Below are 56,736 nucleotides of genomic sequence, written 5' to 3'. Positions count from 1 at the left end.
CGAGGCGCACCGCGTCCAGCGCCGCATCGACGACGGCCCGGGCGGCGGGCGGGGCCGAGCGGTAGCGGTTCACCAGCCGCGCCCCGGCCGGTACGGGGCCGCTGTTCACGGCCCGGCGGGCGCCGCTGCCGACTGTGACGGCCGCCGTGGACCGGACGCGGCGGCCCGCGCCCTCGGTGCCCCGGACGGTCACCGACCGCCGGACGGCCGGGCACGGCGCGCCGACGGCCGGCTCGGGCGGCTGGCGGTCGTTCCGCTGCCGGGGGAGCCGGGCGTGGAGGCGGTCGGCCTCCAGCAGGGCGGACCAGTGGTGGACCGACCGCACCGGCCGACCCGCGGCGCGGGCCAACTCCCCGGCCACCGCGGCGAGTCGGTCCGCCTCGCGGGGCACCGAGCGTCCGGACAGCCAGCCGCGCAGGGTGGAGGGGCTGATCCCGCCGGTGCGGGCGAGCCGTTCCTGGGTGATCGTCCGGCCGCCGGTCCGGCGGGCCTCGTCCCAGAGCGGCAGGAGTTCGCGCAGCACCGCGGAGCGGGTCGCCCGGCCCCTCACCTGCACGTCTGTTGTCATGCCAGCTCCCGGCCGGACTCGGACCGGATCTTCGAATCCGTTCCCCTGCGTGCAGGGTACGCACTCCCCCACCCCCTCGTACCGGCTTCTCCTCGAATCACGTTCCGGATCGGCGGTCCCGCCCCGCGCGGGCCCGCCGCCTGGTAAAGGGCGCCCGGCCGGGCCTGGTGCCGGGCCGGACCGGGACCGGGCGCTCTCACAGTCGGCGCCCGGTGCCGCTGAGGGCGAAGTTCCGGCGGTGAAACAGCGCGGCCCCGGTCGGGAAACACCCTCCGCACATGCTCGGTGGCACGACAGCGACCGGGCTCCGGGCCACCGGCGGCCCGCCCGGTCGGGGCCTCCGGCGGGACCGGAGGCGTGCCGCGCCCCGGACCGACGGCGGTCCGGTCGGCGCCCGGTCGGCCCGCCAGCTCCGGCTCCCACCGTCCGGAGCGCGACCTCGGAGGGACTTCCCGATGACCACCACCAAGCCCACACTGCTCCTGGTCGGCTACGGCATGGTCGGCCACCGCTTCCTGGAAGCCCTGGCCGACACCGGGGCGGCCGCCCGCTACCGGGTCGTCGTCCTCGCCGAGGAGCCCCGGCCCGCCTACGACCGGGTCGGCCTGACCTCGTACTTCTCCGGCCGGAGCGCGGACGACCTGCTGCTCGCCGAGGAAGGCTTCACCGATCGGCACGGGTTCGAGGTGCACCTCTCCTCCCCCGCCGTCTCACTCGACCCGGCGGCCCGGACCGTCACCACGGCCGCCGGGCGCACCCTCCCGTACGACACCCTGGTGCTGGCCACCGGCTCCTACCCCTTCGTCCCCCCGGTGGACGGCCGGGACGCCGAGGGGTGCTTCGTCTACCGCACCATCGAGGACCTGCAGGCGATCGAGTCCTACGCGGCCGGGGCCAGGGTCGGCGCGGTGGTCGGCGGCGGCCTGCTCGGGCTGGAGGCCGCCGGGGCGCTGCGGGGCCTCGGCCTGGAGACCCACGTGGTGGAGTTCGCGCCGCGCCTGATGCCCGTCCAGGTCGACGAGGCGGGCGGCGCGGCGCTGCGCCGGACCATCGAGTCGATGGGCGTGGTGGTGCACACCGGCATCGGCACCAAGGCGATCACCGTCGCCGGGGGGCGCGCGGTCGGCATGTCCTTCACCGACGACTCCGAGCTGGCGACCGACCTGGTGGTGTTCTCCGCCGGTGTCCGCCCCCGCGACCAGCTGGCCCGCGAGGCCGGGCTGACGGTCGGTGAGCGCGGGGGCATCGCGATCGACGAGCACTGCCGCACCTCCGACCCGCACGTCTTCGCGATCGGCGAGTGCGCCCTCGCGGTGGACGGCCGGGTGTACGGCCTGGTCGCCCCCGGCTACGAGATGGCCGTCGCGGTGGCCCGGCAGCTCGCCGGGCAGGCCCCGCAGCCGTTCACCGGCGCGGACCTCTCCACCAAGCTCAAGCTGCTCGGCGTCGACGTGGCCAGCTTCGGCGACGCCTTCGGCCGCACGCCCGGCTCGCTCGACGTGGTCTACTCCGACTCCCGCTCCGGCGTCTACAAGAAGCTGGTGGTGACCGGCGAGGGGGCACTGCTCGGCGGCATCCTGGTCGGTGACGCCTCGGCCTACGCCACGCTCCGCCCGCTGGCGGGTACCGGCCGGCCGCTGCCCGTCCCCGCCGAGTCGCTGGTGCTGCCGGCCGGCGCGGACACCGCGGTCTCGCTGGGCGGCTCCGCGCTGCCCGACGACGCGGTGGTCTGCAGCTGCAACAACGTCACCAAGGGCACGATCCGGGCGGCCGTCACGGACCACCGGTGCGCCACCGTCCCCGAGGTGAAGAAGTGCACCCGGGCGGGCACCAACTGCGGCTCCTGCGTGAAGCTGCTCGGCACGATCGTCGCGGACGAGCTGGCGGCGAGCGGCGTCGAGGTCGACCGGGGCCTGTGCCCGTGCTTCGCCCACACCCGTGCCGAGCTCTACGAGATCGTCCGGGTCAAGCGGATCGCCACGCACCGCCGGCTGCTCGCCGAGCACGGCCGGGTGCCGGAGGGCGCGGAGGGCTGCGAGGTCTGCAAGCCGACGGTGGCCTCGATCATCGCCTCGCTGGCGCCGGAGCTGGAGGCCTCCGGGCACATCCTGGACGGCGAGCAGGGCGCTCTGCAGGACACCAACGACCACTTCCTGGCGAACCTGCAGAAGAACGGCTCCTACTCGGTGGTGCCGCGCATCCCCGGCGGCGAGATCACCCCCGACAGGCTGATCGTGATCGGCGAGGTGGCCAAGGAGTTCGGCCTCTACACCAAGATCACCGGTGGTCAGCGGATCGACCTGTTCGGCGCCAGCGTGGACCAGCTGCCGATGATCTGGAGCCGGCTGGTCGCGGCGGGCTTCGAGTCCGGCCACGCGTACGGGAAGTCGCTGCGCACCGTGAAGTCCTGCGTCGGCTCCACCTGGTGCCGCTACGGCGTGCAGGACTCGGTCGCCATGGCGATCCGGCTGGAGCTGCGCTACCGGGGGCTGCGCTCGCCGCACAAGCTCAAGTCCGCGGTCTCCGGCTGCGCCCGCGAGTGCGCGGAGGCCCGCGGCAAGGACTTCGGCGTCATCGCCACCACCAACGGCTGGAACCTGTACGTCGGCGGCAACGGCGGTGCCACGCCCCGGCACGCCGACCTGCTCGCCCAGGACCTGGACGACGAACAGCTGGTCCGCCTGATCGACCGGTTCCTGATGTTCTACATCCGCACCGCCGACCGGCTGGAGCGCACCTCCACCTGGCTGGAGCGGATCGAGGGCGGCCTGGAGCACGTCCGCGAGGTGGTGGTCGAGGACTCGCTGGGCATCGCCGACGAGTTGGAGGCGCTGATGGCCCGGCACATCGGCGACTACCAGGACGAGTGGGCGGCGACCCTGGCCGACCCCGACCGGATGCGCCGGTTCGTCTCCTTCGTCAACGCCCCCGGGGTACCCGACCCGAGCATCCGCTTCGTCCCCGAGCGCGACCAGGTCAAGCCCGACCTGGCGCTGCTGGCCACCGAGGAGCAGCTGCTCGCCGCCCTCGACCGCGACCGCGCCCCGTTCCCGTCCGCCCGCATCCTGGAGGAAGCCCGATGACCGCCACCGCCTCTGCCACCCGGGTCGAACTGCGCTCCGCCGCGGGCTGGTCGCCGGTCTGCGACCGGGACCTGCTGGTCCCCGGCCGCGGCGTCGCCGTCCTGCTGCCGGACGGCCGCCAGGCCGCCGTGTTCCGCGACGGCAGCGACCGCCTCTACGCCGTCGACAACCGCGACCCGTTCACCGGCGCGTACGTCCTCTCCCGGGGTCTGCTGGGCTCCACCGCGGACGGCCGGGTCTACGTGGCCTCGCCGCTGCTCAAGCAGCGCTTCGACCTGCTGACCGGGGAGTGCCTGGACGACGAGGGTGTCCGGATCACCGTCCACGCCGTCCGCTCCGCCTGACCCGGCGGCGCGCACCCGGCCGGCGGGCCGCCCCGGCCGCCACCGCACTGCCCGGCTGGCCTCTTCCGGACCGGACCGGCCCTCCCGACCGGCCCCGGCCCCCGTCGTCCCGCCGACGGGGGCCGGGGTCAGTGCTGCTGCCGGAGCGCCGCCAGGACGGCGGCGGCCATGCCCTGCTGCCCCTGGGCGTTCGGGTGGATCGGTGCCAGGCCCCGGTCGGCGGCGAGGGGCTCGATCCAGCGGGTGCCCGCGGCCTCGCACATGTCGTGGCCCGCGGAGGAGGCGTAGGTGTCGACGAAGCCCACCCCGGCGGCCTCGGCCCGCTGCCGGAGCATGCCGTTCAGCTGCTGCTCCTGCTCGGTGACGAAACCGAGGTCGGCGCCCGCGATGCCGCTGCCCAGGGTCTCGGCGCAGCGGGCCGGGTCCTGCGGCAGCAGGGCCGGGTACCCGACGAGCAGCACCTCGGCCTGCGGGGCCCGCCGCCTGATCTCGCCGAGGGCCGCGGTGAGCCGCTCGCCGGTGGCGGTCATCTTCCGCTGGACCTCGCCCCGCCCGGTGCCGGTCGTGTAGTACGCCCGGCACGGCGCGGCGTCGCCCTGCCCGGTCAGGCTGTGCCGGACGTTCTCGACCGCGCAGCGGCCCAGGACGTCGAGGAAGCCGGCGTCGTTGCCGCCGATCCCGAGCGTGACCAGTCGGGTGGCCGTGCTGAGCGCGTCCAGCTGCGGCGGGTTGGTGCCGTCGTCGGTCCGCTGGGCGGCCGTCAGGTCTCCGGTGCGGGCTCCGCTGCAGCTGACGTCGGTGAAGTCCGCGATGCCGAGCTGCCGGGCCACCAGCGACGGGTAGTTGGCGCCCGAGCGGCCGCAGCCCTGCGGGGATCCGCCCTGGGGCGGGATCCGCAGGCCGGAGGTGTAGGAGTCCCCGAGGGCCGCGTACGGCCCGGTGGCCGGAGTGGCCGGGGTAGCGGAGGGAGCGGGGGACGAGGAGGTCGGGGCCGCGGGGGTCGGCGCGGCCCGGTCGGGCCCGGGGGCCGGGAGGGCCGCCCCGGCACCGCACCCGGCCGCGCCGAGCAGGACGGCACCGATCAGGGCAGCACGGACCGGGGCCGCCGCGGCGGCCGTCCTCCGGCGGCGCACCTACTCGGCGCCGCGCTCGTGCTCGGCCAGGAACTCCTCGAACCTCCGGCCGAGTTCGTCCGCCGAGGGGAGGTCGCTGGCCTCGGCGAGCAGGCTCTCCCGGCCGACGGCACCGGAGACCGCGTCGTACTGGCCCTCCATGCCCTGGATCGCCGAGCGCAGTTCGCCGTCGCCCTGGGAGAGCTGGTCCTCGATCTCGGCGTAGACCTCGTTGACCCGGGCGCGCAGCTCGCTGCCGGGCAGGACCAGGCCGGTGGCGGACTGGACGGCCTCCAGGATCGTCACCGCGGCGGCCGGGTAGGTCGAGCGGGCGATGTAGTGCGGGACGTGGGCCGCGAGGCCCAGCACGTCGTGCCCGGCCTGGGTGAGCCGGTACTCGACCAGCGCCTGGGCGCTGCCGGGCACCTGGGCCTGGTCGAACCACTTGGGGTGGCCGGCCGCCAGGTCGACCCGGTTGCCGTGCGGGGTGAGGCCGACCGGGCGGGTGTGCGGGACGCCCATCGGGATGCCGTGGAAGGAGAGGGCGAGCCGGATCTCGAACCGCTCCACCAGGTCGCCGACGGCGGCCGCGAACAGCTCCCACTCGGTGTCCGGCTCGGGGCCGGAGAGCACCAGGAAGGGCGCGCCCACCGAGTCCCGCGCCAGCTGGAGCAGGATCTCCGGCGGGTCGTAGTCCGTCCAGCTCTCGCGGTCGAAGGTCATCGCGGGGCGGCGGGCCCGGTAGTCGACCAGCCGGTCGTGGTCGAACCTGGCCACCACCTGCGGGGATCCCTGCTCCAGCAGGTGCGCCACGACCTGGCCGCCCGCCTCGCCGGCGTCCATGAAGCCCTCGAAGTGGTACAGCAGCACCAGGCCGGTGCCGGCCTCCGCGGCGGCGCGGGCCGCGGCCAGGGCCGTCACGCCCTGCGGCTCCAGCTCGTACAGCTCCTTGGGATCACGCACGGCGCATCCATCCCCGTTCCGTCTCGTCGTCTCGGAATGCTTTCGGACCTGACCTGTCCAGCGTGCGACGGCCCGTCGGCATTCCCGCCCCCGCACGAGTCTTCACGCCGTCTCTCGAATCCTCTCACCTCCCGGCAAAGCACCTGGTCGCGGGCGTGGCACGCGGTCCGCCAGGCGGGACGGCGGGACGTCCCGGCGTGCCGGGAGGACCCGTGCGCCCCTGTTGGCGCGCCGCGAAGTGACGCACCGCCTCCGGGCAGGTATCGTCCTCTCGCTGCCTCGCATCGTCGCGTCGTCGCGCCACGCCGTCTGTCACGTCGTGGGCCACGCCCCGGTCCGTTGCGCTGCCAGCCCTCCCATGCGCACCTTGCCTTCACCTGGCCGCCTGCTTCGCTTCGTGATCTCGTTTCTCTCTCGGCCATCTCGCGGACGCACACTGTCCCGTCGCTCATCCCGCCGGATCGGTCCGTCGACCCGTGTCCGTACCGGCACCGCGCTGCCCGCCTCCGGGCTGCCGTCCCGCCGCACGCCCGAGCCTCTGGCGTAGCGCCCCCGGGCGGCCGTTCTCCGGGGCCGGGGCGATACGACCACAGCCCTCGCGCCGCGAACCCGGCACGCGGGCCCCGACGACCGCCGAAGGACCGAAGGATCCGTGCCCGTACCCGTCACCCTCTACGGCCGCACCGTGCGGCTGGAGCCCCTCGCCGAGCACCACGCCGCGGCCCTCGCCGTGGCCGGCTCCGAGGACCGTACGACCTACGCCTTCACTCCCGTCCCGCATGGCCTGGAAGCCGCCCGGGAGTACATCGCGCGCGCCCTCGCCGATCGGGCAGCGGGCCGGTCGATGCCGTTCGCCACAGTGAGCACCGCGGACAACCGGGTCGTGGGCTCGACCCGGTTCCTGGAACTCGACTACTGGCAGGGCCCGCTGGTCTGGCCGCCCGCTCCGGGCGTCCCGCACGGCGACCCGCTGGAGGCGGTGCCGGACGCCGCGGAGATCGGGAACACCTGGCTGTCCCCGCGGGCTCAGGGCACCGGCATCAACACGGAGGCGAAGCTGCTGATGCTGCGACACGCCTTCGAGGTGTGGCGGGTGCAGCGGATCTCGCTGCGGGCCGATGCCCGCAACGCCCGTTCCCGGATCGCCATCGAGCGGCTGGGCGCGACCTCCGAGGGTGTCCGCCGGGCGCACTCGCGCGGTCTGGACGGGGTGGTCCGGTCCACTGCCTTCTACTCGATCCTGGACGAGGAGTGGCCCGCCGTCCGGGACATCATCGAGCTGCGGATCGCCGCCGCGACCTCGCCCAGCGCGCCGGACCCGGCGCCGCTCAACCAGGAGTGCCTTAGACACGGCGGCTCCCTGATGCCGGCCGCCTGAGCCGACCGGGCGGGCCCCGGAGCGATCCGGGGCGGAGAGATCCGGGGCCGGGAGACCCGGGGCGGGGCGGACGTGCGGTGTCGGCGGTGCCGCACGGCCAACCCGGCCGCCCCGGCCGCCGGGTCTCCCCTGCGGGGTTTCTCGGCACTCTGTCGAGTTGTCAAGGAGCGGGGACAGCACGGGCTTCGGCCCACCTCCGTTCCTGGGGTCTGATTCCTGCTGGCACTCCATCGGCCCGTCCCGCACTTCGCCCCGGCTCAGCCCTCGGCCCCGTCCGGGCCGGAGCCGGGCTCGGGCCCCGGCTCGGCCGCGGAACCGGCCGCCTCAGCGGCGGCGGCCATGCGCTGCAGCCCCGCGAGGTGCGCCGCCAGCGCGGCGCGGCCCGGCGAGGTCGCGGAGAGCCAGGTGCGGGGCCGCTTGCCGACGTAGCCCTTGCGGGCCCGCAGGTAGCCGACCGTCTCCAGGCTCGCCGCGGTCTTGCTGAGCACCGAGTCCGAGACCTGGCAGTAGTCCCGGACGACGGAGAACTCGGCTTCCTGGCATCCGCTGAGGAAGGCCAGGACGGTGAGCCTGGTGGGCTGGTGGAGTATCGGGTCGAGTCCGTTCACCGCTCGCTGCTCATGCTCTGCTCCTTGACCTCTCGATTGGCCATCGTGATGACGCCCCAGACGGCCAGGCCGCCGACCACGCCCGCGGCGGCCATGGCCCACCCCTGGTCGCCGGCGGCCAGCCAGGTGCCGAGCCAGGCCAGCACCGCGGCCAGGATCGTCAGGCCGAGCGCCCACAGGACGTTCGGCGGGATCTTCACCTTCTCCAGCCGCGCGGCGACGCCGCTGGAGCGCATGGCCACCCGCACTATCGCCGCCAGCACCGCCGCCAGGCCGGCCGCGCACAGCGGTATCAACCAGTGCGCCTGCCGCTGGAAGCTCTGTCCGATCGCCGCGCAGTAGACCGCGAGGGAGGCGCCCACCCCGGGGCCGTACCACCAGGGCATCGGTGCGGGCCGCCGGGCGGCGGCCTGCGCGCGCTCGGCGAGCGCCAGTGCCTCCGCGGGCGTGAGCCTCTCGGACTGCTCGTGCGCGTGCTGCTTGTCGTCAACCATGGGATCCCCCGGGCGGACATGCCGTCGGATCCGGCCTGCTGCCGGATCAAGTGCTACCACTCTGGCACATGCTTTCCGGAGGGGAAAGTAATTTTCCGACGGACCGTCAACAGGCTCCTCAGCAGCGCGGATCGATCTCTTGGAAGGTGGCGTAGTGGTCGGCGGTCCAGTACTGCTCGCCCACGCCACCGGTGACGACCCGCCTGGTCCCGCGGTCGTCCGATCCGGGCGTGACCACGGTGAACTCGTGGTAGTAGCCGCTGCCCTGACGGGGCAGCCGGCCCTCCCGGTTCTCGAAGACGACACCGTCCGAGCGGTACGGGTAGGGGCCGCCCCGGGCGATCAGGCCGAGGGTGTCGAGGGCCTGCGCGGGCAGCTTGCTGCGGCAGACGTCGGCCAGCGCCGAACTGGTGGGCACCCAGCCGCCCTGGGCGGTGGGCGACTTGGCCGGGGCCGAGGGCTTGGGCGCGCTCGCGGCACCGCTGCGGGTGGCGGTGGCGGCGGCGCTGACGCCGGCGGTGACGGACGCGGTGGCCGGGGACTTCGCGCTGCCCGCGCCGTCCGAGTCGTGCCCGCCGTTCAGCAGGGCGGCGACTCCGGCCGCGATCCCGAGGAGGACCACGGCGAGGAGGCTGATCAGGCGGTTTCGGCTGTTCATGGCCCCAGCCTGCCGCACCGGCTCACCCGGACGGCGCACTGCACGCGCCCGGCCCGACCCAGCCAGGCCCGGATCCGGACCCGGGAAACGCCGCCGGGGCGGGGACGGACGCCGTTGTCCGTCCCCGCCCCGGCTGCTTCCCGTACGGCGGCTCTCCTGCGCCGAGCTCCGCCGTACGCCCCTCCCCTTCGGAGGGGTGCGGTCAGTGAACCGCGCTGCTTCGTGTCAGCGCGAGTCGCTGCCCGCCGTCTCGATGGCGGCGCGGCCTGCCTCCAGGCGCGCCACCGGAATCCGGAAGGGAGAGCATGATACGTAGTCCAGCCCCACCTCGTGGAAGAAGTGCACCGAATCGGGGTCGCCGCCGTGCTCGCCGCAGACGCCGAGCTTGAGGTCGGGACGGGTGGCCCGGCCGGCCTGGGCGGCGTTCCTGACCAGGGCGCCGACGCCGTCGCGGTCGATGGTCTCGAACGGGCTGACCCCGAAGATGCCCTTCTCCAGGTACGCGGTGAAGAAGGAGGCCTCGACGTCGTCGCGGGAGAAGCCCCACACGGTCTGGGTCAGGTCGTTGGTGCCGAAGGAGAAGAAGTCGGCGGCCTCGGCGATCTGACCGGCGGTCACGGCGGCGCGCGGCAGTTCGATCATGGTGCCGAGCTTGATGTCCAGGGTGACGCCGGTGGAGGCGGCGACCTCGGCGAGCACCCGCTCGCACTCGTCGCGGACCAGCTCCAGCTCCTGGACGGTGCCGACCAGCGGGATCATCACCTCGGGGCGCGGGTCGCCGCCGGCCAGCTTGCGCTCGGCCGCGGCCTCGGCGATCGCCCGGACCTGCATGCCGAACAGGCCGGGGATGACCAGGCCGAGCCGGACGCCGCGCAGGCCGAGCATCGGGTTGGCCTCGTGCAGCCGGTGCACGGCCTGGAGCAGGCGCAGGTCGTTCTCGTTCGGGTCCTTGCGGGCCTCGGCGAGGGCGACGCGCACCGACAGCTCGGTGATGTCGGGCAGGAACTCGTGCAGCGGCGGGTCGAGCAGCCGGACCGTCACCGGGAGGCCGTCCATCGACTGGAACAGCTCCAGGAAGTCGCCCTTCTGCAGCGGCAGCAGGCTGGACAGTGCGGTCTCGCGGTCCTTGTCGTTGTCCGCCAGGATCAGGTGCTCGACCTCCTTGCGGCGCTCCTCGCCGAGGAACATGTGCTCGGTGCGGCACAGGCCGATGCCTTGGGCGCCGTACCGGCGGGCGCGGTTCGCGTCCTCGGCGTTGTCGGCGTTGGCGCGCACCGCGAGGCGGCGGCGGCCGTCGGCGTGCGACATCAGCCGGTGCACGGCCTGGACCAGCCCGCCCTGGACGTCGGCGCCGGCGTGCAGGGTGCCCTCGAAGTACTCGACCACCGGGGACGGCAGCACCGGGACCTCGCCCAGGTACACCTTGCCGTTGGCGCCGTCGATGGAGACCACGTCGCCCTCGTGGACGACCTGGCCGTCGGCGGTGGTGAACTTGCGGTTCTTGGTGTCGACCTCCAGCTCCTCGGCGCCGCAGACACAGGTCTTGCCCATGCCGCGGGCGACCACGGCCGCGTGCGAGGTCTTGCCGCCGCGCGAGGTGAGGATGCCCTCGGCGGCGATCATGCCTTCCAGGTCGTCCGGGTTGGTCTCGCGGCGGACCAGGATGACCTGCTCGCCGGAGCGCGACCACTTCACCGCGGTGTACGAGTCGAAGACCACCTTGCCGACCGCCGCGCCGGGCGAGGCCGCGATGCCGTACGCGACCGGCCTGGTCTCGGAGGTGGGCGCGAAGCGCGGGAACATCAGCTGGGCGAGCTGGCCGCCGGTGACCCGGTGCAGCGCCTCGTCCAGGTCGATCAGGCCCTGGTCGACCAGCTGGACGGCGATCCGGAACGCGGCGGCGGCGGTGCGCTTGCCGACCCGGGTCTGCAGCATCCAGAGCTTGCCGCGCTCGATGGTGAACTCGATGTCGCACAGGTCCCGGTAGTGGTTCTCCAGGGTGTGCATGATGGACATCAGCTCGTCGTACGACTTCTTGTCGAGCTGCTCCAGGTCGGCCAGCTGGAGGGTGTTGCGGATGCCCGCCACCACGTCCTCGCCCTGGGCGTTCTGCAGGTAGTCGCCGTAGACGCCCTGGGTGCCGGTGGAGGGGTCGCGGGTGAAGGCGACACCGGTGCCCGAGTCCTCGCCGAGGTTGCCGAAGACCATGGTGCAGACGTTGACGGCGGTGCCCAGGTCGTTCGGGATCCGCTCCTGCCGGCGGTACAGGCGGGCCCGGTCGCCGTTCCAGGAGTGGAAGACCGCGTGGATCGCCAAGTCCAGTTGCTCGCGCGGGTCCTGCGGGAACTCCCGGCCGGTCTCCCGGAGCACGATCGCCTTGAAGGTGGCGACCAGCGTCCGCAGGTCCTCGGCGGTGAGGTCGAGGTCGTTGGCGGTGCCCTTGGCGTGCTTGGCCTCCTCCAGCGCCTCCTCGAAGAGCTCGCCGTCGACGCCCAGCACGGTCTTGCCGAACATCTGCACCAGGCGGCGGTACGAGTCCCAGGCGAAGCGCTCGTTGCCGGACTGATCGGCGAGCCCGGCCACCGAGGCGTCGGAGAGGCCGATGTTCAGGACGGTGTCCATCATTCCGGGCATCGAGAACTTCGCGCCGGAGCGCACCGAGACCAGCAGCGGGTTGTCGGCCTGGCCGAGTTGCTTGCCCATCCGCTGTTCGAGGGCGGCCAGGTGGCCGGTGATCTCCTCGTTCAGCGAGCCCGGTTCGGTGCCGGTCTCCAGGAAGACCTTGCAGGCGTCGGTGGTGATGGTGAACCCCGGAGGGACGGGGAGACCCAGGTTGGTCATCTCGGCGAGGTTCGCACCCTTGCCGCCGAGAAGATCCTTGAGGTCCTTGTTTCCTTCGGTGAAGGAGTAAACAAACTTCTGCTGCGCCGTCACGGGTCGCTCTCCTCGCACACGGTTGCCCTGACGCCGGAGAACATACCCATTTCGAAGGCGGTCTAGGGGCGTGGATAGCTCGTACGAGCCACGAAGGCGGAGGTTGGCCAGCGGATCTAATGCCCGGACAGGCGTTTGCCTGCGTTGCTGAAATCGTCCGGGTGACGCTAGCCCTTGTTCAAGAATTGAACGCACCGATACATCGGGCTCACTCGAACCGGACACACGGTGACGGCATTCGCTCCGCCACGTTTCCCCGGCTTGATTTCCTGCAGCCAGCTGCGGCGATCCGCCGGAGGGCCCGTTCGGGAAGCGATCCGGACTTGTACACCTTGGCGAAGTCCACTGACTGACCGTCACTCGCCACGATATGTGGCCAGCATCACGAGCGCATCTCAGCTGTCAGGCTGACGACTCCTACGCCGGACGTCGCTTTCCGTTGATGTATCCGTCGCTCTGCGTTGCTCGAATTCGCCTTCAAGGAGCCCTGTTGTCCACCATGGACAGTCCGGCCGGGACGCCACGGCCAGGCCCGGAACCGAGCCGAACCTGCCGTGGAGTACAGATCATCCGCCAGAGGTGTCCGATTCGGCGTCTTCGGCCAGTCGAGCGCACTCGTACGGATCGTCCAACCAGCCCTCGGGCAGGACCACCCGGTTGTTGCCGCTGGTCCGGCCGCGCGGGCCGTCGGCACCGATCGGCCAGCTCTGCTCCTGGTCGATCAGGGCGAGCGTCTCCGTCAGCTCGGCCAGCGAGCTGGAACCGGCGAGCTTCACCCGCAGCTCGGAGCCGACCGAGAAGCCCTTGGTGTACCAGGCGACGTGCTTGCGGAAGTCGATGACGCCGCGGGCCTCGTCGCCGAGCCACTCCCCCAGCAGCTGGGCGTGCCGCACCATGGCGCGGGCCACGCAACCGAAGGTGGGGCGGGCGTAGTCGGCGTCGCCCTCGAAGATCGACACCAGGTCCTTGAACAGCCAGGGCCGTCCCAGGCAGCCGCGGCCGACGACCACGCCGTCGCAGCCGGTCTCGCGCATCATCCGCACCGCGTCGTCGGCGGACCAGATGTCCCCGTTGCCGAGCACCGGGATGCCGGCCGGGACGGACTCGCGCAGGCGGGCGATGGCCGACCAGTCCGCGGTGCCGCCGTAGTGCTGGGCCGCGGTGCGGCCGTGCAGGGCGATCGCGGAGACGCCCTCCTCCGCGCCGATCCGCCCGGCGTCGAGGTAGGTGAGGTGGTCGTCGTCGATGCCCTTGCGCATCTTCATGGTGACGGGCAGGTCGCCCGCGTTGGCGACCGCCTGGCGCAGGATGTCGCGCAGCAGGTTGCGCTTGTACGGCAGGGCGGAGCCGCCGCCCTTGCGGGTCACCTTGGGAACGGGGCAGCCGAAGTTGAGGTCGATGTGGTCGGCGAGCCCCTCCGTGGAGATCATCCGGGCCGCCTTGCCGACCGTCTCCGGGTCCACCCCGTACAGCTGGATCGAGCGCGGCTTCTCGCTCGGGTCGAACTTGATCAGCTGCATGGTCTTGGCGTTGCGCTCGACCAGGGCGCGGGTGGTGATCATCTCGGAGACGTACAGGCCCCGGCCGCCGCTCTGCTCCCGGCACAGGGTGCGGAAGGGCGCGTTGGTGATGCCGGCCATCGGTGCCAGCACCACCGGCGGCCAGACCTGCATCGGCCCGATGTTCAACGGGGCGAACTCCGGCGCGCCGGATGCTGCCGGGGTGGCCTGGACGGTGTCGGGCGTGGTGGTCATGCGCGGCGGATCCTCATACGGGTAGGGCCCCAATGTCGGGCTTCCGGACTCTCCATTCTCTCCCACCCGCCGGACCGCCCGGGCCGGGGCCGGGCGCGGGCTCCGCCGGGGGCTGCGGCGGGTGGGCGACGGCCGGTGCGTGCGGTGGGTGGACTGCGGTGGGTGGGCTGCGGTCGGTGGACTGCGGCGAGGCGGTGGGCGGCGGTGGGGCGCTGGGCGGTGGCGGCCCCGGGTGCGGTCAGGGCTTCCCGGTGCGGCCGATGGTGACGGTGCCGGAGGCGGAGGTGATGTCGAGCAGCCGCGAGGAGTCGGCGTCCTGGAGGGACGGGTCGACCGTCTGGCCGCCGCCGTCGCTGCTGAGGTCGATCCGGTACCGGCTGCGGTCGTCGGGCAGGTCCAGGACCAGGTTTCCCGAGGCGAGGCGGGTGGTGACCGATTCCGGCGGGCGGTCGTACTGGAGGGTGACCCGCCCGGAGGAAGCGGACAGCTGGGTCCTGGACGCGCCCAGCCCCGTCCCGATGATCTGACCGGAGCCGCTCTTGGCCCAGATCGGGCCGCTGACCCTGGTCAGCTGGACCTGGCCGCTGCCGGTCTCAGCCGAGACGGCGCCCGTCACGTCCACGATCTCCGTGCGTCCGGAGCCGTTGCGGGCGTGGACCTCGGTCGACGGCGGCACCTGTATGTCCAGGGCGACCGGGCAGCCGCGCAGGAGCCGGGCCTCCGGGCAGTCGACGGAGACCGTCATCCGGCCCGCGTCGATCCGCGTGGCGACCGTCGGCCTGCGCAGCGCCCAGCCCAGCTGTTCGGCCACCACCACCCGGTCGGTGCCACCGGACCGGACGGTGACCTGGGCCGGGCCGGAGGCGATGTCGAGCTGCCCGATCGCCTCGAAGTACGTCCGCTCCCGGGTGGTCTCCCGCTGGACGAGGGCCGCTCCCGTGACGGCGGCGCCTGTCAGGAGCGCGCAGGCGAGCGCCAGCACGCCGACGATCCGCCAGGCCCGGCGCTCGCCGGGGCCCGGCACGGCGGGCGGGCCCGTCGGCCCCGAGGCCGGCAGCCAGCGGGCGAGCCGGCCCGGCGCGGGGGCGAGCCGTGGCTGCGGCTGCGGCGGGGCGGTCCGGGTCATTGGCTGACCTCCAGGAAGCGCAGCACCGCGAGCACCCGGCGGTGGGTGTCCTCGGCGGGTGGCAGGTCGAGCTTGGTGAGGATCGAGTTGATGTGCTTGGCGACGGCGCTGTCGCTGACCACCAGGGATTCGGCGATCGCGGTGTTCGAACGGCCCTCGGCCATCAGCGCCAGCACGTCCCGCTCGCGGGGCGTCAGCCGGTGCAGCGGGTCGCGGTCGCGGCGCAGCAGCAGCTGGGCGACGACTTCGGGGTCGAGCGCGGTGCCGCCCGCGGCCACCCGCTGCAGCGCCTCCACGAACTCGTCGACGTTCGCCACCCGCTGCTTGAGCAGGTAGCCGACGCCGCTGGTGTTCTTGGCCAGCAAGTCCGCCGCGTAGCGCTCCTCGACGTACTGGGAGAGCAGCAGGACCGCAGTGTCGGGCCACTGCCGGCGGATCATCAGCGCGGCCCGGACGCCCTCGTCGGCGAAGCCCGGGGGCATCCGGACGTCCGCCACGACGATCTGCGGGCGGTGCTCCTCGACGGCGGCGAGCAGCGTCTCGGCGTCCCCCACGGCGGCGGCGACCTCGTAGCCCTCGCTCTCCAGCACCTTGACGATGCCGATCCTCAGGAGGACCGAGTCCTCGGCGATCACAGCTCGCACGGCAGCTCCATGGTGATGGTGGTCGGGCCCCCGCGGGGGCTGGTGATGGTGAAGGACCCGTCGACCGAGGCGGCGCGTTTGCGCAGGCCGGTGAGGCCGGTGCCGCGGTCGGCGTCCGCCCCGCCGATGCCGTCGTCGGTGATGGTGATGCGCAGCCGGTCGGCCGCCCGGTGCAGGGCGAGGTCGACCCGGGAGGCCCGGGAGTGCTTGGCCGCGTTGGCCAGCGCTTCGGAGACCGTGAAGTAGGCGACCGCCTCCACGGTGGGCGCTATCCGGCCCGGCAGGTCGACCGTGAGGTGCACGGGGACGGGGCTGCGGGCGGCGATGCCGGAGAGCGCCGCGTCGAGCCCGCGGTCCTCCAGCACCGCCGGGTGGAGGCCGCGCACCAGGTCGTGCAGCTCCTTGATGGCGGCCTGGGCCTCCTCGTGCGCGGCGGCGATGACCTCCAGGGCTTCGGGCGGGAGGTGCTTGAGGGTGCGCCGGGCGAGGCCCAGGTTCATCGCCAGCGAGACCAGGCGCTGCTGGGCGCCGTCGTGCAAGTCCCGCTCGATGCGGCGCCGTTCGGCATCGGCGGCGTCCACCACGTCCACCCGGCTGCGGGCCAGGTGCTCGACGCGGCGCTCCAGCAGCTCCGCCCGGTTCGGGCCGAGCAGGGCCCGGACCGTCCACAGGTCGACGGCGGCGAGCAGGGCGACCAGCCAGGGCGTGACGGCGAGCAGGAGCAGGCCGCCGACGGTCGCGGCGGCGCCCTCGGTCGTCCAGCCCTGCGCCGCCCTCAGGGGGTTGTCGGGCGGCAGCAGCCACACCCAGCCGAAGAAGCCGAGCAGGACGATCGACGCGCCCCAGAGGCCGAGCACCGAGGCGGCGCACAGGGCCTGCACCGGAGCAGCCAGCAGGTGGTGCGCGGCCTGTCGCCACGTCAGCCCCGCGCGGAGCCGGACCAGCCAGGCCGCGCCCGGTGGGACCCGGCCCGGGACCTCCAGCCCGCGCAGGGCGCGGACCCGGCTGCGCTGGGCGACGGTCAGCAGGTCGAAGAGGACCACGAGCAGGGCCAGCCCGGGCAGCAGGGCTCCGCTCGGGAGGACGAGGAGGATCAGGCAGGGCAGGCCGAACGGGAGACCGGCGGCCAGGAAGAGCGAGTCCCGTCGAGTGCCCGCGGACCACGGCGTGCGCGCGGCCACGGCGGCACGGACCGCGGTGGCCCGAGCCGTGACGGCATGAGCCGTGATCGCGTGGGCTGCGGCAGCCGGGGCCGCCCGGCGCGGAGGCGCGTCGATCTTCGACTGGAACATGCGGATCAGCGTAGGGGCCGCCTGATCTCGGCTTCCATGGCGCAGGCTTCCGTCTTTGGGGTGAAGCTGGCTACACCCCAAAGACGGAACCGCACACTACCGACAAGGTCCTTGCGCCGAAGGATTCTTGACGGCATGACGAATACGAACCTGATGCGTTGTGACCGTGGTCCGCTCTCCCCTGCTCGGGCGGCGGCCCCGGAGTTCGCCGATCCCGGCAGCGAACTCACCTGTTCAGTCGATGAGTTGGGCGCGTTCGCCGCGATCGGCCCGTGGTCGGTGCGCCTGCGGGCGGGCCGCCGACCGGCCATGGAGGTGTACGAGTACGGCGAACTGCTCGATGTCGTGGTCGAGTCCTCGCTCGGTGCGACCGGATTGCGCGGGGCGCGGCGCGGACCGGCCGGAAGACCGGGGTCGGGGGCGGTCGTGTGCGCCTGGGGCCGACTGCCACCCTGCGGGGTTCCCCCGCCGGTGTGCTTCCTCACCGGCGGGTTGCGGCGGCGGGCGGCGGACGCCGTGGCCGTACGGACGGCGGGCCGGTTCTGGTTCGCCTCCGCGGCCGGGAGGTTCCGCTGGGTGCAGGCGTCGGCGGCGTCCTGCTGCGCCGAGCACGCGGAGCCGGGGAGGGTGGCATGAGCACGTTGACTCCCAGGCTTTCCAGAGTCGGCGGCGTCGTCCCGGTGGGGCGGTCGACGGGTGCGCTCCGACCGGTCGGGTGGTTGCGGCCGGAGGTGCTGTTCCCAGGGTGCGGGCTGGTCCTGCTGCCCTGGTCGGCGCTGCTGGCCGTGCTGCCCGGTGGCCGCCCCTGGGTGGTGCTCGATCTGGCCGAGTCGGCGGCCCTGTCGGTTGCCGCCGCGTGCCTGCGGCGGGGCCGGAGCCCGTTCTGGCCGGCCGGGCTGGCTGGTGTCCTGCTGGTCACGGACGCCGGGTGCGACCTCGCGACGGCCGCCGTCGGGCCCGGGCTGCTGGTCGCCTTGCCGATGGCGGCGTGCGTGGAGTTGCCACTGGCCGCCGTGTGCTGGTCGGTGGCGTTCCGCAAGGGGACCGTCCGCGCGGGCGGCGGTCCGGCTCCGGCGGCCGGGCGGTGGCCACGGCTCTGGATGTTCCAGGTGCCCGGGGTGTTCCGGGGTCGTGCCGTGGCCCCGGTTCCGGTGGGCGGCCCGCCCACCGGGTTCCTCACGAAAGGAGTGTCAGTGCAGATCATCGAGCTGACGGCGCGATCCACTGCGGGGATCGTGTCCGGGTCTCCGGCGAGCCGGTTGTACGCCGTGATGTCGAGCCGGCTGCGGGTCACCGCGGCCGCGGGCGTGCGGGGCCGCCCAGCGGCCGCCGCGACGGGGCGTTCCGCCGCTCCCGGGGGCCCGGCGGTCTCGGAGGTGCACCGGGGCCACCGTCCGGCGGGCTCGACCGGCCGGGCACCGACCGCCGGGGCCCACGCCCGGGCCGAGCCCCGGGCGTCCCGCCCCGGCCCGGGCCGAACGCCCCGCGCGGCGTCCGCCGCGGCGAGAGCGGCAGCCCCCTCGTCGCGGCGCAGGCCCGTGCTGCGGCGGCCCGCCGTGGAGCGGCCGACCTGCTTCCGGGAGCTGCGTTCCCGCAAGCTCCGTCAGGGCACGGCCGGCCCGCGCCGCCCCTCCCCCACGGGAGGTTGACCACCCGCCCGAGCAGCCCCGCGCTGGAAGGAGCTGACCGCCCTCCCCGTACCGGGCATGTTCGAACGGCCGCCCGGTCCGGAGCTGAAAGGAGCCGCCTGACCCCGCCTACGACCTGGCAGCCCGCGCTGTCGCCGACCTGAACGCGTTCCTCCGCACCGGCGTCTTCCGTTCCTTGACCACTGCATAGTGCGATACGTCCTGCCGCCCACCGACCACGCGCCGGCCGTCGACCCCCGCCCCGGGTGTCGCGCCGGCCGGTGCGGGGTGTGGTCGGCAGGCCCTGCCGCGGGCGGGCGGACGAGGACGGGGCCACCGTACGGGCGGACGGCGAGGGCCGGATCGGCGGCCGTGCCCTCGCCCAGGGGCGGGTATCGGCGCAGGTGACCGCAGGAAAATGGAGGGCCCGGCAGGCGGGGCCGGTGCGAGGATGGCGCCATGACGACGAACCCGACCCCCTCCCCCAGCGAGGTGCGCACCCGCGAGCAGCTGACGGCCGCGGTCGCGTCCGGGGCGCGCCCGAAGTACCTGCATTTCTGGGGCCACCAGCCGCAGCGGGACGGGCGGATCGGGCCCGGCGCGCTCAGCCAGTGGTGGCCCTCCCCGTTCACCGTCGACGGGGTCGAGTACCGCACCGCCGAGCACTGGATGATGGCCGGGAAGGCCCGGCTGTTCGGGGACGAGGAGATCGTCCCGAGGATCCTCCGGGCGCGGACGCCCGCGGAGGCGAAGAAGTTGGGGCGCCAGGTCCGGGGATTCGACGACGAGCGCTGGGTCGCGCAGCGTTTCGAACTGGTGGTGAACGGCAGCACCGAGAAGTTCGGACAGGACGAGCAGCTCCGTACGTACCTGCTCCGCACCGGCGAGCGCGTTCTGGTGGAGGCCAGCCCGCTCGACCGGATCTGGGGGATCGGGCTCGCCGCCGACGACGAGCGGGCTGCGACCCCCGCCCAGTGGCGAGGGCTGAACCTGCTCGGCTTCGCCCTGATGGAGGCACGAGCACGACTCGCGGGCTGAACCCGACCAACTAGCCGATTAAGGGCGGCAGTTGTCCAGCATCTCGCACAAGTGGGTTGATTCGGGCGGAAGTCGGTCGCGACCCGTGAACGCCGCCGTCCTCCCGTGTCGCACCGGCCACTCGTATCGTCGTCCCGAAAAGGTTAAGACTTGCTCCCGTAACGTGGCCGCCGCATGGCAGCGCCAGGATGGCCACCAGATTGTTGTGTTCGGAGGCCGGTCGGGCGGTCTCCTGGAGAGGTCGGGGCGGGGCGCGATGACCGTACGCAATTCGGGGCCGGATTCGGCCGATGTCCAGACGCTCAGGGCGGAGTTGGACGAACTCCTGAGGGCGCGGCAGTTCGCCGCACAGCGCGAGCGCAGGCTCGCCGAGGCCGTCCGGGCCGGCTACGAACCCGATCACTCGCCCGCCTACGGCCGCCCGCCCCGGCAGCCCGATCCCGAACTGGTGCGACAGCTCGCCCAGGTACAGAACCTCCGCGAAGGACTCGGCGCCCGCTGTCTCGAACTGAGCGACCGCCTCCTGGCAGCCGAGGACCGACAGTTGGCGGGGCGGTTGGCCGACCGTCCCGCACCCGTACCCGGCATCGACCCGGGCACCCCCGCCCAGGGCTCCTGGGCGCACCGACCGGACGAACCGGCCGCTCCTCCGATGCCCCCGCCGCGCTCGTTCCCGACCGGAGCCCGCTTCGGCGGAGACCGCAGATCGGGCCCCGCCCACGAACCGGCCGCCACGTCCGACAGACCGGCGGACCTGACCGGCAGCGCCGACCCGGCCGCGGCCCTGCCCGCCGGAGGGCCGCCCCTGCGCGGCGCCCGCTTCGGGGCCAGCCGCCCTCGCCGCGCCGGCCGGAAGAACGACGACCGCACCACCACCGCCGCATCCCGGCCCATCATCGACGCGGCCGACGCGGTTTCCCGGAGCGGCGGAACGGATGCCCGGCCGGAAGGGCCCACCGGCACCTCCTGGGCCGGAACAGGCACCCACGACAACGGAACCGACTCCCACCGGGCCGACAGCACCGCCCGCCCGGGCACGGAGCGCAACGGCACCGGACCCACCAGGCCGGGCACCGCCCCCCGCAGCAACGGCACCCCCAGTAACAGCACCGGACTCGCGGGCCCCAGGAACCGGACGGAGGCCGCCGCGCCGGAGGGCGGCATGCGGGCCCGGACGGGTGCCGAACTGGTCGCCCTCACCCAGCGGATCACCGACCTGCACCGGCAGGGCGCGGTGCACGAATCCGCAGGCCTCGTGGGCCAGGCGGCCCTGATGACCACGCCGAGCGATCTGGTCGGGCTGGCCGCGCTGCTGCGGGCCGAGGGACCAGCCGGCTCCTCCACCTACCTGGCCCGATCGGTGGCCCTCGGATCCCCGGCGCACGCGGCGGCCACCCTGGCGGAACTGCGTCAGGGCGGGCTGGTGGACGAGGCGGCCGACCTGTTCCACGCCCTGTGGTCGGTAAGCACGCAGACCCTCCCGGCACTGCTCGCCGCCCTGGAGCGGTCGGGCCAGTCGGCCGACGGACAGACCCTGCTGTGGGAGCGGGCCTCCGCCCCGGCCGATGAACTCGCCGAACTGTCGCAGGAGTTGCGCGTCGCGGGGCGCTCCGAGGACATTCGCCACCTGCTGCGCCAGGCCGCGGGCCGGCCGATCAAGGAGGTCGCGACGATCGCTGCGGCACTGGACGAGGAATCCGCGGTCGAGCTGATCGGCGAGTTGGTGCGACTGCGGTCGGCGAGCGACGTCGGGCACTTCGCGGCCGCGATCCAGGGCTCGGTGGAGCTGTACGACACGCTGCTGTTCGCCGCCGACGGCTTGGAGGAGAGCCGGGCCCGCAGCGTGTTCGCGGCGCTGCGCACCGCGGGGCTGCCGACCGAACCGGCTCCCCGCTCGCGGCCTAAGTCCCGCCAGCGCCGCTGAGCGGGGCTCCGCGAGGGGTCCGTCACCGCAATAGCTCCACCCCGCCTCACGCCCCGCGGACCGGCTCACCCCGTACGGAAGTCGCCCGCACCGGCATCCGAACGCCGAACGCCGAACGGCCGGCGGGTCGCCCCCGGGAAGGGGACGGCCCACCGGCCGGACGAAGGGCTGCGGACCGCGGTCCGCCGCGGCGCTCGGTGTCAGCAGCCGATCAGGCGGGTAGCCAGGTAGGACTTCACCTGGTCGAGCGACACGCGCTCCTGCGCCATGGTGTCGCGATCGCGGACGGTCACCGCGTTGTCCTCGAGGGTGTCGAAGTCGACGGTGACGCAGAACGGGGTGCCGATCTCGTCCTGGCGGCGGTAGCGCTTGCCGATCGCCCCGGCGTCGTCGAACTCGACGTTCCAGGCCGAGCGCAGGTCGGCGGCGAGGCCGCGGGCCTTCGGCGAGAGGTCGGCGTTGCGGGACAGCGGGAGCACCGCGACCTTGACCGGGGCCAGCCGCGGGTCGAGCCGCATGCCGACGCGCTTCTCCATGACGCCCTTGGCGTTCGGCGCCTCGTCCTCGAAGTAGGCGTCGAGCAGGAAGGCCAGCATGGCGCGGTTGAGGCCGGCCGCGGGCTCGATGACGTACGGGAAGTACCGCTCGTTCGCGTCCTGGTCGAAGTACTTGAGGTCCTGGCCGGAGTGCTCGCTGTGCACCGTCAGGTCGTAGTCGGTGCGGTTGGCCACGCCCTCCAGCTCGGAGAACTCGCTGCCACCGAAGTTGAAGCGGTACTCGATGTCCACCGTGCGCTTGGCGTAGTGGGACAGCTTCTCCTTGGGGTGCTCGAAGAAGCGCATGTTCTCGGTCCGCAGGCCGAGGTCGACGTACCAGTTCCAGCGCTGCTCGAGCCAGTACTCGTGCCAGGTCTCGTCCTCGCCCGGCTTGACGAAGAACTCCATCTCCATCTGCTCGAACTCGCGGGTGCGGAAGATGAAGTTGCCGGGGGTGATCTCGTTGCGGAAGCTCTTGCCGACCTGGGCGATGCCGAACGGCGGCTTCTTGCGCGTGGTGGTCTGGACGGCGCGGAAGTTGGTGAAGATGCCCTGCGCGGTCTCGGGGCGCAGGTAGGCCAGGCCAGCGGCGTCCTCGGTGACGCCGAGGTGCGTCTTCAGCATGCCCGAGAACTCCTTGGGCTCCGTGAAGGCGCCCTTGTTGCCGCAGTTCGGGCAGTTGATGTCGGCCAGGCCGTTGGCCGGGAGCTTGCCGTGCTTGGCCTCGTAGGCCTCTTCCAGATGGTCGGCGCGGAAGCGCTTGTGACAGGAGAGGCACTCGGTCAGCGGGTCGTTGAAGGTCGCGACGTGGCCGGACGCCTCCCAGACCTCGCGGGCCAGGATCACCGAGGAGTCGATACCGACGACGTCCTCCCGAGCGGTGACCATCGCGCGCCACCACTGGCGCTTGATGTTCTCCTTGAGCTCGACTCCCAGCGGACCGTAGTCCCAGGCGGCACGCGTACCGCCGTAGATCTCGCTGCAAGGGTAGACGAAGCCACGGCGCTTGCTCAGGCTGACGATCGTGTCGATCTTGTCGGCGGCCACAGTGCTCTCTTCAGTACGACGGCACGGTCAGGGCGCGGCTGGTTGCGCGCGCCCGAATAACTCAGGGTACCGGGGATGCGGGGGCGGGGTTCAACTCGATAGTGGCACGGGCGGCCCGCCGGGTGGCTGTACCGGGAGTGAACAGCCGTGCGTTCTCCGGCGTGTTGGAGGTCGCGGGGTGAAGGCGCGGTGCCCGGCCGACACGGACGGCGCAACGAGGGGCCGCGGCACGCGGTGCGGGAGGGTCTCCCTACCGCAAGTTGACAATCATTTCCAGATAAGATGAGAATGGTTGTCATGAAGATTCGCCGTCCCTCTACCTCGATAGCCCTGGCCGCCACCGCCCTCGCCGGATCCCTGCTGCTCTCCGGCTGCGGCGGCGTCAGCAGCGCGGCGGGGAAGGACGGCGGGAAGCTGGACGTGGTGGCCTCCTTCTACCCGATGGAGTTCCTGGCCCGGCAGATCGGCGGGGAGCACGTCAGGATCACCGATCTGACGGCCCCGGGCGTGGAGCCGCACGACCTGGAGCTGACGGCCAAGCAGGTCGCGGCCGTCCAGCGGGCCGACGCGGTGGTCTACCTGAAGGGCCTGCAGCCGACCGTGGACAAGGCCGTCGAGCAGGGCCACCTCAAGCACGTGGTGGACGCGACCGCCGCCTCCCCGCTGGTGGACCACCACCTCGACGAGGGCGGCGAGGACGAGGCCGAGGCGCACGACGGCGAGAGCGGGCACGAGCACAGCGGCACGGCCGGCGACCCGCACATCTGGCTGGATCCGGCCCGGTACGCGACGGTGGCCCGCAGTGTGGGCGCCGAACTCGCGGAGATCGACCCCGCCAACGCCGACGACTACCGGCACAACACCGACGACCTGGTGGCCCGGCTGACCTCCCTGGACCAGGAGTTCAAGGACGGCCTGGCGAACGCCACCACCCGGACCTTCATCACCAGCCACGCCGCGTTCGGCTACCTCGCCGACCACTACGGGCTGGAGCAGGTCGCCATCAACGGGGTCGACCCGGAGGCCGAACCCACCCCGTCCCGGATGGCCGCGATCCAGCGCGCCGCCAAGGAGAACGGCGCGACCACCGTCTTCTTCGAGGCCCTGGTCAGCCCCAAGCTGGCCGAGACCGTGGCCTCCGACCTGGGGCTCAAGACCGCCGTGCTCGACCCCCTGGAGGGGATCAAGGAGCCGGACCGGAACGACTACTTCTCCGTCATGCGGCAGAACCTGACCAACCTGCGGGCCGCGCTCGGCGCCAGCTGAGCGGACCTGGGCGAGCGGCGAGAGCAGAGCGAGGAACCACCATGAGCGCTGTCACCCCCACGACGGACTCCGACCACGACACCGACCGCAGCACCGGCCACGACACCGACCGCAGCACCGACCACCGGGGCATCAGCGGGCGCACCGCCGGGGAGGTCCGCGAGGAGGCCGGCGGCGAGGCCGGGCCGGTGGTCGTCGGGCTGCGGGGAGCGGTCGCCACCGTCGGGGGGCGGCCGGTGCTGCGCGGCGTCGACCTCACCGTCCGGCCGGGCGAGGTGGTCGCCCTGCTGGGTGCCAACGGGTCCGGCAAGTCCACCACCGTGAAGAGCGTGATCGGCTCGGTGCCGCTGGACCGGGGCAGCCTGGAGCTGTTCGGCCGGCCGTACCGCAGGTTCCGGGACTGGCACCGGATCGGGTACGTCCCGCAGCGCACCACCGCGGCCGGCGGGGTGCCGGCCACGGTCCGCGAGGTGGTCTCCACCGGGCGGCTGCCGCAGCACGGGCTGCTGCCGTTCCGGCGCAAGGACCGGGCCGCAGTGGACCGGGCGCTGACCGCCGTCGGCATGCTGGGCCGTGCCGCCGACGGGGTGGCCCACCTGTCCGGCGGCCAGCACCAGCGGGTGCTGATCGCCCGCGCCCTGGTCGGCCGGCCCGACCTGCTGATCATGGACGAGCCGATGGCCGGGGTCGACGTGGACAGCCAGCAGGTGCTCGCCGACATCCTCCGCAGCGAGGTGGAGCGCGGCTGCGCGGTCCTGCTGGTGCTGCACGAGCTCGGGCCGCTGGAGCCGCTGATCGACCGCGCCGTGGTGCTCCGCGACGGCTGCGTGGCGCACGACGGACCGCCGCCCCGGGGCGTCGGCCAGCACGCGCTGCCCGGCCACGACCACGTCCACCCGCACGCCGACGACCACCACCGCACCACCCAGGGGCTACTGGCATGATCGAGATGTTCCAACCCGACTTCATGCAGCGGGCGTTCCTCGCCGCCGTGCTGGTCGGCATCACCGCACCCTCGATCGGCATCTACCTGGTGCAGCGCCGGCAGGCGCTGATGGGCGACGGCATCGGGCACGTCGCGCTCACCGGCGTCGGCCTGGGCTTCCTGTTCCAGGCCAACCCGATGTGGACGGCGGTGCTGGTCTGCGTGCTCGGCGCCGTCGTGATGGAGCTGGTCCGGGCCCGCGGCAACCAGCGCGGCGACATCGCGCTGGCGATGCTCTTCTACGGCGGCATGGCCGGCGGCAAGCTGCTGGTCTCGATGAGCAGCCAGTCCGGCGCGGGCAGCCTGGAGAGCTACCTGTGGGGCTCCATCCTGTTCGTCTCCCCCGGCGACCTGGTGGTGATCGCCGTGCTCGCGGCGGTGGTCGTCGCGGTCACCGTGGGCCTGCGCCGCCAGCTGTTCGCGGTCTGCCAGGACGAGGAGTTCGCCCGGGTCACCGGCCTCCCGGTGCGGGTGCTGAACCTGCTGCTCGCGGTGATGGCCGCGGTCACCGTGACCGTCGCCATGCGGGTGGTCGGCCTGCTGCTGGTCAGTGCGCTGATGGTGGTCCCGGTGGCGGCCGCCCAGCAGCTGACCCGCTCCTTCGCGGCCACCCAGGCCGCCGCGATCGGCGTGGGCGTGCTGACCGCCCTGTTCGGCGTCGGCACCTCCTACCAGGCCGACCTGCCGTCCGGCCCGACCATCGTGTTCCTGGCCATCCTCGCCTTCGCCCTGTTCAGCGCGGTCGCCGCGCCGCTGGCCAGGCGACGGCACCGGGCGTCCGCCGAACACGGCCCGGCGGTGTGCGACGTGGCCCTGCCCGGCCCCGCTACCGAGGGTTCCGCCGTGGGAGGCACCGCGGCGGGGGGTTCCGCCGCCGGTCCGGGAACCGCGGAGGGCGGGGGCGCAGTCCTGGAGGGAACGGAGCCGGTCCGGGCACCGGCAGGAGCGACGGTCGATGCACCGCCGTCGGGGGAGTCGCTGTCAAGTCGGGGGCTGGCACAATGATGTGCGAAACCACCCGATCAGCAGGAGGACCCACGGTGACCACCGCAGGCCCGTCGCCGCGCGCGCGATCGACTCGGCAGCGCACCGCCGTCTCGGCGGTCCTGGACGAGATTGAGGACTTCCGCAGCGCGCAGGAACTGCACGACATGCTCAAGCACCGGGGCGACTCGGTGGGTCTGACCACCGTCTACCGCACGCTGCAGTCGCTGGCCGAAGCCGGTGAGGTGGACGTGCTGCGCACCGCCGAGGGCGAAGCGGTCTACCGGCGGTGCAGCAGCGGGCACCACCACCACCTGGTGTGCCGGCACTGCGGGGCGACCGTCGAGGTCGAGGGCCCCGCGGTCGAACGGTGGGCCAACGCGGTCGCCGCCGAACACGGGTTCAGCGACATCGCGCACACCCTGGAGATCTTCGGCACCTGCGGCGACTGCGCCGCCAAGCAGCAGCAGGAGGAGTAGGCACCACCGCGGCCCGGCAGCGGACGCCGCCCGGCCCGGGCAACGGGTGAGGGCCCGGATCGGAACAGTCCGATCCGGGCCCTCACCCGTACTCCCCGCACTCGCGTTTCCCGCGCCTGCTGCGGTCCCCCCGTCCGTCTCCCGCAGCCGGTCAGCGCTGCGGCGGGACCTCGGCGCCGACCTCGTTGGGGAGGGCGCCGCCGAAGCGGCGGTCGCGGCGGGCGTACTGCTCGCAGGCGCGCCACAGGTCGCGGCGGTCGAAGTCCGGCCAGAGCACGTCCTGGAAGACCAGCTCCGCGTAGGCGGACTGCCAGGCGAGGAAGTTGGAGGTGCGCTGCTCGCCGCTGGGGCGCAGGAACAGGTCGACGTCCGGCATGTCCGGGTAGTAGAGGTACTTGGCGAACAGCTTCTCGTTGACCTTCTCCGGGTTGAGCTTCCCGGCGGCGACGTCGCGGGCGATGGCCAGCGCGGCGTCGGCGATCTCGGCCCGGCCGCCGTAGTTGACGCAGAAGTACAGCGTCATGGCGTCGTTGTTCTTGGTCTGCTCCTGGGCGACCTGGAGCTCCTGGACCACGCTCTTCCACATCTTCGGCATCCGGCCGACCCAGCGGATCCGGATGCCCATGGCGTCCATCTCGTCGCGGCGGCGGCGGATCACGTCCCGGTTGAAGTTCATCAGGAACTTCACCTCCTCCGGGGAGCGCTTCCAGTTCTCGGTGGAGAACGCGTACAGCGAGAGGTTCTTGACGCCGATCTCCAGGCAGCCGCGCAGCACGTCGAGGACGACGCCCTCACCGACCCGGTGTCCCTCGGTCCGGGGCAGGCCGCGCTCCTTGGCCCAGCGGCCGTTGCCGTCCATGACCACCGCGACGTGTTCGGGAACCAGCTCGCCGGGGATCTTCGGCGGCCTGGCGCCGCTCGGGTGCGGGGCCGGAGTCTCGTACGTCCGCTTGCTGCCGAACAGCCGTCGCGCGACCATGCTCACTTCTCCACGTATCTCATCGAGCGGATGCCCCGCTCCAGGTGCCACTGCAGGTAGGCGGCCACCAGCCCGCTGCCCTCGCGCCAGTACCGCGGCTCGCAGCCGTCGGCGGTCTGCCAGTCTCCGGAGAGCAGCGCGCCGAGCAGTACCAGTGTCTCAGGGGAGGGTACGGCACTTCCGGGCACCCGGCAGTCGCCGCACAGCACGCCACCGGCCTGGAGGGAGAAGAAGCGGTTGGGTCCGGGCAGCCCGCAGCGGGCGCAGTCGGTGAAACTCGCCCCGTAGCCGTTGACGGCGAGCGAGCGCAGCAGGAAGGCGTCCAGCACCAGGTGCGACTGGTGGGTGCCGGCCGCCAGCGTGCGGAGGGCGCCGACCAGCAGCAGGTACTGCTGGACGGCGGGCTGGCCCTCGTTCTCGGCGAAGCGCTCGGCGGTCTCCAGCATCGCGGTGCCGGCGGTGTAGCGGGCGTAGTCGTCGACGATCCGGGCGCCGTAGGGGGCGATGGTCTCCACCTGGGTGCACAACGGCAGGGTGCGGCCGACCAGTTCGCTGCCGCGGCTGAAGAACTGGATGTCGACGTGCGAGAACGGTTCGAGGCGGGCGCCGAACTTCGACTTGGTCCGGCGCACTCCCCGGGCCACCGCCCGGACCTGGCCGTGCTGGCGGGTCAGGAAGGTGATGATCCGGTCGGCCTCGCCGAGCTTCTGGGTGCGCAGCACGATGCCGTCGTCGCGGAAGAGACTCATGGTGGAACCCATTGTCCCGCACCCCGCCGACAGCCCGGGCCCCGACGGCCCGACGGGGACGGCCCGCCGGGGACGGGCCCGACGGCGGCGCAGCCGTGAACCCGCACCGGGGTTGTGGGGCTTTCGCCCGTGCGGTGCGGGACACGGCGGGCCCGGGAGGGGGGTGTACGGGCCCGGCTCATGGATGGGGCGGGAGAGAGGGGACGCGGAGCGGTGGAGGGGGGTCAGTGCGGGGCGCGGGTGGCCGCCTCCAGCAGCCGGTCCACCTGCGGGGCGGTGAGGCGCAGGCAGCGGCCGACCACGGCGAGCGCGGCCCGCTCCTGCGGGAGGTAGCGGCCGTCGGCGAGGGCGATCACGGCGCCGAGGGTGAGCAGGCGCTCGCGGCCCTGGAGGGCCAGGTGCGGGGCGAGCGGTTCGAGCGCGGCGTGCAGTTCGACGGCGAGTCCGCCGCCCTCGACGTCCACGTCCAGCGGGTCGCCGCCGCCGTGCCCGGAGAGCGCGGCGAGCGCGGCCAGCACCTGGGCCTCGCCGCAGTCGTCGAACCCGGCTTCCTTGATCACCGCGCAGGCGGCCTCCCGCCCACCGCGCCCGGCGGTGCCGCCGGCGGCGAGCGCGGCCAGCGCGACGGTGTACTGGGCGTCGCGGAGCATCGCGCCGAGCCGGACCGAGGTCAACTGCTCCAGGGCGTCGACCCCGTAGCGGCCGCGGCAGGAGGTGCACTGGACGCTGCGGGCCACGCCGCCGAGCGGCAGCACCGGCGTCCCGAGCAACCGCAGCCACCGTCGGCCGTGTTGCCGGCGGTAGTTGCGGTCTCCGCCGCAGCCCGGGCAGAAGAATTCACCGAGGACATCCGTCCGCCACCGAGGGCGAACACCCCACAACCCTGTCACGGCGCCACTCCCCAGACATGGCAGGCGGCCTGCACATCAGTGGGCAGGTCACGCGACCGGACGCCGGAGTCGTCCCACCGACCCCGGTTCCGGTCCGACGATGTTGCCACGGTTACCGGCTCGTGTCAGCACCCTGAACGGGTGCCGAGGGGAAAATTTGTGACCGGGGACACATGTGATCGACGACACGGTCCGAGCGGCCGCGGGGCGGGCCTGGCACGTCCCGACGATTGGTCAACTACCGGGGGGGACAGGCCGGATGGGCCGCAGGAGGAGGACGGGCGGGCCGGAAACCCCCGAGGGGCCCGCCGGTGGCGGGCCCCTCGGGGCGGGCGCGGGCGCCGGAGCGGCGGGCGCCCGGACGGCGTCAGTCGCGCTGGGCCGACCGGTTGACGGCGCTGATCAGGGCCTTCAGCGAGGCCAGCACGGTGTTGGAGTCGATGCCCACGCCCCACAGCACCTTGTCGCCGACGGCGCACTCGACGTACGCGGCGGCCTGGGCGTCGCCGCCCTCGCTCAGCGCGTGCTCGGCGTAGTCCAGGACCCGGACGTCCACGCCGATCGAGGCCAGCGCGTTGACGAACGCGGAGACCGGGCCGTTGCCGCTGCCGGTCAGGGTGACCGGGGTGCCGTCGACGACGGCCTCGGTGCTCAGCGCGTCGCGGCCGTCCTCGGTGGTCAGGCTGCGGGAGCCGCTCAGCGAGATCCGGCCCCACGGGTTGGCCGGGGTCGGCAGGTACTCGTCCTGGAAGACCGCCCAGATGTCGGCGGGGGTGACCTCGCCGCCCTCGGCGTCGGTCTTGGTCTGGATGATCTTCGAGAACTCGATCTGCATCCGGCGCGGCAGGTCCAGCTTGTGGTCGTTCTTCAGCACGTAGGCGATGCCGCCCTTGCCGGACTGAGAGTTGACCCGGATGACCGCCTCGTAGCTGCGGCCGACGTCCTTCGGGTCGATCGGCAGGTAGGGCACGCCCCAGGTGTGCTCGGAGACCGGGACGCCGGCGGCGGCCGCGTCGGCCTCCAGGGCGTCGAAGCCCTTCTTGATCGCGTCCTGGTGCGAGCCGGAGAAGGAGGTGAAGACCAGGTCGCCCGCGTAGGGGTGGCGCTCGGCCACCGGCATCTGGTTGCAGTACTCGGCGGTGCGGCGGATCTCGTCGATGTCGGAGAAGTCGATCATCGGGTCGACGCCCTGGGAGAACAGGTTCATCCCGACGTTGACCAGGTCCAGGTTGCCGGTGCGCTCGCCCTGCCCGAACAGGCAGCCCTCGACGCGGTCGGCGCCGGCCATCACGGCCAGCTCGGCGGAGGCCACGCCGGTGCCGCGGTCGTTGTGCGGGTGGGTGGACAGGCAGACGAACTCGCGGCGGCTCAGGTTCCGCGACATCCACTCGATCTTGTCGGCGTAGACGTTCGGGGTGGAGCGCTCGACGGTGGTCGGCAGGTTCAGGATGATCTCGCGGCCCTCGCCGGGCTGCCAGACGTCCATCACCGCCTCGCAGACCTCCAGCGCGTAGTCCAGCTCGGTGTCGATGAAGATCTCCGGCGAGTACTCGTAGCCGAAGACGGTCTCGTCGCCCAGGACCTTCTCGGCGTACTCCATCACCAGGCGGGTGCCGTCCACCGCGATGGCCTTGATCTCTTCCTTGCCGGCCCGGAACACCACCCGGCGGAACAGCGGCGAGGTCGCGTTGTACAGGTGGACGGTGGCCCGCGGGGCGCCCTTCAGCGACTCGACGGTGCGCTCGATCAGGTCCTCGCGGGCCTGGGTCAGCACCGAGATGGTGACGTCCTCCGGGATCGCGCCCTCGTCGATCAGCGAGCGGACGAAGTTGAAGTCGGTGGCGCCGGACGACGGGAAGCCGACCTCGATCTCCTTGTAGCCCATCTTCACCAGCAGGTCGAACATCTTGCGCTTGCGGACCGGCGACATCGGGTCGATCAGCGCCTGGTTGCCGTCCCGCAGGTCGGTGGAGAGCCAGCGCGGGGCCCGGGTGATGACCTTGGACGGCCAGGTGCGGTCCGGCAGGTCGACGGTGCCGAAGGGTACGTACCGCTGGAAGGGCATGCCCGAGGGCTTCTGCTGCACGGTGGCGGCGGTGATCGGGGTCGGACGGTCGACGAACGCGCGGGCGACGGAGGACTGTTCGGTCATGGGTGAGGCTCTCGGCTTCCCTTGTCGAAGGCGGTCTGCGGTCGGGGGCAGGAACACCCGACTCGGCCGACTGAATGCGCCGCGAAGATCACGCTGGACGCAACACGACTCCCCGCGGCGAGGGGGCCGGCCTTCACTGGACTACAGGCCCTCGCCGCGGCAGCTAAGAAGAAGCAGCCGGATGCGCATGATGCCGCCACTGTAACAAGAGCGGACGGGCCGACGCAGTGAGCCCCGCCACGATCCCACCCACTGAGACGGGCCCGGAGGGCCTCCCGGCGGCCCCGGCGGCACCCGCCACCCCCCTGGCGGCCGGGCCGGGGCCCGGCCCGGAGCCCGGCCGCGCAGACCTGCGGAGAGCCGGGAAGGACCCGCGAGGAGTTGGTGAAAAGCCTCGGCAAATTCCTCCGGTGCGTAGCACACTGACAACCATGCGTATCCAGGTCACCCGCACCGGCGGGTTCGCCGGTCTGCTCCGGTATGCCGAGATGGACACCACGGAGCGCCCGGACGCCCCGCACGTGCACGCCCTGGCCCGCGAGGCGGTGGCCGGCGGGCTGCGCGCACCCGCGTACGGCGTGCCCGACGGCTTCCACTACGAGATCACCGTCGACGGCCGCACCGTCCACTGCGCCGACCCGAAGCTCACCGACTCCCAGCGCGAACTGGTGAGCCTGGTGCTCCGCGAAGGAGCCTGACGGACCGTCAACCAGCACCCGGGGACGGGGAGTTCAGATCCACCCGTCCAACGAGGCGAGGAAGCCCGCCGGGTCGTCGCGGTGGATGCTGTGCCCGGCGCCCGGCACGGTGCGCACCTCGAAGCCCCGGCGGCGCAGCTCGGCGGCCTCCTCGTCCGACACCAGCCCGCTGGGGTCGGCGAGCTGGACGAGCGAGGGGACGGCCGGGGCGTCCGGCAGCGCGGACAGCTCGGGGTGCGCCCACAGGCCGAGCGCGGTGTCGGTGTCCCAGAGCGCGAGGGCGGCCAGCTCGGCGTCCACGTCCTCGACCGGCCAGCCGGGGTGCATGCTGGTGATGAACTGCCTGGTCCCGAAGCGCTTGAAGCCGACGAACGGCTCCGGCCCGAGCCCGGGGCGGTCGTAGACGAACGCGGGGTCGCTGTAGACCGCCCGGGCGGGCTTCAGCCGCTCGACGGCCCGCCAGAGCGCCAGCGCGCCCATCGAGTGGCCGATCGCCACGTCCGCCCCGGCGGGCAGGGTGTCGACCAGGTCCTCGGCGAACTGCTCGGGCCCGTACCGCTCGCGCGGACTCTCCCCGGTGCCGCGCGGGGAGACGCCGTGGCCGCGCAGGTCGACGGCGATCACCCGGTAGCCGCGCGCGGCGAGTTCGGGGCCGATCAGCCGCCAGGTCCGGTGGTCGGCCTGGATGCCGTGGATCAGCAGGGCGGTGCGCTCTCCCCCGCCCCACTCGTGGGTGTGCAGTTCCATCCCGACCGGCCCCTCCCCTTGCGACGCTCCGTCAGAAGCCGAGCTTACGCAGCTGCTTGGGGTCGCGCTGCCAGTCCTTGGCCACCTTGACGTGCAGGTCCAGGTAGACCGGGGTGCCCAGGAGCGCCTCGATCTGCTTGCGGGCGGTGGTGCCGACGTGCTTGAGCCGGGAGCCCTTGGCGCCGATCACGATGGCCTTCTGGCTCTGCCGCTCGATGTACACGTTGGCGTGGATGTCCAGCAGCGGGCGGTCGGCGGGCCGGCCCTCGCGCGGGATCATCTCCTCGACCACCACGGCCAGCGAGTGCGGCAGCTCGTCGCGGACGCCCTCCAGCGCGGCCTCCCGGATCAGCTCGGCGACCATGGTCTGCTCGGGCTCGTCGGTGAGGTCGCCGTCCGGGTACAGCGGCACGCCCTCGGGCAGCAGCTTGGTCAGCAGCTCGCCCACCAGCTCGACCTGCTGGTCGCCGACGGCGGAGACCGGGATGATCTCGGCCCACTCGATGCCGAGCTCGGCGCCCAGCTGGTGGACGGCGATCAGCTGTTCGGCGAGCCGCTTGGAGTCGACCAGGTCGGTCTTGGTGACGATCGCGACCTTCGGCGTCTTGCGGATCTCGGCGAGCTCCTTGGCGATGAACTTGTCGCCGGGGCCGAGCTTCTGGTCGGCGGGCACGCAGAAGCCGATCACGTCGACCTCCGCCCAGGTGGTGCGGACCAGGTCGTTGAGTCGCTCGCCGAGCAGGGTGCGGGGCTTGTGCAGCCCGGGCGTGTCCACCAGGACGAGCTGGGAGTCGGGGCGGTGCACGATGCCGCGCACGGTGTGCCGGGTGGTCTGCGGACGGTCGGAGGTGATCGCGACCTTCGTCCCGACCAGGGCGTTGGTCAGGGTCGACTTGCCCGCGTTGGGACGGCCGACGAAACACGCGAACCCGGAGCGGTACGGGGAGGAAGGGGCATTCATGACACCCATTGTCGCCGATCCCCGGAGCCGACCCGGTCATCGGGCGTTCAGTCGGCCTTCTTGCCGCCGCCGGTGATCGCGCCGACCAGGACGGAGGCCAGCAGGGTCAGGGTGCCGGCCAGCCACCACGGGGACCCGGTCTCGTGCCAGCGTCCGAAACCCATGACGCAGAGCAGCAGTCCGCAGAAGAACGCCGCGACGCCCATGTCCCGTTCCCTCCCTCGCCGGGACGAGATCTCAGCCGGTGCGATTATCGCACCCAGCAGGAGGCGCAGGGAGGGCCGACAGAGCCCCGGACACCCCGCCCGGGGCACTCCCGCCCGTAGGCTCACTCGGCCGCCGCGGCCACCTTCAGCGCCCCGTCCGGCCCGGCCAGCAGCACCGGCGTCCCGGCCCCGCCCAGGTCCCGCACCGCGGCCAGGTCGCCCGCGGCCGGCGCGTCCGCCTCGGACACCACCGCGGCCGCCTCCAGACCCTTCGCCCCGCTGGCCACCGCCATCGCCACCGCGGTCTGCAGCGCGCTCAGCCTCAGCGACTCCAGCGCCACTGTGCCGGCCACGTACGTCCGCCCGGTCTCGTCCCGGACCGCCGCCCCCTCGGCCACGCCGTTGCGGGCGCGGGCCGAACGGGCCAGCGTGATGATCTTCTTGTCCTCGGGGTCCAGCTCGGAAATCTCGGTCATGGCCCGAGCATAGGCCGTGCCGGACCGGCCGACCGGCGCCGCTCAGCCCTTGAGCAGCGCCCCCTCCCCCGCCGGTGCGAACGCCGCGAGCGCCGCGTCGATCCGACCCAGCACCGCGGCGTCCAGGGCCAGCTCCGCCGCGGCCTGGTTCTCCCGGATGTGCGCGGGGGTGCGGCTGCCCGGGATCGGCACCACGTGGTCGTCCTGGTGCAACAGCCAGGCCAGCGCCAGCTGGCCGGGGGTGACGCCGAGTTCCGCGGCGATCGCGCGCAGCGGAGCGTACCGGTCGTTGTTCGCGGCCAGGTTCTCGGCGGAGAACCTGGCGTGGTTGCGCCGGAAGTCGTCCTCGGCGACCTGCCGCACGGTGCCGGTCAGGAAGCCGCCGCCGAGCGGGCTCCAGGCCACCACGCCGACGCCCAGCTCGCGGGCGGCGGCCAGCAGTTCCGGGTCGATCGGCTGCCACATCGACCACTGGGTCTGCACCGCCGCGACGGGGTGCACCGCGTGCGCGGCCCGCAGCTGCGCGGCCGTCACGTTGGAGACGCCCAGGTGCCGCACCAGCCCGTCGGCGATCAGTTCGGCGACCGCGCCGACGGTGTCCTCGAACGGCACCTGCGGGTCCGGGAAGTGCGGGTAGTACAGGTCGATCACCTCGGTGCCGAGGTTGCGCAGCGACTGCTCCGCGTAGCCGCGCACGTGCGCGGGCTCGCAGTTGACCGCCAGCTCGCCGAACGCGAAGTGCACCGGGAAGCGGTGCGGCTCGGCGCCCGCCGGCACCCGGAAGCCGAACTTGGTGGCCAGCAGCACCTCGTCCCGGCGGCCCCGGACGGCCCGGCCGACCAGCTGTTCGTTGTGCCCGTCGGCGCCGTAGCCGTCCGCGGTGTCGATCAGCCGGGCCCCGGCGTCGATCGCGGCCCGCAGCGCGTCCTGCCCGCGCCGCTCGTCGGTCTCGCCGTACACGCCGGGCGAGAGCACCATCGCCCCGAACCCGATCGGCGGGCCGGCCAGCGCTCCCAGTGTGCGTTCCGTCATCGCGGTTCCCCCTCCGGACGGACTGCGGCCCGACGGACCTGACGGTCCGTCGGGCCTTGGCGGTCCCACTCTACGACGGGGCGGTCAGTGCCCGGTCGGTTTCGGCGGGCCCGGGCGGAGCACCTTCACCAGCGCGGGCGGGCCGTCCGGGAGGGCGTCGTCGTCGGAGTGGCGCTCCTTCCAGTACGGGTTGTCCTGCGGCAGGTGGCTGCCGACCCGGCCGTACATGCCGAAGGTCAGGACCACGAAGCCGAACACGAAGCTGAAGATGACGTTGGAGATGTGGAAGGCGAGCCGGTTGGCGCTGGAGTCCAGCACCGTCAGGCCGACGAAGCCGGCCAGCACGAACAGCACGCCCACGATCATGTTGATGTTCGAGGCGGTGTTGCCGCCGATCACCGCGCCCAGGATCAGGATGCCGCCGGCCACCAGCGACAGCACGCTCAGCGCCCCGTTGCTGGACAGGCCGATCACCTCCTTGCCCGAGGTGTCCAGGAAGCCCGGGTGGGTCCCGGTCAGTCCGAGGATGCCGAACACGATCAGGAACAGTCCGCAGAGGCCCGCGCCGTAGCGGTAGACCCTGCCGAGCCGGTGGTCGACCGGGAGTTCGTCGTGCAGTCTCATCGGGTCCTCCCCGCGTGGTCGGAGTGGTCGGAGCGGAGGAACGGCACCTCGTGGAGGTAGAGCGACCCGCACTGCTGGCAGCAGTGCAGCCCGGTGCCCCAGGCCTCCTCCGGCCTGCTCTCGGCGTCCGAGGCGATCTCGGCGCCGCACATGCCGTGCGAGGGGTCGGCGGCACGGACCACGTGCCACCTGGCCACCCCGCCGGCCGGCCCGCTCGGGCCGTACTCCGCGCGCAGTAGATGTGCCATGCCTTCCACGGTGCGCGTACCCCGGGCGACACCGCAAACGGGCCCCGGGACGAACCGTCCCAACCGGTCGCACCGATGGGGACGGTCCGTCCAAGGGCCCGTCCGGGAACCTGGGCGGGGGCCTGGCCGGGGAACTCGGCCGAGCGCCCGCCGTCACGCGGGGTGCCCGTACGACGACGGGCGTCCGGGAGCCTAGGAGGCGGCCTCCTCGGCCTGCTCCCGGCTCTCCTCGGCGACCCGCACCGGGGTGGCCACCACGGTGCCGATCCGGTTGCGGCGCCCGGCCGAGCTCTCCGCGGTCAGGCCGATCGCGGCCAGCCCGCTGCCCTCCGGCACCGGCACCTCGCACGAGGAGCCCGGGATCGGCACCCGGCCCAGGCACTTGGCCAGCAGCCCGCCGACGGTCTCCACGTCCTCGTCGTCCAGCTCGATGCCGAACAGCTCGCCGAGGTCCTCCACGGTGAGCCGGGCGGTGATCCGGTACGAGCCGTCGCCGAGGTCCTCGACCGGGGCGATCTCCCGGTCGTACTCGTCGGTGATCTCGCCGACGATCTCCTCCAGGATGTCCTCGATGGTGACCAGCCCGGCGGTGCCGCCGTACTCGTCGATCACGATCGCCACGTGCGAGCGCATCTGCTGCATCTCGCGCAGCAGGTCGGCGGCCGGCTTGGAGTCGGGGACGAAGACCGCCGGGCGCATCACCGAGTCGACCTGCTCGGACTCGGCGTCCCGGTTGATGTGGGTGCGGCGCACCAGGTCCTTGAGGTAGACGATGCCGACCACGTCGTCCTCGTTGTCGCCGACCACCGGGATCCGCGAGAAGCCGGAGCGCAGCGCCAGGGTCAGGGTCTGCCGGACCGTCTTGTGCCGCTCGATCATCACCAGGTCGGTGCGCGGCACCATCACCTCGCGCACGATGGTGTCGCCCAGCTCGAAGACCGAGTGCACCATCCGGCGCTCCTCGTCCTCGATCAGGTCGTCCTTCTCGGCCAGATCGACCAGGGCCCGCAGCTCGGCCTCGGAGGCGAACGGGCCCTCCTTGTAGCCCTTGCCGGGCGTCAGCGCGTTGCCCAGCAGGATCAGCAGCCGCGGGATCGGCCCGAGGATCCGGGCCAGCGGCAGCAGCACCCAGGAGGCCGCGGTGACGGTGCTCAGCGGGTGCTGGCGGCCGATCGTGCGCGGGGAGACCCCGACCGCCACGAAGGACACCAGCACCATCACGCCGAACGCCACCAGCACGGCCTGCCAGGTCTGCTGGAAGCCGCGCACGCAGACCACGGTGACCAGCACCGCGGCGGCCATCTCGCAGGCCACCCGGATCAGCGTCGCCAGGTTCAGGTAGCGGATGCTGTCCGAGGCCAGGGTCAGCAGCCGGCCGGAGCCGCGCCGCCCGGAGCGGACCGCCTCCTCGGCGCGGAACCGGGAGATCCGGGAGATCCCCGCCTCGGCGCACGCGGCCAGCCAGCCGAGCACCACCAGCAGCAGGGCCCCGATCAGGAAGCTCGTACTCTCACCACTCACAGCGGGCCGGCCCTCAGTGGACGGTCGGCGCGGGCGACAGGCCGGACAGGCCGCGGCCGGCCCGCCAGTCGTCCAGGATCCGCTTCTGCAGCGCGAACATCTCGCGCTCCTCGTCGGGCTCCTCGTGGTCGTAGCCGAGCACGTGCAGCACCCCGTGGACGGTGAGCAGCTGCAGCTCCTCGTCCATCGAGTGCTTGGTGGGGGCGGCCAGTCCCTGCTCCTTCGCCACCTCGGGGCAGAGCACGATGTCGCCGAGCAGGCCCTCCGGCAGGTCCTCGCCCTCCTTGCCCGGACGCAGCTCGTCCATCGGGAAGGACATCACGTCGGTCGGTCCTGGCAGGTCCATCCACTGGACGTGCAGCTCCGCCATCGACTCGCTGTCGTAGAGGATCACGGAGAGCTCGGACTGCGGATGGATCCGCATCTGGTCGAGGGCGTAGCGGGCGACGTCGAGGATGGACTCCTCGTCGACGTCCCACCCGGACTCGTTGGCGATGTCGATCGACATGGAGGGCTCAGTACTCAGCTTTCGGTGCGATGGGACTGGCGGGGCGCCCGGGCGCCCCGTCGTTGGGCGGGTTTGCGGTCGCCGGACTCCTCGGCCTCCTGCCGGGCGTCCCAGCGTTCGTACGCATCCACGATGCGGCCGACCAGCTTGTGCCGCACCACGTCGGTGCTGGTCAGCACCGAGAAGTGGATGTCGGGCACGTCGGCGAGGATCTCCTGGACGACCTTGAGGCCGGAGCGGGTGCCGCCCGGCAGGTCGATCTGGCTGGTGTCGCCGGTCACGACCACCCGGGAGTTGAAGCCCAGGCGGGTCAGGAACATCTTCATCTGCTCGGGCGAGGTGTTCTGCGCCTCGTCGAGGATGATGAAGGCGTCGTTCAGGGTGCGTCCGCGCATGTACGCCAGCGGGGCCACCTCGATGGTTCCGGCCGCCATCAGCCGGGGGATCGAGTCCGGGTCCATCATGTCGTGCAGCGCGTCGTACAGCGGGCGCAGGTACGGGTCGATCTTCTCGTAGAGGGTGCCGGGCAGGAAGCCCAGCCGCTCCCCCGCCTCGACGGCCGGCCGGGTCAGGATGATCCGGTTGACCTCCTTGGCTTGCAGCGCCTGGACGGCCTTGGCCATCGCCAGGTAGGTCTTGCCGGTGCCGGCCGGGCCGAGGCCGAAGACGATGGTGTGCTTGTCGATCGCCTCGACGTAGCGCTGCTGGTTGACCGTCTTGGGGCGGATGGTGCGGCCCCGGTTGGACAGGATGTTCGCCGTGAACACCTCGGACGGGGCCGGGCTGGCCGGGTCCTCGGCGGCACTCCTGAGCATGGTGATGGAGCGCTCCACGGCGTCCTCCGTCAGGGGTTGGCCGGTGCGCAGCACCAGCATCATCTCGGTGAAGAGCTGCTTGACGAGCGCGACCTCGGCGGGCGAGCCGGTGGCCGTCACCTCGTTTCCGCGGACGTGGATGTCGGCACCCGGGAAGCCCTGCTCGATCACCCGCAGGAGCGAGTCGGCGGCACCCAGCAGGGTGACCATCGGGTGCTTCTCCGGAATGACGATCCGGGTGCTGGTGGACGCCTCGTCGGGGCGCCGCTGTCCGTCGGTTCGGGTCTGCGGTGTGTCAGTCATGGGTCGGCGCTGCGGCCTGCCTCATCCCAATCCGTCGTGTCGTGTGGCTCGGGCTCTCCGGGTCACCAGGGTACGCCGCGCGGGTGTTCGCCGGAGCGGCGCGGCGGCTTCGATGGTGGGGTCTTTCGCCCCGATGTGCGAACGGTTTTCCGCACCTCGGGGGCCGGGGCCGCCGGTGGCGGCCGGCCGGGGCCGGGCGGCGGTCGACGGCGCGGTGGTCAACGGCGCGGCGGGACGGGGACCCGGGCCAGGTCCTCGGCGACCACGATCTCGCCGTCGAAGTGCCGGGCGGCCTCGGCCAGGTGCCCGGCCAGGTCGGGGTAGCGCTGCGAGAAGTGGGTGAGCACCAGTCGCCGCACCCCGGCCGCGGCGGCCACCCGGGCGGCCTGGGCGGCGGTCAGGTGGCCGTGCTCCTCGGCGAGCGCGGCGTCCTGGTCGAGGAAGGTCGACTCGATCACCAACAGGTCGGCGCCCTCGGCGAGTTCGGCCACGCCGTCGCAGAGCCGGGTGTCCATCACGAACGCGAACCGCTGCCCGGGCCGGACCTCGCCGACCTGCTCCGCGGTCACCGTCCGCCCGTCCACCTCGACCCGGCCCTCGCGCTGGAGCACGCCCACCGCGGGGCCCCGCAGGCCGAGTTCGCGCAGCCGCTCGGGCCGCAGCCGGAAGCCGTCCGGCTCGGTCAGCCGGTAGCCGAACGACTCCACGGGGTGCGAGAGCCGCACCGCCTCCAGCGCGAACGGCGCGCCCGGCGCGGGGAGCGGGCCGGAGCCGGCGATCGGGTGCTCGCGGATCTCGGCCGTCGGGTGGTAGGCGCTGGCGTGCCGCAGCCGCTCGAAGAACACCTGCCCGGACGCCGGGTAGTACGCGTCCACCGGGTGCGGCACCCGGTCCAGGTTGATCCGCTGCACCACCCCGGGCAGGCCCAGGCAGTGGTCGCCGTGGAAGTGCGAGACCGCGATCCGGGTGATCCCGGTGGCGCTCACCCCGGCCAGCAGCATCTGCCGCTGGGTGCCCTCCCCCGGGTCGAACAGCAGCCCTTCGCCGTCCCACCGCAGCAGGTACCCGTTGTGGTTGCGGTGCCGGGTCGGCACCTGGCTGGCGGTGCCCAGGACGACGAGCTCACGCTGCGACAACGCTCAGACCAGTCCCTCGGTGAGCGGCTTCCCGCCCAGCACGTGCACGTGTGCGTGGAAGACCGTCTGCCCGGCCTCCGCACCGGTGTTGAAGATCAGCCGGTACGACTCCAGGCCCTCGCCGCGCGCCGCCTCGCCCGCCTCGGTGAGCAGCTCGGCCGCGATCAGCGGCTCGGCGGCGGCCAGTTCGGCCGCGTTCGAGTGGTGCACCCGCGGGATCACCAGCAGGTGCGCGGGCGCCTGCGGGTTGATGTCCCGGAACGTCAGCGTCCGTTCGGTCCTGCGCACCACGGTCGCCGGGACGTCCCCCGACGCGATCTTGCAGAACACACAGTCCGCCTGCGGCTCGCCGGCCATCTCCCGCGCTCCTCACCTGGATCCGTCACTGGTGCCACGACCTTACAGCGGTCGGCGCACCACGATCCGGTAGGTCCGGTGTTCCCGGTGGTCCTCGTCGAAGTCCCCGCAGGAGCTCCGGCAGTTGTCGACCGTCAGCTCGGTGCCGCCGCGGCCCTCCGCCCGGATCGGGCGGGGGGTCCGCAGGCGCGGCGCCCTCATCCCCGGCGTCCGCACGCGCGGCGGCTCACGCGGCGCAGTTCGAGGAGCGCGGCCACCGCCGCCAGCCGGTCGGCCGCCGGGGCGCCGTCGGCCGGGCCGGCGGCTCCGGCGGTTCGGCGGCGGCCCGGAGCCCGGCTGGCGGAACGTCTCCCGGGCCGGTCGGTCCGCGCCGGTCAGTCCAGGCCGGGCGCGGTCTTGGCGGGGGTGCGGGCCAGCGACTCCAGGGCGAGCCGGACGGCGGTCTCCAGCTGGGGGTCGCGGCCGGCCGCCCAGTCGTGCGGGGCGATCGGCACCTCGACGTCGGGGGTGACCCCGCGGTTCTCCAGCTGCCAGCCGTAACCCTCCAGCCAGAAGGCGTACTTGGGCTGGGTGACCAGCGTCCCGTCGACCAGCGTGTACCGGCTGTCGATGCCGATCACGCCGCCCCAGGTGCGGGTGCCGACCACCGGGCCGATGCCGAGCGCCTGGATCGCCGCGTTGACGATGTCGCCGTCGGAGCCGGAGAACTCGTCGGCCAGCGCCACCACCGGGCCGCGCGGGGCGTCGCCGGGGTAGGGGTCGGGGCGGGCCAGGTCGCGGCCGTGGTTCCAGCCGACGATCCGGCGGGCCAGCTTCTCCACGATCAGCTGGGAGGTGTGACCGCCGCGGTTCTCCCGCAGGTCCAGCACCACGCCGTCCAGGGACATCTCGAAGCGCAGGTCGCGGTGGAGCTGCGCCCAGCCCGCGCTCTGCATGTCGGGGACGTGCAGGTAGCCGAGCCGGCCGCCGGACAGTTCGCGGACGGCGGCCCGCCGCCCGGCCACCCAGTCGTGGTAGCGCAGCGCCTCCTCGTCGTCGAGCGGCACCACGACGGGGTGCCGCTCGCCGCCGTCCCGGCCGCTGACGGTGAGCTCGACGGGGTGGTCGGCGGTGCCGGCCAGCAGCGGGGCGGGGCCGGTGACCGGGTCGACCGGGCGGCCGTTGACGGCCAGGATCGCGTCGCCGGGGCGGACCGCCGCGCCGGGGGCGGCCAGCGGGGAGCGGGCCCGCGGGTCGGAGGACTCGCCGGGCAGCACCCGCGCCACCCGCCACACCTCGCCGTCGCGCACCAGGTCCGCGCCGAGCCGGCCCTGCTGCCGGGCCGGTTCGGCGCCGCGGCCGGGCGGCAGCACGTACGCGTGCGAGGTGCCGAGCTCGCCGACCGTCTCCCACAGCAGGTCGACCAGGTCGGAGCGGCTGCCGACCCGTTCGACCAGCGGCCGGTAGCGGTCCAGGACGCCCGCCCAGTCGACGCCGGAGAGGTCGGCGCGCCAGAAGTTGTCGCGCATCAGGCGGCCGTTCTCGTCGAACATCTGCCGCCACTCGGCGGCCGGGTCGACGGTGACCCGGACCCGGTCGAGGTCGACCTCGGTCTCCTCGTCCTCCGCGGCCTTCTGGTCGGCGGGCACGATCCGCAGCGCGCCGTCCTCCAGCACGGCCAGCCGGGTGCCGTCGCCGCTGACGCCGAAGGTGTCGACGCCGCTGAGCAGTTCCTCCGCCCGGCGCCTGCGCAGGTCGAACCGCTCCAGCGCGGTCCGGGCCGGCTCCTCGTCCAGGGAGGCGGCGCTGTCGCCGAGTTCGCCGCTGAACGGGTACCTGGTCCAGAGCACCGCGTCCTTCGCGGCGCGCAGCACCCCGAACCGGCCCGCCTCCACCGGGAACGGCACGATCCGGTCGGCCAGGCCCTCCAGGTCGACCCGGGTGCTCGGCGCGGCCTCCTTCTCCCCGTCCTTGGCGTCCTCCTCCTCGCCGCCGGCCGGCCGCCCGCCGCGCCGCGGGCCGAACGGCGACGGGGTGTCGGCGGCCAGCGTCAGCAGGTACGGGCGGGTGCCGCCGGGGAAGGACAGGTCGAAGGCGTGCTGGTCGTACACCGGGTCGAAGGCGCGCACCGAGAGGAACGCCAGGTGCTTGCCGTCCGCGGTGAAGGCCGGCGAGTAGTCGTGGAAGCGCTGCGGGGTGGCCTCGCTGACGGTGCGCGAGGTCAGGTCGGCGAGCATGACCTGCCGCAGCGACCACGGGCCGAGCACCGGCTGCGACCAGGCCAGCCACCCCGAGTCGGGGCTGAACACCAGCCCGGAGACCTCGCCGTCGCCGCTGCGCGCCAGCTCGTTGACCGCGCCGTCGCTGAGCGCCACCAGCAGCACCCGGCCGTCGTGCGAGGCCACCGCGAGCTGCCGGCCGTCCGGCGAGACCGCCAGGCCGCGGACCCGGCCGAGCCGCCCGGCCGCCAGCCGCCGGCGCTCCGCGCCCAGCACCGCCGGGGCGTACTCCAGCGCGTCCTCGCCCTCCGCGTCGGTGACCCACACCGCGCCCTGCGCGCCGTCCTCGCCGGGGACGGCCCGGGCCAGCCGGGCCCGCGCCCCCGGCGTCTCGTCCAGCACCCGGGCCGGGCCCTCCCGGTGGGTCACCCAGTGCACGGTGCCGCGCACCACCACGGCCGCGGCCCGGCCGGTGCGGTCCGGGGCGGCGCTCTCCACCTGCCCGGCGGCAGGCGTCGGGTGCGGCTGCCGCCGGGTGCGCGGCCCGGCCGTCCGGACGTCCAGCCGGCGCGCCCCGGCGCCCTCCAGGTCGTCCAGCAGCCACAGCTCGCCGGCGCTCTGCCAGATCACCCGGGTGCCGTCGGTGGACGCCTGCCGGGCGTAGAACCCGTGGTCCGCCGGGCCGTGCGCCCGCAGGTCGGAGCCGTCCGGGAGGCTGGAGTACAGCCGTCCGACGCCCTCGTGGTCGGAGAGGAACGCGACCCGGTCGCCGACCCACATCGGGCACTCCAGCTGCCCGTCCAGCCCGGCGTGCAGGCGCTCGAACCGCGCGCCGCCGATCCACAGCTTCCCGGCCCGGCCGCCCCGGTAGCGCTTCCAGTGCGCGGCCTCCCGGTTGTGCGTGCCCAGCAGCACCCGTCCGCCGGCGGCGCCCTCCGGCACCGGTTCGAACGCCAGCGAGCCGATCGGCCCGTACGGCAGCCGGGTCGGCTCCCCGCCGTCCAGCGGCACCGCGAACGCCCAGGTCCGCCGGACGGTCTCCTGCCCCGCGGTGGTGATCGCGATCGGCCGCCCGTCCGCGCTCCACCCCACCAGCGCGGTGGACGGGCTCCCCCAGTACGTCAACCGCCGGGCCGCGCCGCCCTCCACCGGTGCCACGTGCACCTCCGGCGCACCGTCCCGGGTCGAGGTCCAGGCCAGTGACCGCCCGTCCGGGGCGAACCGCACCGCCCCCGAGGGCGCCTGGTCCGCCGTCAACCGCCAGGCCCGCCCGCCGTCGACGGGCGCCAGCCAGACGTCGTCCTCGGCGACGAAAGCCACGGCGTCGCCGTGCAGGTGGGGGTGGCGCAGATAGCCGCGCGTCGATTCCGTCATCCTGCCACCCTAGGCGGCGCGGCTCACGGATCGTCAGAGGTTGCGGGAGCCCGCGACCCGCGGCCGGGGCGGCGCGTCCCGGCTCCCGGCGCCGGGTCCGGAGGAGCGGGCCTACCCCCAGCGGCCGGTGCGGCCGAGCAGCAGGGAGCCGGCGGCGACGCCCGCCGTGGAGGTGCGCAGCACGGAGGGACCCAGCCGGTACGGCGCGGCGCCGGCCTCGGCGAAGGCGGCGAGCTCGTCCGGGGAGACGCCCCCCTCGGGCCCGACCACCAGGACGATCTCGCCCCCGGCCGGGAGCTGCGCGGTGGCGAGCGGCAGCGCGCCCTCCTCGTGCAGGACGGCCGCGAAGTCCGCGGCGGCGAGCAGCGGCAGCAGCTGCCGGGTGGTCACCGGGTCGCTGACCTCCGGGAAGCGCAGCCGGCGCGACTGCTTGCCGGCCTCGCGGGCGGTGGCCCGCCACTTGGCGAGCGCCTTGGCGCCGCGCTCGCCCTTCCACTGGGTGATGCAGCGGGCGGCGGCCCAGGGCACGACCGCGTCGACGCCGGCCTCGGTCATGGTCTCGACGGCGAGCTCGCCGCGGTCGCCCTTGGGCAGCGCCTGGACGACGGTGATCCGGGGCGCGGGGGCGGGCTCGTCGCGGACGGCGGTGACCAGGACGTCGAGGGCGTCCTTGCCGTGCAGCGCGGCGACGGTGCCGTCCGCGCCGCGGCCGCGCCCGTCGGCGAGGGTGAGCGCCTCGCCGGGCTCCAGGCGCTTGACGGCGACGGCGTGCCGGCCCTCGGGGCCGTCCAGCCGGACGGTGGCGCCGGGGGCGGCCCCGGTCAGGTCGTCGACGACGAACACCGGTGCGGTCATCGGTACAGCAGCCCTCTCAGCAGTGGGTCGTCCGGCGGAACGGGCCGGGAGCGGCGAGGTCCTCGACCTCGCCGCTCCCGGCCCGGGAGGCCCCTCCGGCGCGGGAGGGGCGGGTCTCACCGGCCGTTGAAGGCGTCCTTCAACCGGGAGAACAGGCCCTGCTGGCCGGGCGCGAACTGCCCGGACGGACGCTCCTCGCCGCGCAGCAGGGCGAGCCGCCGCAGCAGGTCCTCCTGCTCCGGGTCGAGCTTGGTGGGCGTCTGCACCTCGACGTGCACTATCAGGTCGCCCCGGCCGCCGCCGCGCAGGTGGGTGATGCCCCGGCCGTGCAGCGGGATCGACTGGCCGGACTGGGTGCCGGGCCGGATGTCGACCTCCTCCAGGCCGTCCAGGGTCTGGAGCGGCACCTGGGTGCCGAGCGACGCGGCGGTCATCGGGATGGTGACGGTGCAGTGCAGGTCGTCGCCGCGCCGCTGGAAGGTCGGGTGGCTGGTCTCGGCGATCTCCACGTACAGGTCGCCGGCGGGGCCGCCGCCGGGGCCGACCTCGCCCTCGCCGGCCAGCTGGATCCGGGTGCCGTTGTCGACACCGGCCGGGATCTTGACCGTGAGGGTGCGGCGGGCGCGGACCCGGCCGTCGCCGGCGCACTCGGGGCACGGGGTGGGGACGACGGTGCCGAAGCCCTGGCACTGCGGGCAGGGGCGGGAGGTCATGACCTGGCCCAGGAAGGACCGGGTGACCTGGGAGACCTCGCCCTTGCCGCGGCACATGTCGCAGGTCTGCGCGGAGGTGCCGGGCGCGGCGCCCTCGCCGTTGCAGGTGGTGCAGGTGACGGCGGTGTCGACCTGGAGTTCCTTGGTGGTGCCGAACGCGGCCTCCTCCAGGGTGATCTCCAGCCGGATCATGGCGTCCTGGCCGCGGCGGGTGCGCGAGCGGGGGCCGCGCTGGCCGGTCGCGGCGCCGAAGAAGGCGTCCATGATGTCGGAGAAGCCGAACCCGGCCGCGCCCGCGCCGAAGCCGCCCGCGCCGCCGCCGTTCGGCGACAGCGGGTCGCCGCCGAGGTCGTAGACCTGACGCTTCTGCGGGTCGGAGAGCACCTCGTAGGCGGCGTTGATCTCCTTGAACCGCTCCTGCGTCTTCGGGTCCGGGTTGACGTCCGGGTGCAGTTCACGGGCGAGGCGCCGGAACGCCTTCTTGATCTCGTCCTGCCCCGCGTCGCGTCGGACGCCGAGTACCGCGTAGTAGTCCGTGGCCACCAAATGCTCCGGTTTGTTCCGCCTCTAGAAGTGCCTGCGACAGCACGCTGCTTGTTGCGCCGTTCCGCTGCGGCCGCGCCGTTACGACTCCGCCAGGATCTGGCCGACGTACCGTGCCACCGCGCGCACCGCCCCCATTGTGCCCGGGTAATCCATCCGGGTCGGACCGATCACTCCCAGCTTTGCCACGCTCTGGTCGCCCGAACCGTAACCGACCGAGACCACCGACGTGGAATTGAGCCCCTCGTGCGCGATCTCGTGGCCGATCCGGACCGTCATCGCCGAGTCCGCCGTCTCGCCCAGCAGGCGCAACAGCACCACCTGCTCCTCCAGCGCCTCCAGGACCGGCCGGATGGTGAGCGGGAAGTCATGGCCGAAACGCGTCAGGTTGGCGGTGCCCGCCAGCATGATCCGTTCCTCGTTCTGTTCGGCCAGCGCCTCGAACAGGACCGTCAGCACGGTGCTGACGGCGGGCCGGTCGGCGGGCTCGAAGCTCGCCGGCAGGTCCTCCAGGACGGTCGGCACCTCGGGCAGCCGGCAGCCGCCCGCCATGCCGTTGAGCCTGGCCCGCAGGTCTCCGAGCAGGGCCTCGCCGACCGGGGCCGGGCAGTCGACCATCCGCTGTTCGACCCGGCCGGTGTTGGTGATCAGCACCAGCATCAGCTTGGTCGGGGTGAGCGACACCAGTTCGATGTGCCGCACGGTGGAGCGGGTCAGCGACGGGTACTGGACCACCGCGACCTGCCGGGTGAGCTGGGCGAGCAGCCGCACCGTCCGGGCCACCACGTCGTCCAGGTCGACCGCGCCCTCCAGGAAGTGCCGGATCGCCCGGCGCTCGGGGGCGGTCATCGGCTTGACCTCGGCGAGCCGGTCGACGAAGAGCCGGTAGCCCTTGTCGGTGGGGATCCGGCCCGCGCTGGTGTGCGGCTGGTGGATGTACCCGTCGTCCTCCAGCGCGGACATGTCGTTGCGGACCGTGGCCGGGGAGACGCCGAGGTTGTGCCGCTCCACCAGGGCCTTGGAGCCGACCGGCTCCTCGGTGCCCACGTAGTCCTGGACGATCGCCCGGAGCACCGCGAGGCGCCGCTCGTCGAGCGGACGGGCGGTCGGGCGCGTGTCGATCAGTCGGCCGTCGGGCTTGCCGTCGTCCGGCATGGGGCACGCACCTCCGTCGTCGTCCGTTGACCCGGTGTCTGACCCGGCTTGGCACTCCACTGGTCAGAGTGCCAGGACCGTACCTGCCAGTGTACGGCCCGGGCCTGACGGCAGGAACGGTCCGCCCCCGTGATCCTGGACCGAAGGACCGGCGACGCGCCCGGGACGTGTCGCTTTCCCACCGAATTCCCATCGTTTCGGATGGTGCCCGCGGGGCCGCCCGGTGGCAGCATCGAAGGCGAGCGGGGCGGACGGCGCGGCAGCGCGGTCCGGCACCGCGCGAGGCACGAGGAGGAGCAGCGATGTCGGTGCCACAGCACTCCAGGTTCACCCCCGACCGCGGGCTGACCGGCCGGATGGTCACCACCATGTTCCTGATCGGGCTGGTCTACGTGGGCTTCACCGGCCTGCTGATCGTGCTGCTGCGCGGCGCCTGGCCGCTGGTGGTGCTGATCTCCGGCGGCCTGTTCGTCGCGCAGTTCTGGTTCTCCGACAAGATCACCGAACGGGCGATGGGCGCCCACCAGGTCACCCCCGAGCAGTACCCGCAGCTGCACGGCGCGGTCGACCGGCTGTGCGCGCTGGCCGACATGCCCAAGCCGCGGGTCGCGGTCGCCGACAACGACATGCCCAACGCCTTCGCCACCGGCCGCAACCCGCAGAACGCGGTGATCTGCGTGACCACCGGCCTGCTGCGCCGGCTGGAGCCGGAGGAGCTGGAGGGCGTGCTGGCCCACGAGCTGTCGCACGTCGCGCACCGGGACGTCGCGGTGATGACGGTGGCCGGGTTCCTCGGCGTGCTGGCCGGCGCGATGACCAGGATCGCCCTGTACGGCGGCATGATGGGCGGCGGCAACCGCAACAGCAACGACCAGAACGCGGCGATCGCCATGGTGCTGATCCCGCTGGCCTCGATGGTGGTGTACGCGATCAGCTTCCTGCTCACCAGGCTGCTGTCCCGCTACCGCGAGCTGGCCGCCGACCGGGCCGCCGCCCAGCTGACCGGCCGGCCCGCCGCGCTGGCCTCGGCGCTGACCAAGGTGACCGGGCAGATCTCCGCCATCCCGACCAAGGACCTGCGCCGGGCCCAGCCGTACAACGCCTTCTACTTCGCCCCGGCGCTGAGCGCCAGGGAGACCGCCTCCCAGCTGCTCTCCACCCACCCCTCGCTGGAGCAGCGCCTCGCCCAGCTGCGGAAGGTCTCCGACGAACTCGGGCACTGAACCCGCCCCCGCCGGAGCGACCGCGGCCACCGCGGCCACTGCGGCCACGGAAATCACCGAAGTCACCCGAAGTCACCCCAAGTCACCGAAGAAGGAGCTCGCGGCGTGGGATTCCTGGACGCCCTGTTCGGCCGGACCAAGCCGGTGAAGCCCGACCTCGACCAGCTGTTCGGCATCCCGTCGGCGGCGCTGACCCTGCAGGCCGCCAAGGGGTTCCTCCCGACCGGCCTGGGCTCGGTCTGCTTCGCCGCGGTCGAGGGCGCGGCCTTCACCGAGGTGCAGCAGCAGGTGCGGGCACTGCTGGACGCGGACACCGGGCGCGGCGGCGTCCCCGTCGAGGCGTCCCGGGACGGGTACGGGTACTCCTGGCTGCTCTCCCGGCACACCCCCGAGGAGCTGCCCGACCTGGTCAACGACCTGCACGCGGTCAACAGCGAGCTGGAGGCGAACGGTTTCGGGCCGCAGCTGCTCTGCTCGCTGGTCGCCTTCCGGGACGCCGAGGGCCGCTCGCTGGCCCTGGTGTACCTGTACAAGCGCGGCACCTTCTACCCGATGTGCAAGGTCGCCGGGCAGGAGAAGCGGGACAACCCGCTGGAGATCGAGGTCTCCCACCTGCTCCGCGACGACCTGCGGATCGAGCCGGACCTCTCCCGCTGGTTCCCGGTCTGGGGCGCGCCGGGCCTGGAGGACTGACCCCCGTCAGTGCGCCCGGGCCCGGTACGCCTGCACGGCGGCGTCCAGAACGGTCTGCAGGTCGTCGGTCGGCCGGTCGGTGCCGACCTGCTGCACCGTCAGGACCACGTCGCCGAACCGGACGAACGCGGTCTCGTCGACCCACGGGTGGACGCCGTCGGGCGGCGGCATCGAGGTGATCCGCACCCGCAGGCTGTCGCCGACCTGGATCGCGGTCGCGCTCTCCTGCAACACCGAGCCGTCCACCAGCACCGTGCTGAAGTCCGCGCAGCGTCCGACCGCCGCACGAACCGCGTCCAAGGCGGCGGCCGCCCGTCCGAACGGGTAGCGGTCGAGCACCTCCTGCCCGCCCCAGCCGAAGTCGTCGTCGCCGACGGGTTGGCGCTCCAGGCCCACCGCGACGTCCTCCAACGGCTTGGCGTGCGTGGTCAGGAAGGACGTGATGCCCAGCTCGGAACAGGGCATCGACTCCAGCGGCTCGGTGTTCGGCACGTAGGTGGAGGCGGCGCTCGGCGCGCGGGTGGTGGTCGACTCCACCTCCGAGGTGTTCAGGGTGAAGCCCTTCGGCAGCCGGTCCGCCGTCAGCAGGTCCGCGCGCAGCGACGGCGGCGCCGGATCGGCCTTCTTCGAGCCGTCGGCCGTACAGGCCGTCCCGCCCAGCAGCAGCACTGCGGCGACCGCCGCCACCTGCCAGCGCCCGTTCATCGTTCCGTCCCCGCTCCTGCGTGATCATCGGAGTGTGATCGTCGGGCAATGTCCCACACCGGTGACGGCCTCCCGCTCCCGGGGTGGCACCCGTGACCGACCGGACCGCGCCGGATCCACCTCGGCGACACCACGGCCGCCCACCTCGACGGCCTCGATGGCCGGGCCCGCACCCTCGCCCCGCCGACGTCCTCGCCACCGCCGCCCCCGCACCCGTGCTGACGCGACGTCAGGCCGACCGACGTTTCGTAGACTGCGATCCATGCGGAGCAGGGAGTACGGGCCGGATCTGACCCCGCCGTGGAAGCGGCAGCAGCCCGCGCCGGAGGTGGCGGCGGAGCGGGACCTGGTGGTGGAGGAGGCGGCGACCGGGTTCTGCGGGGCGGTGGTGCGCTGCGAGCGGACGGCCGAGGGGTTCACCGTCACGCTGGAGGACCGGTTCGGCAAGCACCGGGTGTTCCCGCTGGTGCCGCGCGGGTTCCTGCTGGAGGGGCGGGTGGTGACGCTGGTGCGGCCCGCCGCGGCGGCGCCGGCCGCGCCGCGCGGTCCGGGGCGCACGGCGTCCGGTTCGGTCGCGGTGCCGGGGGCGCGGGCCCGGGTGGCCCGCGAGTCGCGGATCTACGTCGAGGGCCGGCACGACGCCGAGCTGGTCGAACGGGTCTGGGGCGACGACCTGCGGATCGAGGGCGTGGTGGTGGAGTACTTGGAGGGCGTGGACGACCTGCCCGCCATCGTCGAGGCGTTCGCCCCCGGCCCGGGCCGCCGGCTGGGCGTGCTGGTCGACCACCTGCTGCCCGGCACCAAGGAGCACCGGATCGCCGCCCGGGTGACCGGCGAGCACGTCCTGGTGGTCGGCCACCCCTACGTCGACATCTGGCAGGCCGTGAAACCCGCCGGGCTGGGCTTCGCGGCCTGGCCGGAGGTGCCGCGCGGCGAGGTGTGGAAGGAGGGCGTCTGCCGCCGGCTGGGCTGGCCGGTGGACACCCCCGCCGCCTGGAAGCGCATCCTCGCCTCGGTCGACGGCTGGAAGGACCTGGAGCCGGAACTGCTCGGCCGGGTCGAGGAGTTGATCGACTTCGTCACGCTGCCGGGCGGCGGCGGGGCCTGAGTCCCCGGTCCGGGTCAGTCGACCAGGTCGCGGACCACCCCGTCCGCCAGCAGCCGTCCGCGCAGGGTCAGCGCGGCCCGGCCCGCCGCGTACGGGGCGGGCTCCAGCAGGCCGTCGGCGAGGGCCCGGTCGGCGGCGGCCCGGCCGTCGGGGGTGAGCAGGTCGAGCGGGCAGCCCTCGGCGAGGCGCAGTTCGAGCAGGATGCGCTCGACCCGGCGGTCCTCGTCGGCCAGCACCTCGCGGCCGAGGGCGGGGGTGCGCCCCTCGGCGAGGGCCTGGGCGTACGCGGCGGGGTGCTTGGCGTTCCACCAGCGGACGCCGCCGACGTGGCTGTGCGCGCCGGGGCCGGCGCCCCACCAGTCGGCGCCGGTCCAGTACAGCTCGTTGTGGCGGCAGCGGCCCTCGGGGGTGGTGGCCCAGTTGGAGACCTCGTACCAGGCGTACCCGGCGGCGGTCAGCGCCCGGTCGGCCATCAGGTAGCGGTCGGCGTGCACGTCGTCGTCGATCATCGGCAGTTCGCCGCGCTTGACCCGGGCGGCGAGGCGGGTGCCGTCCTCGACGATCAGCGAGTACGCGGAGACGTGGTCGGGGCCGGCGCCGATCGCCGCGTCCAGCGAGGTCTGCCAGTCCTGGTCGGACTCGCCGGGGGTGCCGTAGATCAGGTCCAGGTTGACGTGGTCGAAGCCGGCCGCGCGGGCCTCGGCGACGCAGGCCTCGGGGCGGCCGGGGGTGTGGTGGCGGTCGAGCAGGGCGAGCACGTGCGGGCGGGCGCTCTGCATGCCGAAGGAGATCCGGTTGTAGCCGCCCGCGCGCAGTTCGGCCAGGTAGGCCGGGTCGACGGACTCCGGGTTGGCCTCGGTGGTGACCTCCGCGCCGGGGGCGAGGCCGAACTCCTCGCGCAGCGCGGCCAGCATCCGCACCAGGTCGCGGGCGGGCAGCAGGGTCGGGGTGCCGCCGCCGAGGAAGACCGTCTCGACCGGCAGCGCGGTGTCGCCGAGGACCCGGCGGGCCTGCCGGATCTCGGCGATCACGTTGTCCGCGTAGGTCTCCTGCGAGGCGACCGCGCCGGAGGAGCGCAGTTCGGTGGCGGTGTAGGTGTTGAAGTCGCAGTAGCCGCAGCGGCTGGCGCAGTACGGCACGTGCAGGTAGAAGCCGAACGGCCGCTCGCCGAGTCCGTGCAGGGCGTGGGCGGGCAGCGAGCCGTCGGACGGCACCGGTTCGCCGTCGGGGAGTGCGGAGGGCATGCGTCCATTGTCCGGTAGCGGCCGGCGAAACCCGAAAAGGGTCCGCCGGCCGCACCGGACGGGCGGGGCTCAGGCCTCGTTGGTGCCCGCGTACATCGCGCTGACCTCGTCGGCGTACGTCCGCTCGACCACCGGGCGCTTGATCTTCAGGCTCGGGGTGAGCTCGCCGTGCTCGATGTCCAGGTCGCGCGGGAGCAGCGCGAACTTCTTGATCGTCTGCCAGCGCTGGAGCTCGCCGTTGAGGCGCTTGACGAAGCCGTCGATCAGCTCGACGGTGGCCGGGTCGGCGACCACCTCGGCGTACGGCTTGCCGGCCAGGCCGTGCTCGGCGGCCCACGGCATGATCACCGTCTCGTCCAGGCCGATCAGCGCGGTGCAGTAGTTGCGGCCGTTGCCGATCACCAGGATGTTGCTGACGAACGGGCAGATCGCCTTGAACTTGCCCTCGACCTCGCTGGGCGCGACGTACTTGCCGCCGGAGGTCTTGAACATGTCCTTCTTGCGGTCGGTGATCCGCAGGTAGCCGCCCTCGCCGAGCTCGCCGATGTCGCCGGTGTGGAACCAGCCGTCCGGCTCCAGCACCTCGGCGGTCTGCTCGGGCATCCGGTGGTAGCCGCGCATGACGCCCGGGCCGCGCAGCAGGATCTCGCCGTCCTCGGCGATCCGCACCTCGGTGCCGGGCAGCGGCAGGCCGACGGTGCCGACCCGGAAGTCCTCGGCCCGGTTGACCGTGGAGCCGGCCGAGGTCTCGGTCAGGCCGTAGCCCTCCAGCACCGGGACGCCCGCGCCCTTGAAGAAGTAGCCGATCTCCGGCGCCAGGGCCGCGCTGCCCGACACCGCGCCGCGCAGCCGGCCGCCGAACGCGGCCCGGATCTTGGTGTACACCAGCCGGTCGGCCAGCGAGTGCCGCAGCCGCAGGCCCAGCGGGGCGCTCTCCCGCCCGGTGGCGACCTGGGCCGCCTGGACGGTCTGTGCGTACTCGCGGGCCGTCCCGGCCGCCCACAGGAAGATCTTGTACTTGGCGCCGCCCTCGGCCCGGGCCCGGCCCGCGATGCCGTTGTAGACCTTCTCGAAGATCCGCGGCGCGGAGGCCATCAGGGTCGGGCGGATCACCGGCAGGTTGTGGATGATCCGGTCCACCCGGCCGTCCACCGCCATCACGTGGCCGGTGGCGATCTGGCCGGAGATCAGCGTCTTGCCGAACACGTGCGACAGCGGCAGCCACATGAACTGCACGTCGTCCGCGCGCAGCAGCCCGCTCTCCTCCTGCGCCACGCCCTCGTAGGACCAGCAGTCGTGCACCAGACGCACGCCCTTGGGGCGGCCGGTGGTGCCGGAGGTGTAGATCAGGGTGGCGAGCTGCTCCTTGTCGAGCGAGTCGACGGCCTTCTCCACCGCGTCGGGGTGCTCGGCCAGGTAGGCGGTGCCGCGCTCCTCCAGCTCGGCGAGGGTGAGCACGGTCAGTCCCTCGGCCTGCGGGACGCCGCCGGCGGGGGCCTCGAACAGGACCACCCACTCCAGTTCGGGCAGCGCGTCCTTCTGCTCGGCGGCCTTGCGCAGCTGGCCCTCGTCCTCGGCGAACAGCGCGCGGCTGCCGGAGTCGGCCAGGATGAACGCGGTCTCGTCGGAGTTGGTGCTCGGGTAGACGGTGGTGGTGGCCGCGCCGGCGCACATGTTGCCGAGGTCGGCGAGGATCCACTCGATCCTGGTCGCGGAGGCGATCGCCACCCGGTCCTCGGCGCGGATGCCCAGCGCCATCAGGCCGGCCGCGACCGCGGTGATCCGCCGGTGCGCCTGCGCCCAGGTCAGCGAGCGCCACTGCTCGGCACCCGGAGCGCTGTCCGCGGCCTGCTCGTCCACCGGAACCGGGTACCGGTAGGCCTCACCGTTCGGAGTGGCCTTTACCCTGCTGAGCAACAGGTGCGCCACGGAGGGCGGGCGCCGCTCGATCATGGACTGCGCGGAACTCAACGAGGACCTCCGGGGGCGGGTGGACCGAGAGCGGGCGGGCGCCGGCCGCGGGGGCCGCCCGACACCGACTTAACCGGCGAGTAACAAAGGGCACCAGCAGCCTAGGGGGTGGAAAGCCGATCCGTAAGGGGGTGACGTGAGCTGGCACACTCCCAGGTCGGCAGTGCAGCAGCTGCCCGAACGTGAAGCTTTCTCCCCAGTACCCGAAATCGGGATGCGCCCATCCCCTCCGCAGACGAGAGTGTCACGGTGCTTTTCAGACTCCTACGCGCCCATCTGGGCCCCTACTCCCGGGACATCACCCTGCTGGTGCTGCTCCAGCTGGTGTCCACCATCGGCATGCTCTACCTGCCGACGCTGAACGCGGACATCATCGACAGCGGCGTGCTCAAGGGCGACACCGGCTACATCCTGCGGGTCGGCGCGGTCATGGTCGGCGTGTCGCTGGCCCAGGCCGCCTGCTCGATCGGCGCGGTCTACTACGGCGCGCGCACCGCCATGTCCGTCGGCCGGGACGTCCGCGCCGCGGTGTTCTCCCGGGTGCAGGACTTCTCCGCCCGCGAGCTCAACCAGTTCGGCGCGCCCTCGCTGATCACCCGCACCACCAACGACGTCCAGCAGGTGCAGATGCTGGCGCTGATGACCTTCACGCTGATGGTCGCCGCGCCGATCATGTGCGTCGGCGGCGTGGTCATGGCGCTGAACCAGGACGTGCCGCTGTCCGGCCTGCTGCTCGCCGTGGTCCCGCTGCTCGGCGCGGTGGTCACGGTGCTGGTCGGCAAGATGCGGCCGCAGTTCCGCGGCATGCAGACCCGGATCGACGCGGTCAACCGGATCATGCGCGAGCAGATCACCGGCATCCGGGTCATCCGGGCCTTCGTCAAGGACGACCACGAGCAGGCCCGCTTCAGCGGCGCCAACGGCGAACTCGCCGACTACTCGCTGCGGGTCGGCCGGCTGATGTCGCTGATGTTCCCGATCGTGATGGGCGTGGTGAACGTCTCCAGCGTCGCCGTCTTCTGGTTCGGCGCGCACCGCATCCAGAGCGGCGGCATGCAGATCGGCGCGCTCACCGCGTTCCTCTCCTACCTGATGCAGATCCTGATGAGCGTCATGATGGCCACCTTCATGTTCATGATGGTGCCGCGCGCCGAGGTCTGTGCCGAGCGCATCCAGGAGGTGCTGGACACCGAGTCCAGCGTCGTCCCGCCGCTGCGGCCGGTCACCGAGCTGCACGCCCGCGGCACCCTGGAGCTGCGCGGCGTCGACTTCCGCTACCCGGGCGCCGAGGTCCCGGTGCTGCGCGGCATCGACCTGACCGCCCGGCCCGGCGAGACCACCGCCGTCATCGGCTCCACCGGCTCCGGCAAGACCACCCTGCTCGGACTCGTCCCCCGGCTGTTCGACGCCACCGGCGGCACCGTCCTGATCGACGGCGTGGACGTGCGCGAGCTCGACCCGCGGAAGCTGTCCGAGATCATCGGCCTCGTCCCGCAGAAGCCGTACCTGTTCTCCGGCACCGTCGCCTCCAACCTGCGCTACGGCAAGCCCGAGGCCACCGACGAGGAGCTCTGGCAGGCGCTGGAGACCGCGCAGGCCGCGGACTTCGTCCGGAAGCTCCCCGAGGGCCTGGACGCCCCGATCGCCCAGGGCGGCACCAACGTCTCCGGCGGCCAGCGCCAGCGCCTGGCGATCGCCCGCGCGCTG

51 protein-coding genes (2 of these 51 running past the window's edge) are annotated in these 56,736 nt (G+C 73.3%); 15 read left to right on the top strand and 36 right to left on the bottom strand.

Features of this window, described 5'->3' with window-relative positions; genetic code table 11:
- A protein-coding gene (locus ACIP60_RS21065; RefSeq protein ID WP_400686618.1) for a hypothetical protein crosses the window boundary here: on the bottom strand, nt 1–568 show its 5' portion. 2,114 nt of this gene lie to the left of the window's left edge; 568 of the gene's 2,682 nt are visible here — the first part of the coding sequence; its start codon is at nt 566–568; its stop codon lies beyond the left edge, outside the window.
- A 455-nt stretch (nt 569–1,023) separates the two neighbouring features.
- On the opposite strand from ACIP60_RS21065, the gene nirB reads away from it, so the two are divergent.
- Both nirB and nirD read left to right on the top strand, forming a co-directional pair.
- Nucleotides 1,024–3,651: a nitrite reductase large subunit NirB gene (nirB, locus tag ACIP60_RS21060; RefSeq protein WP_400686616.1), complete on the top strand. Its 2,628-nt coding sequence runs from the start codon at nt 1,024–1,026 to the stop codon at nt 3,649–3,651.
- On the top strand, nt 3,648–3,995 hold the full coding sequence (gene nirD / locus ACIP60_RS21055) for a nitrite reductase small subunit NirD (protein ID WP_400686614.1): 348 nt from the start codon (nt 3,648–3,650) through the stop codon (nt 3,993–3,995). Before nirB ends, nirD begins: the two co-directional genes overlap by 4 nt.
- A 128-nt stretch (nt 3,996–4,123) precedes the next feature.
- On the opposite strand, the gene ACIP60_RS21050 is transcribed toward nirD, so the two are convergent.
- Together ACIP60_RS21050 and ACIP60_RS21045 are read right to left on the bottom strand one after the other, a co-directional pair.
- Entirely contained in the window at nt 4,124–5,128 is a 1,005-nt protein-coding gene (locus ACIP60_RS21050; RefSeq protein ID WP_400686612.1) for an SGNH/GDSL hydrolase family protein, read from the bottom strand.
- Nucleotides 5,129–6,070 (bottom strand): PAC2 family protein, encoded by a 942-nt coding sequence (locus ACIP60_RS21045; RefSeq protein WP_282205659.1) that lies wholly within the window; start codon nt 6,068–6,070, stop codon nt 5,129–5,131.
- Between the two features lie 652 nt (nt 6,071–6,722).
- Between ACIP60_RS21045 and ACIP60_RS21040 the strand changes: the two genes are divergently transcribed.
- Entirely contained in the window at nt 6,723–7,448 is a 726-nt protein-coding gene (locus ACIP60_RS21040) for a GNAT family N-acetyltransferase (RefSeq protein ID WP_400686609.1), read from the top strand.
- Between the two features lie 257 nt (nt 7,449–7,705).
- Here ACIP60_RS21040 and ACIP60_RS21035 read toward each other — a convergent pair whose 3' ends face one another.
- The 8 genes from ACIP60_RS21035 to ACIP60_RS21000 form a co-directional block, all read right to left on the bottom strand.
- Nucleotides 7,706–8,056: a transcriptional regulator gene (locus ACIP60_RS21035; RefSeq protein WP_400686607.1), complete on the bottom strand. Its 351-nt coding sequence runs from the start codon at nt 8,054–8,056 to the stop codon at nt 7,706–7,708.
- On the bottom strand, nt 8,053–8,550 hold the full coding sequence (locus ACIP60_RS21030) for a hypothetical protein (RefSeq protein ID WP_400686605.1): 498 nt from the start codon (nt 8,548–8,550) through the stop codon (nt 8,053–8,055). Before ACIP60_RS21030 ends, ACIP60_RS21035 begins: the two co-directional genes overlap by 4 nt.
- A gap of 118 nt (nt 8,551–8,668) precedes the next feature.
- Nucleotides 8,669–9,208: a ribonuclease domain-containing protein gene (locus tag ACIP60_RS21025; RefSeq protein WP_400686603.1), complete on the bottom strand. Its 540-nt coding sequence runs from the start codon at nt 9,206–9,208 to the stop codon at nt 8,669–8,671.
- A gap of 225 nt (nt 9,209–9,433) precedes the next feature.
- A complete protein-coding gene (gene ppdK, locus ACIP60_RS21020; protein ID WP_400686601.1) occupies nt 9,434–12,142 on the bottom strand; it encodes a pyruvate, phosphate dikinase in 2,709 nt (902 codons plus the stop codon).
- A 566-nt stretch (nt 12,143–12,708) separates the two neighbouring features.
- The gene (dusB, locus tag ACIP60_RS21015) at nt 12,709–13,815 is read right to left on the bottom strand and encodes a tRNA dihydrouridine synthase DusB (RefSeq protein ID WP_400687013.1); all 1,107 of its coding nucleotides are present in this window, start codon (nt 13,813–13,815) and stop codon (nt 12,709–12,711) included.
- Between the two features lie 319 nt (nt 13,816–14,134).
- Complete coding sequence (locus tag ACIP60_RS21010) at nt 14,135–15,022, bottom strand: DUF4097 family beta strand repeat-containing protein (RefSeq protein WP_400686599.1); 888 nt, start codon at nt 15,020–15,022, stop codon at nt 14,135–14,137.
- The gene (locus tag ACIP60_RS21005) at nt 15,019–15,666 is read right to left on the bottom strand and encodes a response regulator (RefSeq protein WP_400686597.1); all 648 of its coding nucleotides are present in this window, start codon (nt 15,664–15,666) and stop codon (nt 15,019–15,021) included. Before ACIP60_RS21005 ends, ACIP60_RS21010 begins: the two co-directional genes overlap by 4 nt.
- The gene (locus ACIP60_RS21000) at nt 15,654–16,958 is read right to left on the bottom strand and encodes a histidine kinase (protein ID WP_400686595.1); all 1,305 of its coding nucleotides are present in this window, start codon (nt 16,956–16,958) and stop codon (nt 15,654–15,656) included. Before ACIP60_RS21000 ends, ACIP60_RS21005 begins: the two co-directional genes overlap by 13 nt.
- A 135-nt stretch (nt 16,959–17,093) precedes the next feature.
- Between ACIP60_RS21000 and ACIP60_RS20995 the strand changes: the two genes are divergently transcribed.
- The 3 genes from ACIP60_RS20995 to ACIP60_RS20985 all read left to right on the top strand — a co-directional run bounded on the left by ACIP60_RS20995 (nt 17,094) and on the right by ACIP60_RS20985 (nt 21,548).
- Complete coding sequence (locus tag ACIP60_RS20995) at nt 17,094–17,594, top strand: hypothetical protein (protein WP_400686593.1); 501 nt, start codon at nt 17,094–17,096, stop codon at nt 17,592–17,594.
- A gap of 1,451 nt (nt 17,595–19,045) precedes the next feature.
- Nucleotides 19,046–19,624, top strand: a complete 579-nt coding sequence (locus ACIP60_RS20990; protein ID WP_400686591.1) for an NADAR family protein — start codon at nt 19,046–19,048, stop codon at nt 19,622–19,624.
- A gap of 256 nt (nt 19,625–19,880) precedes the next feature.
- Nucleotides 19,881–21,548 (top strand): hypothetical protein, encoded by a 1,668-nt coding sequence (locus ACIP60_RS20985; protein ID WP_400686589.1) that lies wholly within the window; start codon nt 19,881–19,883, stop codon nt 21,546–21,548.
- Nucleotides 21,549–21,748: 200 nt separating this feature from the next.
- Here ACIP60_RS20985 and ACIP60_RS20980 read toward each other — a convergent pair whose 3' ends face one another.
- Nucleotides 21,749–23,131, bottom strand: coding sequence for a glycine--tRNA ligase (locus ACIP60_RS20980; protein WP_100836081.1), 1,383 nt, complete (start codon nt 23,129–23,131; stop codon nt 21,749–21,751).
- A gap of 297 nt (nt 23,132–23,428) precedes the next feature.
- Here ACIP60_RS20980 and ACIP60_RS20975 point away from each other — a divergent pair, with 297 nt between their 5' ends.
- From ACIP60_RS20975 to ACIP60_RS20960, 4 genes are read left to right on the top strand one after another with little or no spacing between them, the layout of a single operon-like run.
- Complete coding sequence (locus ACIP60_RS20975) at nt 23,429–24,397, top strand: metal ABC transporter substrate-binding protein (protein WP_400686586.1); 969 nt, start codon at nt 23,429–23,431, stop codon at nt 24,395–24,397.
- A 41-nt stretch (nt 24,398–24,438) separates the two neighbouring features.
- The gene (locus tag ACIP60_RS20970; protein ID WP_400686584.1) at nt 24,439–25,341 is read left to right on the top strand and encodes a metal ABC transporter ATP-binding protein; all 903 of its coding nucleotides are present in this window, start codon (nt 24,439–24,441) and stop codon (nt 25,339–25,341) included.
- Nucleotides 25,341–26,387 carry a metal ABC transporter permease gene (locus tag ACIP60_RS20965; protein ID WP_400687011.1) on the top strand — a complete coding sequence of 349 codons (1,047 nt, stop codon included), beginning with the start codon at nt 25,341–25,343 and terminating at the stop codon, nt 26,385–26,387. Before ACIP60_RS20970 ends, ACIP60_RS20965 begins: the two co-directional genes overlap by 1 nt.
- A gap of 35 nt (nt 26,388–26,422) precedes the next feature.
- The gene (locus tag ACIP60_RS20960) at nt 26,423–26,845 is read left to right on the top strand and encodes a Fur family transcriptional regulator (protein ID WP_400686582.1); all 423 of its coding nucleotides are present in this window, start codon (nt 26,423–26,425) and stop codon (nt 26,843–26,845) included.
- A 151-nt stretch (nt 26,846–26,996) separates the two neighbouring features.
- On the opposite strand, the gene ACIP60_RS20955 is transcribed toward ACIP60_RS20960, so the two are convergent.
- From ACIP60_RS20955 to leuA, 4 genes are all read right to left on the bottom strand, one after another.
- Nucleotides 26,997–27,824, bottom strand: coding sequence for an isoprenyl transferase (locus tag ACIP60_RS20955; RefSeq protein ID WP_100836085.1), 828 nt, complete (start codon nt 27,822–27,824; stop codon nt 26,997–26,999).
- Nucleotides 27,825–27,826: 2 nt separating this feature from the next.
- Nucleotides 27,827–28,573 carry a DNA repair protein RecO gene (recO, locus tag ACIP60_RS20950; RefSeq protein ID WP_033250275.1) on the bottom strand — a complete coding sequence of 249 codons (747 nt, stop codon included), beginning with the start codon at nt 28,571–28,573 and terminating at the stop codon, nt 27,827–27,829.
- 224 nt (nt 28,574–28,797) lie between these two features.
- A complete protein-coding gene (locus ACIP60_RS20945; RefSeq protein WP_400686579.1) occupies nt 28,798–29,343 on the bottom strand; it encodes a TerB family tellurite resistance protein in 546 nt (181 codons plus the stop codon).
- A gap of 487 nt (nt 29,344–29,830) precedes the next feature.
- Nucleotides 29,831–31,615, bottom strand: coding sequence for a 2-isopropylmalate synthase (gene leuA / locus ACIP60_RS20940; RefSeq protein ID WP_400686577.1), 1,785 nt, complete (start codon nt 31,613–31,615; stop codon nt 29,831–29,833).
- 431 nt (nt 31,616–32,046) lie between these two features.
- Here leuA and ACIP60_RS20935 point away from each other — a divergent pair, with 431 nt between their 5' ends.
- On the top strand, nt 32,047–32,313 hold the full coding sequence (locus ACIP60_RS20935) for a protealysin inhibitor emfourin (RefSeq protein ID WP_030458622.1): 267 nt from the start codon (nt 32,047–32,049) through the stop codon (nt 32,311–32,313).
- Nucleotides 32,314–32,346: 33 nt separating this feature from the next.
- Here ACIP60_RS20935 and ACIP60_RS20930 read toward each other — a convergent pair whose 3' ends face one another.
- From ACIP60_RS20930 to hrcA, 17 genes are all read right to left on the bottom strand, one after another.
- The gene (locus tag ACIP60_RS20930; protein WP_100836088.1) at nt 32,347–33,060 is read right to left on the bottom strand and encodes an alpha/beta fold hydrolase; all 714 of its coding nucleotides are present in this window, start codon (nt 33,058–33,060) and stop codon (nt 32,347–32,349) included.
- Between the two features lie 31 nt (nt 33,061–33,091).
- Nucleotides 33,092–34,021 (bottom strand): GTPase Era, encoded by a 930-nt coding sequence (gene era, locus ACIP60_RS20925; RefSeq protein ID WP_111553483.1) that lies wholly within the window; start codon nt 34,019–34,021, stop codon nt 33,092–33,094.
- A 47-nt stretch (nt 34,022–34,068) separates the two neighbouring features.
- Nucleotides 34,069–34,227, bottom strand: a complete 159-nt coding sequence (locus ACIP60_RS20920) for a hypothetical protein (protein ID WP_400686574.1) — start codon at nt 34,225–34,227, stop codon at nt 34,069–34,071.
- Between the two features lie 122 nt (nt 34,228–34,349).
- Complete coding sequence (locus ACIP60_RS20915) at nt 34,350–34,703, bottom strand: cytidine deaminase (protein WP_400686572.1); 354 nt, start codon at nt 34,701–34,703, stop codon at nt 34,350–34,352.
- Nucleotides 34,704–34,745: 42 nt separating this feature from the next.
- A complete protein-coding gene (locus ACIP60_RS20910; RefSeq protein WP_100836090.1) occupies nt 34,746–35,735 on the bottom strand; it encodes an aldo/keto reductase in 990 nt (329 codons plus the stop codon).
- Between the two features lie 84 nt (nt 35,736–35,819).
- Nucleotides 35,820–36,359, bottom strand: a complete 540-nt coding sequence (locus ACIP60_RS20905) for a DUF4383 domain-containing protein (protein WP_400686569.1) — start codon at nt 36,357–36,359, stop codon at nt 35,820–35,822.
- Entirely contained in the window at nt 36,356–36,607 is a 252-nt protein-coding gene (locus tag ACIP60_RS20900; RefSeq protein ID WP_100836092.1) for a hypothetical protein, read from the bottom strand. Before ACIP60_RS20900 ends, ACIP60_RS20905 begins: the two co-directional genes overlap by 4 nt.
- Nucleotides 36,608–36,799: 192 nt before the next feature.
- Nucleotides 36,800–38,128 (bottom strand): hemolysin family protein, encoded by a 1,329-nt coding sequence (locus ACIP60_RS20895; protein ID WP_400686567.1) that lies wholly within the window; start codon nt 38,126–38,128, stop codon nt 36,800–36,802.
- A gap of 13 nt (nt 38,129–38,141) precedes the next feature.
- The gene (gene ybeY / locus ACIP60_RS20890) at nt 38,142–38,636 is read right to left on the bottom strand and encodes an rRNA maturation RNase YbeY (RefSeq protein WP_100836093.1); all 495 of its coding nucleotides are present in this window, start codon (nt 38,634–38,636) and stop codon (nt 38,142–38,144) included.
- Nucleotides 38,637–38,650: 14 nt separating this feature from the next.
- The gene (locus tag ACIP60_RS20885) at nt 38,651–39,754 is read right to left on the bottom strand and encodes a PhoH family protein (RefSeq protein ID WP_400686564.1); all 1,104 of its coding nucleotides are present in this window, start codon (nt 39,752–39,754) and stop codon (nt 38,651–38,653) included.
- Between the two features lie 218 nt (nt 39,755–39,972).
- Nucleotides 39,973–40,890, bottom strand: a complete 918-nt coding sequence (locus tag ACIP60_RS20880; RefSeq protein WP_400686562.1) for a ribonuclease Z — start codon at nt 40,888–40,890, stop codon at nt 39,973–39,975.
- A gap of 3 nt (nt 40,891–40,893) precedes the next feature.
- Nucleotides 40,894–41,247 carry an HIT domain-containing protein gene (locus ACIP60_RS20875; protein ID WP_400686560.1) on the bottom strand — a complete coding sequence of 118 codons (354 nt, stop codon included), beginning with the start codon at nt 41,245–41,247 and terminating at the stop codon, nt 40,894–40,896.
- Between the two features lie 42 nt (nt 41,248–41,289).
- Complete coding sequence (locus ACIP60_RS20870) at nt 41,290–41,448, bottom strand: hypothetical protein (protein WP_400686558.1); 159 nt, start codon at nt 41,446–41,448, stop codon at nt 41,290–41,292.
- Nucleotides 41,449–41,621: 173 nt separating this feature from the next.
- Nucleotides 41,622–44,819 (bottom strand): PDZ domain-containing protein, encoded by a 3,198-nt coding sequence (locus ACIP60_RS20865; protein WP_400686556.1) that lies wholly within the window; start codon nt 44,817–44,819, stop codon nt 41,622–41,624.
- Between the two features lie 111 nt (nt 44,820–44,930).
- Nucleotides 44,931–45,674, bottom strand: coding sequence for a 16S rRNA (uracil(1498)-N(3))-methyltransferase (locus ACIP60_RS20860; RefSeq protein ID WP_400686554.1), 744 nt, complete (start codon nt 45,672–45,674; stop codon nt 44,931–44,933).
- Between the two features lie 116 nt (nt 45,675–45,790).
- Nucleotides 45,791–46,930: a molecular chaperone DnaJ gene (gene dnaJ / locus ACIP60_RS20855; RefSeq protein ID WP_100836099.1), complete on the bottom strand. Its 1,140-nt coding sequence runs from the start codon at nt 46,928–46,930 to the stop codon at nt 45,791–45,793.
- A gap of 81 nt (nt 46,931–47,011) precedes the next feature.
- Nucleotides 47,012–48,085 carry a heat-inducible transcriptional repressor HrcA gene (gene hrcA, locus ACIP60_RS20850; RefSeq protein ID WP_400686552.1) on the bottom strand — a complete coding sequence of 358 codons (1,074 nt, stop codon included), beginning with the start codon at nt 48,083–48,085 and terminating at the stop codon, nt 47,012–47,014.
- 302 nt (nt 48,086–48,387) lie between these two features.
- Here hrcA and htpX point away from each other — a divergent pair, with 302 nt between their 5' ends.
- A complete protein-coding gene (gene htpX, locus ACIP60_RS20845; RefSeq protein WP_400686550.1) occupies nt 48,388–49,308 on the top strand; it encodes a zinc metalloprotease HtpX in 921 nt (306 codons plus the stop codon).
- Between the two features lie 105 nt (nt 49,309–49,413).
- Nucleotides 49,414–50,001 (top strand): hypothetical protein, encoded by a 588-nt coding sequence (locus ACIP60_RS20840; RefSeq protein WP_400686548.1) that lies wholly within the window; start codon nt 49,414–49,416, stop codon nt 49,999–50,001.
- 6 nt (nt 50,002–50,007) lie between these two features.
- Here ACIP60_RS20840 and ACIP60_RS20835 read toward each other — a convergent pair whose 3' ends face one another.
- Entirely contained in the window at nt 50,008–50,706 is a 699-nt protein-coding gene (locus ACIP60_RS20835; RefSeq protein WP_400686546.1) for a hypothetical protein, read from the bottom strand.
- A gap of 262 nt (nt 50,707–50,968) precedes the next feature.
- Between ACIP60_RS20835 and ACIP60_RS20830 the strand changes: the two genes are divergently transcribed.
- Nucleotides 50,969–51,814, top strand: coding sequence for a DUF3097 domain-containing protein (locus tag ACIP60_RS20830; protein ID WP_400686544.1), 846 nt, complete (start codon nt 50,969–50,971; stop codon nt 51,812–51,814).
- A 14-nt stretch (nt 51,815–51,828) separates the two neighbouring features.
- Here ACIP60_RS20830 and hemW read toward each other — a convergent pair whose 3' ends face one another.
- On the bottom strand, nt 51,829–53,058 hold the full coding sequence (gene hemW, locus ACIP60_RS20825; protein WP_400686542.1) for a radical SAM family heme chaperone HemW: 1,230 nt from the start codon (nt 53,056–53,058) through the stop codon (nt 51,829–51,831).
- 69 nt (nt 53,059–53,127) lie between these two features.
- The gene (locus ACIP60_RS20820; protein ID WP_400686540.1) at nt 53,128–55,029 is read right to left on the bottom strand and encodes an AMP-dependent synthetase/ligase; all 1,902 of its coding nucleotides are present in this window, start codon (nt 55,027–55,029) and stop codon (nt 53,128–53,130) included.
- A 249-nt stretch (nt 55,030–55,278) separates the two neighbouring features.
- Here ACIP60_RS20820 and ACIP60_RS20815 point away from each other — a divergent pair, with 249 nt between their 5' ends.
- Nucleotides 55,279–56,736: the 5' portion of an ABC transporter ATP-binding protein gene (locus ACIP60_RS20815; protein ID WP_400686538.1), read on the top strand. Its footprint extends 276 nt past the window's final position; the window shows 1,458 of its 1,734 coding nt (coding positions 1–1,458); it begins with the start codon at nt 55,279–55,281; its stop codon lies beyond the right edge, outside the window.

The organism is Kitasatospora sp. NPDC088783 (genome assembly GCF_044750705.1).
Classification (GTDB): domain Bacteria; phylum Actinomycetota; class Actinomycetes; order Streptomycetales; family Streptomycetaceae; genus Kitasatospora; species Kitasatospora fiedleri.
This window is presented reverse-complemented; position numbering and strand designations above follow the sequence as displayed.

Bases quoted from the DNA above. Each gene is read 5' to 3' on its own strand.
- ACIP60_RS20930 (WP_100836088.1), bottom strand. From the start codon at position 33,060: ATGGAACTGCACACCCACGAGTGGGGCGGGGGAGAGCGCACCGCCCTG.
- hemW (WP_400686542.1), bottom strand. From the start codon at position 53,058: ATGCCCTCCGCACTCCCCGACGGCGAACCGGTGCCGTCCGACGGCTCG.
- ACIP60_RS20995 (WP_400686593.1), top strand. From the start codon at position 17,094: ATGACGAATACGAACCTGATGCGTTGTGACCGTGGTCCGCTCTCCCCT.
- ACIP60_RS20835 (WP_400686546.1), bottom strand. From the start codon at position 50,706: ATGAACGGGCGCTGGCAGGTGGCGGCGGTCGCCGCAGTGCTGCTGCTG.
- ACIP60_RS20860 (WP_400686554.1), bottom strand. From the start codon at position 45,674: ATGACCGCACCGGTGTTCGTCGTCGACGACCTGACCGGGGCCGCCCCC.
- ACIP60_RS20975 (WP_400686586.1), top strand. From the start codon at position 23,429: ATGAAGATTCGCCGTCCCTCTACCTCGATAGCCCTGGCCGCCACCGCC.
- ACIP60_RS20970 (WP_400686584.1), top strand. From the start codon at position 24,439: ATGAGCGCTGTCACCCCCACGACGGACTCCGACCACGACACCGACCGC.
- nirD (WP_400686614.1), top strand. From the start codon at position 3,648: ATGACCGCCACCGCCTCTGCCACCCGGGTCGAACTGCGCTCCGCCGCG.
- ACIP60_RS20900 (WP_100836092.1), bottom strand. From the start codon at position 36,607: ATGGCACATCTACTGCGCGCGGAGTACGGCCCGAGCGGGCCGGCCGGC.
- nirB (WP_400686616.1), top strand. From the start codon at position 1,024: ATGACCACCACCAAGCCCACACTGCTCCTGGTCGGCTACGGCATGGTC.
- ACIP60_RS20910 (WP_100836090.1), bottom strand. From the start codon at position 35,735: ATGACGGAACGCACACTGGGAGCGCTGGCCGGCCCGCCGATCGGGTTC.
- ACIP60_RS20875 (WP_400686560.1), bottom strand. From the start codon at position 41,247: ATGGCCGGCGAGCCGCAGGCGGACTGTGTGTTCTGCAAGATCGCGTCG.
- ACIP60_RS20985 (WP_400686589.1), top strand. From the start codon at position 19,881: ATGACCGTACGCAATTCGGGGCCGGATTCGGCCGATGTCCAGACGCTC.
- ACIP60_RS20955 (WP_100836085.1), bottom strand. From the start codon at position 27,824: ATGGTCGCGCGACGGCTGTTCGGCAGCAAGCGGACGTACGAGACTCCG.
- ybeY (WP_100836093.1), bottom strand. From the start codon at position 38,636: ATGTCGATCGACATCGCCAACGAGTCCGGGTGGGACGTCGACGAGGAG.
- ACIP60_RS21030 (WP_400686605.1), bottom strand. From the start codon at position 8,550: ATGGTTGACGACAAGCAGCACGCGCACGAGCAGTCCGAGAGGCTCACG.
- ACIP60_RS20885 (WP_400686564.1), bottom strand. From the start codon at position 39,754: ATGACTGACACACCGCAGACCCGAACCGACGGACAGCGGCGCCCCGAC.
- leuA (WP_400686577.1), bottom strand. From the start codon at position 31,615: ATGACCGAACAGTCCTCCGTCGCCCGCGCGTTCGTCGACCGTCCGACC.
- ACIP60_RS20935 (WP_030458622.1), top strand. From the start codon at position 32,047: ATGCGTATCCAGGTCACCCGCACCGGCGGGTTCGCCGGTCTGCTCCGG.
- ACIP60_RS20915 (WP_400686572.1), bottom strand. From the start codon at position 34,703: ATGACCGAGATTTCCGAGCTGGACCCCGAGGACAAGAAGATCATCACG.
- ACIP60_RS21000 (WP_400686595.1), bottom strand. From the start codon at position 16,958: ATGTTCCAGTCGAAGATCGACGCGCCTCCGCGCCGGGCGGCCCCGGCT.
- ACIP60_RS20865 (WP_400686556.1), bottom strand. From the start codon at position 44,819: ATGACGGAATCGACGCGCGGCTATCTGCGCCACCCCCACCTGCACGGC.
- ACIP60_RS21025 (WP_400686603.1), bottom strand. From the start codon at position 9,208: ATGAACAGCCGAAACCGCCTGATCAGCCTCCTCGCCGTGGTCCTCCTC.
- ACIP60_RS20920 (WP_400686574.1), bottom strand. From the start codon at position 34,227: ATGGGCGTCGCGGCGTTCTTCTGCGGACTGCTGCTCTGCGTCATGGGT.
- ACIP60_RS21010 (WP_400686599.1), bottom strand. From the start codon at position 15,022: ATGACCCGGACCGCCCCGCCGCAGCCGCAGCCACGGCTCGCCCCCGCG.
- ACIP60_RS20870 (WP_400686558.1), bottom strand. From the start codon at position 41,448: ATGAGGGCGCCGCGCCTGCGGACCCCCCGCCCGATCCGGGCGGAGGGC.
- dusB (WP_400687013.1), bottom strand. From the start codon at position 13,815: ATGCAGGTCTGGCCGCCGGTGGTGCTGGCACCGATGGCCGGCATCACC.
- recO (WP_033250275.1), bottom strand. From the start codon at position 28,573: ATGAGTCTCTTCCGCGACGACGGCATCGTGCTGCGCACCCAGAAGCTC.
- hrcA (WP_400686552.1), bottom strand. From the start codon at position 48,085: ATGCCGGACGACGGCAAGCCCGACGGCCGACTGATCGACACGCGCCCG.
- ACIP60_RS20990 (WP_400686591.1), top strand. From the start codon at position 19,046: ATGACGACGAACCCGACCCCCTCCCCCAGCGAGGTGCGCACCCGCGAG.
- ACIP60_RS20905 (WP_400686569.1), bottom strand. From the start codon at position 36,359: ATGAGACTGCACGACGAACTCCCGGTCGACCACCGGCTCGGCAGGGTC.
- era (WP_111553483.1), bottom strand. From the start codon at position 34,021: ATGAATGCCCCTTCCTCCCCGTACCGCTCCGGGTTCGCGTGTTTCGTC.
- htpX (WP_400686550.1), top strand. From the start codon at position 48,388: ATGTCGGTGCCACAGCACTCCAGGTTCACCCCCGACCGCGGGCTGACC.
- ACIP60_RS20830 (WP_400686544.1), top strand. From the start codon at position 50,969: ATGCGGAGCAGGGAGTACGGGCCGGATCTGACCCCGCCGTGGAAGCGG.